This is a genomic window from Lysinibacillus sp. UGB7, from assembly GCF_049058285.1.
In the GTDB taxonomy this organism is placed as follows: domain Bacteria; phylum Bacillota; class Bacilli; order Bacillales_A; family Planococcaceae; genus Lysinibacillus; species Lysinibacillus sphaericus_B.
This window is the reverse complement of sequence record NZ_JBMGUV010000003.1, coordinates 173,014-230,684: the sequence shown is the minus strand read 5'-3', so window position 1 is coordinate 230,684 and position 57,671 is coordinate 173,014. Positions and strand designations below refer to the sequence as shown.

The window sequence follows — 57,671 nt, the reverse complement described above, 5'->3', positions numbered from 1 at the left end:
CAAAACCATGTCCCAATATCGACTTTAATTCCTTGTCAATACGAGCCTTGACGATTTCTGGTAACTCGTCACCGTAAATGCGATGGGCCATCTCATACGTTAAATTTGTTACTTCATCATCAGAGCCTTCAATTTTCGGTGTATAGAGGTCATCCTTAATCGGTTTTACATCCCCAATCATATCCGCTATTTTTTGGGAATTTGTCACAACAATTTCTTTCGCAATATCTGGCCCTAAAAAATCAAATTCATGGAGCATCTCATCCGTCGTTCTAAAATGAACCTCCGGTAACTTCGATCTATTTAAAATATTGGCGCCCCCTTGGGAACCAATCAATATTTGTCTAAACATTGCATCTGTTGGATCTAAGTAATGAACATTGCCAGTTGCAACAACTGGCTTATCTAGCTTTTTCCCAAGCTTTACAAGCTTACGTATAATATCCTCGATCGTCCATTCATCCCGCACTACATTACGTTCGATTAATGGTGCATAGACAGCTTTCGGTTGCACTTCAATATAATCATAAAATCTCGCTATTTGTTCCGCTTCTTCTGGTGATTTATTCATCATCGTTTCAAACAATTCACCATTACTGCAGCCTGAGCCGACTAATAGCCCCTCTCTATACTGTTCAAGCGTTGCGCGTGTTACACGGGGTACACGGTAAAAGGTTTTTGTATGGGCATGTGTCACGATTTTAAACAGATTTTTCAAGCCATCATTATTGACTGCTAAAATTGTACAGTGCATTGGTCGTGCTTTTTTATAGGCATCACCACCACCGACATGCTTGTTGAAATCATCATGATATTTAATACCCAGTTCATCCGCTTCTTTTAACAGATGCAATAGTAAATAGCCTGTTGCCTCTGTATCATAAATAGCACGGTGATGCTGGGTTAATTCAATCCCAAATTTCTTACAAAGTGTGTTTAAGCGATGATTCTTCATTGTTGGGTATAGTAAACGTGCAAGCTCTAGCGTATCAATTACTGGATGAACAGTATCTTCTAGACCATATTTTTTATATCCGGTATATAAAAAGCCCATATCGAAGGAAGCATTATGTGCCACAACGATAGCGTCCTCTATAAATGCATGGAATTCATGGATGACTTGCTCGACTTCTGGGGCATTGCGTACCATGTCATCTGTAATGCCTGTCAGTTCAATGGTCGTTGCTGAAAGGGCATGATGCGGATTGGCAAAACTTTCGTACTTGTCAATCACATGGCCACCTTTAATTTTTACAGCTGCAAGCTCAATGATCGTATCGTATGCTGTAGAAAGGCCCGTTGTTTCCACGTCAAAGACAACAAAGGTTGTATCTTCTAATGCTCGATGCTCAGAGGCGTAAGCAATGGGTACACCATCATCTACTAAATTTGCTTCCAAACCGTAAATGACCTTAATGCCATGTTTTTTCCCCGCTCCATAAGCATCAGGGAAAGATTGTACAATAGCATGATCAGTTATGGCAATCGCCGGATGTCCCCACTTCGCCGCCTGTGCCACAAGTCTCTCTACGGGTGTCACTGCATCCATTTGACTCATCGGAGTATGCAAATGTAACTCCACACGTTTTTCGCCTTCTGGTGCTTTGTCCTGACGCGTTTCTTTTTTCACTTCATTAATATCATTTGCCATGACGATTAAATCACGAATAAACGTATCGGTTTGCACCGAGCCACGTACTTTTACCCACATTCCTTTTTTCAAATGTTGCATGAGTTCTGCATCATCATTATCACGTGAGAACATTTTCACAATGATGGAATCTGTATAGTCGGTAATTTTAATTTGTAACAATGAACGGCCGCTTTTTAGTTCTTTAATTTCTGTATCAAACACAAAGCCTTCTACGATGACACGGCGTTCTTCCTCAACAATGCGCTTAATTTCCATGATTTCATCGTCTTTAATATGCATACCAAGTTGGAACGGTCGATCCCCCAGTGCCGCCAAGGCTGGATTATCTTTCTTGTCCTGCTCACGTTTTTGGAAGTCTTGCACGGCTTGTTGCGCCATTGCTGCTTCTTCTAACCGCTTCTGCTCTATAAAGGCTTCTTGTGCTGCACGCATTTCTTCAGTGGCATCTTGTAGCATGAAATCCATCGCTATCGGCGGGAAGCCAAATTGACTATAGCTCGCTGATAATTTCTCCGCATACTTCGTTTTTAGCATCATGAATTCCATTTCTTGCATGCATGATAAGGTAATCTTTTGACCGTTCCATGTAGGAATTTGCGATACAAGACAATTTTTCAATGTCGGCGCCATATCATCGATTTGTTCCACAACCGTTAACCAATATGCTTGAATTAGTTCCTCTGTTACATTTTTTTCTACGGTTTCAAAGGTAGTATTGATTTGGGCAATAGCAGCAAATTTTTCAGCTAAATGTGTGTGAAAAAGCTGATATAACGGAAACGGCAGAATATCACGTAATTTAATCGTAAAATGCCACAGCCTATTTTTTTTATGCACGGTTAAACGTGATAACTCACCTTCTTCAAAAAAGGACATATACACATCATCAGTTAACTCTAATTGCTGCAAAAGCATTTGGAATTTCATTCTTGCCTCTTGTTGCTGTTCCAATCGGTTGACACCTACTTTCTACTTTAATGAAAAGAAAGAGGCAGTATGAAGAGCCTCTTGTTCTATATTCTATTTAGCGCATAATACTAAAAATTGATGCAAAAAAATTCGCTCCTTTTCCACGGGCGATCCGCAAGGCTCACAGATGTCATAGCATCTGTAAAGTCTTGAATGGCTCGCTTTCCCGCAGGATTGTCGCGAATTTTTTACTTGTCCTATCTCATTTAAAAAGATTGCTTCGCTTTGGAGCATCTACATCCTTTTAGAGATAACACGTTCAAAAGGATATTAGTTCTTGCGGAAAAATTCGTTTAAGCGATCAATGACCTCTTCTTTTTGCCATTCAAACGTTTCGCCTGTTTGACGGAATTTCACTTCGACAACACCTTCAGATGCCTTTTTACCAACTGTTACTCGAACAGGTAGACCAATCAAATCTGCATCCGCAAATTTAACGCCCGCGCGTTCAGCACGATCATCTAAAAGTACATCATAGCGGTATGATTTCAATAGGCCGTATAACTCATCTGCTAACGTAACCTGTGCCTCATCCTTTGTATTAACAGGCACGACATGGATATCATATGGCGTTAATTGTATTGGCCATGTAAATCCTTTGTCATCTTGGAAATGTTCGGCTACAGCTGCTAAAATACGTGAAACGCCGATGCCGTAGCAACCCATAATAAATGGCTGTGCCTTCCCTTGCTCGTCTAGGAATGTGCCATTCATTTTTGCAGAGTATGTTGTACCCAATTTGAAAATATGACCTACCTCGATACCTTCTGCAAATTTAATCGTACCTTGTCCATCTGGAGATGGATCTCCCTCTTGGATAAAACGAATATCTAAATATTCATTCACCGCGAAATCACGCTCTGGGTTAACATTTACTAAGTGGAAACCGTCTTCATTCGCACCAGCTACACCGTTACGAATGGATTTAATAGCCTGATCGGCTACCACTTTCACGTCAACTGGTAATTTAACTGGACCAATTGAGCCTATACCACAGCCAAGTAGTTCACGAATAGCTACTTCGCTCGCAAGTTCAACCGTTCCTGCATTTAATGCATTTTTCAATTTAATGTCATTAATTTCGTGATCACCACGAGCAAGAACAACAACTAATTCACCGTCAACATCAAATACTAATGATTTAATAACATTTGAAGCTTCAACATTTAAGAAAGCTGATACTTCTTCTATTGTTTTTTGATCTGGTGTTGCCACTTTTTCAAGGTCTTTTAATGCTTGTGCAGATGTTTGATAGTCAACAATTACTTCAGCCATCTCAATGTTCGCTGCATAGTCAGAACTATCCGAATAGGCAATAGTATCTTCCCCGATTTCAGAAAGACACATGAATTCATGCGTTCCTTTACCACCAATTGAACCTGCATCAGCAATAACTGCACGGTAGTTTAAGCCCAGACGTGAGAAGATATTTGAATAAGCACGATACATATCTTCATATGTTTCATCTAAGCTTTCACGAGATGCGTGGAAAGAATAAGCATCTTTCATAATAAATTCACGACCACGTAACAAACCGAAGCGAGGACGTTTTTCATCACGGAATTTTGTTTGAATTTGATAAAGTGTTAATGGTAATTTTTTATATGATTTAATTTCATCACGTACTAAAGTTGTAATCACTTCTTCATGCGTTGGTCCTAATGCAAAATCACGATCATGACGGTCTTTTAAACGCATTAATTCTGGTCCGTATTTTTCCCAACGACCAGATTCCTGCCAAAGCTCTGCAGATTGTAAGGCTGGCATTAATAATTCGATAGAATTGATAGCTTCCATCTCTTCACGAATAATATTTTCTATTTTTGTTAAGACACGTTTTGCAAGCGGTAAATACGAGTATACCCCACTTGTATTTTGACGAATAAACCCTGCACGTAGTAATTGCTTGTGTGATTTAACATCTGCATCAGCAGGTACTTCACGTAGCGTTGGGATAAATGTTTTACTTTGCTTCATTCAGTGTTCCACCTTTTTATCAATTTGCCTCGGCGTGTGTCTAGATTTAACATTGTATAAACGCAATACACTCTTTTATCTATGGCATCACCAGGGGCTTAACTTTAATCAGTAGGGGTTCGTATCCTACTGAAGTTAACTTCACTTCGCATTCTTCCCACTTCTAGTAGCGTGGGGAAAATGTTGAAGGAAGTTAAATAGATAAGTTTCCTTCTCTAGCATAATCAAATTTAGCTTTGAACGCAATGTTTCCAAAATAATTGCGCTCAAAGCTAATATTTACAGTCAATTTTACCTTGGCTGTCTTTGTATCTTTAGATATTTGACGCCAGGCTTAATGTAAATGAAGTTACCATTTGAATGGTCACTCCATCTACATTAAAAGAAAAATCGTTGGATATCGTTCCATGTAACTACGACCATTAAAATCATCAATAATACAATGCCAACAAAATGAACGATGCCTTCTTTTTGGCGATCGATTGGCTTGCCTCGAAGCGCCTCGAAACCAAAAAATAGCAAACGGCCACCATCTAGTGCTGGTAGAGGTAGTAAGTTCATAATACCAAGGTTGATACTTAACATTGCGGCCCAATTCATTAAGTTAACGAAACCATACTGCGCTACTTGCTCTGTCGCTTTATATATACCAACTGGACCTGATAGAGCATCTATCGTAAATTGTCCAGTAATAAGCATGCCCAGAAGCTCAAAAATCTTCATCGTCATATTGTACGTTTGTTGTGCACCGAATACGACTGCCTTTAGCGGATTATATTCGCGTGGGCTCTCATAACGAACACCAATTTGACCATATTTCTCGCCATCTTGTTTGACTTCTTTTACCATCATATTCAAGTTTACTAACTGGCCACTACGCTCAACAGTTACATCAATTGTTTGACCTGGTCGATCCTGGACAATCGCAGCTAAATCCTGCCACTTTTCAACTACTTGTCCGTCGATGGATGTTACCCTATCCCCTGCAAGCATACCTGCCTGTGCAGCTGGATCATTTTCTACTACTTCTGTAATAATCGGCTCATTTGTAGGTACACCGTTAAATAAACCAATTAGCAAATAGATGAAAAATGCTAAAATAAAGTTAAACAAAGGCCCTGCAAAAATCGTCATAGCACGTTGACCAACCGTTTTTGCGTTAAACTGGCGATCATATGGTGCTATTAAAGTTTCTCTGCCATTTTCAACGAGTACACAATCTCGAGAGACATTATAACGAACTAGTTTTTCTTCTTCATCATAACCTTCAATAAATAACTCTTGTTCTAAATCTGCACGCTCAACTTCTAAAAATAATAAGTCTGGTAATTGCCTATTATTTTGATTGAAGATTATCTTTTTAACAATGTTATCTTCATTGACAATGAGCCCTACACGGTAGCCTGGCTGTAATTCCGAGCCGTCCATATCCTCGCCTGCCATACGAACGTAACCACCAATCGGCAATAAACGTATAGTATAGATTGTCTCACCATGTGTCTTGCCATAAATTTTTGGACCCATACCAATCGCGAATTCCCGAACCATAATTCCTGCGCGTTTCGCAAATAGGAAGTGACCAAGTTCATGGAAGAACACAAGGGATCCAAATATAAAAATAAATGCAATGGCTGTTTGCATAATACCCCACCTTTAATAGCGAATAGTTAACGTCATCTTACTCTCGTTCGTTATTTTACCATGTCTAATACTATTTTTCTTGTCTCACTGTCCACATGTAAAATTGTTTGCAAATCTGGCACTGAAATATTGTGATGTGCATGCATCACACGCTCAATTGTGTCATCAATTTCAAGGAATGTTATTTTCCCTTGTAAAAATGCCGCAACTGCCGCTTCATTCGCTGCATTCATCGCTGTTAAAATGGTACCACCTGTACGACCTGCCTCATAGGCAAGTCGCAATGCAGGGTAGCGATCAAAGTCCATGTCTTTAAAATGCAACTGACCTATCTGCGCTAAATTAAGTCGTTGACCATTATGTAGCGGCATACGATCTGGATAGCTTAATGCATATTGAATGGGTACACGCATATCCGGTGTACCCAACTGTGCAATAACACTAGTATCATGATACTCAACTAGGGAGTGAATAATACTTTCTCTATGCAAAAGTACATCAATTTTATCATAAGGCATATCAAACAACACATGTGCTTCTATGACTTCTAGCCCTTTATTCATCATTGTTGCTGAATCTATGGTAATTTTCGCGCCCATTGACCAATTCGGGTGATTTAGTGCATCAGCTACCGTTACATGTTTTAGTTCATCACGTGTTTTGTCACGGAAGCTACCTCCCGACGCTGTAATAATTAAGCGCTCAATATTTTTTCGATTCTCACCGTTCATTGATTGGAAAATAGCCGAATGCTCACTATCGACCGGTAAAATTGGTGCATTGTACTTCTTCGCCTCAGCCATCACTAAGTGCCCTGCTGTTACAAGCGTTTCCTTGTTAGCGATGGCAATCGTTTTACCCATACGAATTGCGGCAAGCGTCGATTCTAATCCAACACTACCAAGCACTGCATTGACTAGTACTGTTGAATCAGGGTGTGTAGCAACTTCCACAAGTCCTTTTTCACCAAATGTAAAGTGCACATGTGGATAGTCTTTTGCGAGCGTAAGTGCATCTTGTTCTAGTTGAACAGATACAAGCTCAGGTTGCAACGTTTCAATCATCTCACGTGTTTTCTCTATATTTTTTCCTGAAGAGAAAGCTACAAGATGAAATGCATCACGTTGGTCTTTTAAAATATCGTAGGTTTGCCAACCGATAGAGCCAGTGGCACCCAATAAACTAATTTTTTTCACGACAAAACGTCCCCTTTTTCTATCTAAGCAAATAAAGAAAAACTACAACCGGTTTTCGCCTACCACTTATAGAGGAGGTGAAATCTTTAGCATTAAGATCACGGTTTTCTAGTTACCGATAAGATATAAAAAATGTAGTAAAGGCACGACGAATAACAGACTATCAAAGCGGTCTAAAATGCCGCCATGCCCAGGTAAAATAGTTCCTGAATCTTTCACGTCAAAATGACGCTTTATTGCAGATTCCACTAGATCGCCCATTTGACCAATAATGGAAGCGAAAATTGTGATGAAAATCAACGACACATAACTATCTACGATTGGATAAATCGCTTGCATGCCAACAGCGAAGATGACGGCAATAACAATCCCGCCGACAAAGCCTTCTACTGTTTTCTTTGGTGATATTTCTGGCCAAAGCTTATTTTTGCCGAATTTTCTTCCGACAAAATAGGCGCCTGAGTCTGTCGTCCAAACAACAAGCAAACAATAAACAACATACTGTAGTCCAGAATTACGTGTCTCAATTAAATAATGGAAACCTAGACCAACATAAAATGCACCTAATAAGATAAAGCCTACTTCATCAAATGTAATTTTATTTTTCACAAGTACTACATAAATAAGCAATAACATCATCAATCCGTAAACAACCATTAAAACGGATGAATAACCCATCGCATGCACTACCTCGCTTGCCCAGTCCTTAGGTATAACAAGCATAATAAGTGTTAGTAGGCCCATAAAGCCTGGTACTGAAAAAATTGAAATACCTTTCATCTTTAGTATTTCATAAAATCCGACAACAGCCATTGCTAGCACAAGTAATGTAAATGGTACCTTCCCATAAATTACAAATGGAATGAATAGTGCTGCAGCAATTATTGCTGTGATGATTCGTTGTTTCAAGTTGTTTCTTCTCCCTTCAACCCACCGTAACGGCGATTACGTTTCTGATAGTTTTCCACCGCTTCGAGTAAGTTTTCCTCACTAAAATCTGGCCACAATGTATCTGTAAACCAAAATTCCGTATAGGCGAGTTGCCATAACATAAAGTTACTTAATCGTACTTCACCACTTGTACGAATTAATAAGTCTGGCTCTGGTAAATGGGCTGTCATTAAATGAGACGTCATACATTCCTCATTAATGTCTTGCATCGTTAATTGACCGTCCTGCACTTTTTGAAGCATCATTTTCATAGCGCTGACCATTTCTGAACGACTCCCATAATTCAAGGCAAAGTTTAAAATTAGTCCCGTATTATGCTTTGTCTCTTCCATCGCTTCAAACAGTGCTTTTTGCGTATGTGCTGGTAGTAGAGACGGATCACCAATCATTTCAACACGTACATTGCGTTCCATCATTTCCGGTAAAAAAGATCCTAAAAATTCTACAGGTAGACGCATGAGGAAATCGACCTCTGGTTTTGGTCGTTTCCAGTTCTCTGTAGAAAACGCATAGACCGTTAATACTTGAATACCAAGATCTGACGCAAATCTCGTTACTTTTCGTACCGTCTTCATACCTTCATGGTGCCCAGCAACACGTGGCATTGCACGCTTCTTTGCCCAACGTCCATTTCCGTCCATAATAATCGCTACATGGGCAGGAATTGGCTCGCTTTTAGAAAGGGCAACTCGTTCCTCCAATGATAGTGTATTAATATTTACTTGTTTACCTAATAGCCTCTTAAACATGCTAACTCCCCCACTACAACTAATCGGACGTATACTCACCTATCATAACAAACAAAAGTGCTTTTTGTCTTTTTTTTCCCTCTAAATTGACTATGTATGAACTAGCTGATTTTAGAACAAAAACACCTCATCAATTATATTTTGACTAAGATTTTGAATTGCACTTAGGCCGACTCCCTGTCAGACATTTCGCTAAAACCACTAAAAGCGGCGTTTTCACCAATATCGTACGTTACCCATCATCACGTGAATACGCGGACTTGAGGTTAACTTCCTATGTGTTTCTTACTTCAAAATCTACATCTATCCGAGGCTTAAACATTATTCAGTACGCATCCGTACGCCAACTGGCAAAAATTTAAAATTAATTCTCACCAAAAAGATGGTAAACTACGACTGAAATAAGTTAAAAAGAGAAAAGACGTCCTGTTATTTATAGGACGCCTTCATCTCATCAAAAAGTTCCATCAAAGAGTGTAAAGCGTCTGCTTACACCTCTAAAATTTCTTTTTCTTTTTCTTTCGTTACTTGATCTACTTTTACGATGTAATCATCCGTTAAATTTTGAATATCTTCACCGTAGCCACGTAGGTCATCTTCTGTGATTTCGCCAGCTTTTTCAAGTTTTTTCAAATCGTCATTCGCGTCACGACGTACGTTACGGACAGCAATTTTTGCATCCTCTGCTTCTTTCTTCACTTGCTTCACTAGGTCTTTACGGCGTTCTTCCGTTAAAGCAGGAATCATTAGACGAATGATTGTCCCATCATTTGTTGGTGTAATACCAATATCAGATTTCATAATCGCTTTTTCAATCTCACCTAAAACTGATTTATCGTAAGGTGTGATTACTAATAGGCGGGCTTCTGGCACAGATACACCTGCAAGTTGATTAATCGGTGTTGGCGCTCCATAGTAATCGACAGTAATACGATCTAGTAGTGATGCATTTGCACGCCCTGCACGAATTGATGCTAATTCACGCGAAAAAGCAGCGATTGTTTTGTTCATTTTATCTTTAGCTTGTTCTAAAACTTGTTTAGCCATTATATATTCCTCCTAACAACTGTTCCAATTTTCTCGCCTTGCACGGCACGTTTAATGTTACCTGGTTCCATTATTGAGAAGACAATTAACGGAATATCGTTATCCATACATAAAGTAGAAGCTGTTGAGTCCATGACTTGTAAACCTTGTTGAATAACGTCTAAGTATGTGAGTGTATCATATTTAACGGCAGTTGAGTCTACCTTTGGATCTGCTGAATAGACACCATCTACATTATTTTTTGCCATTAAAATCGCATCTGCGTCAATTTCCGCTGCTCGTAAAGCTGCAGTTGTATCTGTAGAGAAGAACGGGTTACCCGTACCGGCAGCAAAAATAACTACACGTTTTTTCTCTAAATGACGAACTGCTTTACGACGAATATAGGGCTCTGCTACTTGTGTCATCACGATAGAAGATTGCACACGTGTTTCAATGCCTAATTTTTCAAGTGCATCTTGTAATGCTAATGAGTTCATAACCGTCGCTAACATACCCATATAGTCAGCTGCTGCACGATCCATTCCCATTTCACTACCGATTTTTCCACGCCATATGTTACCGCCACCTACAACAACAGCAACTTCTACATCAAGATCTACTACTTCTTTTACTTCTTCTGCAACAGATTTGATAATTTTTGGTGATAAACCGAAGCCAGCTTCTCCCGCTAACGCTTCACCACTTAATTTAATGACTACTCGTTTATATTGTGGCACACTCATTGTAAACCTCCGTCAGACATTTATTTAAAACATTTCTATTCCTTTTCCATTATAGTATAACTAACAATAATTACTAGTTATGAATAAGAAGAATAGAAAATTCTATAGTTTTCTTGCTCTTTTCGGAAAAATAGGGAACACGTTATGTTGTGTTCCCCATTTTTTTGTCTAGAAAAATCTAGATATTATTTGGTTAGGATCAAATGTAAGCCGGTCCATCAATGAACTCGTTTTACAAAAAATTAGTTACCATTAACTTGGTTCATTACTTCCTCAGCAAAGTTATCTTCACGTTTCTCGATACCTTCACCTACAGCGTAACGTACGAAGCCTGTTACATTACCACCAGTTGAAGCAACGAAGTCACGTACTTTTTGGTCAGAGTTTTTAACGAATGATTGGTCAAGTAAGCAAACGTCTTCGAAGTATTTACCAAGACGACCTTCAACCATTTTCGCTACGATGTTTTCTGGTTTACCTTCGTTAAGAGCTTGTTCAGTTAACACTTTACGCTCACGTTCAACTTCTTCTGCAGAAACTTCTTCACGAGAAACGTAAGTTGGGTTAATAGCTGCAATATGCATAGCAACGTCTTTAGCAGCCGAAGCATCAGTAGAACCTTCTAAAGCTACTAATACACCAATACGGCCGCCCATGTGTAGGTAAGAACCAAATGCATCTGCATCTGTTTTAGTTTTAATTTCGTAACGACGAAGTGTAATTTTTTCTCCGATTGTTGCAACAGCAGTTGAAATTTGGTCAGCGATTTTTACGCCTTCAGCATTTGCAAGTTCTAATGCAGCTTCAACTGATGCTGGTTTAGCAGCAAGTAATTGCTCAGCTAAAGAAGAAACTAGTACTTGGAACTTATCGTTTTTCGCAACGAAGTCTGTTTCAGCGTTTACTTCAAGAATAATTGCTTCGTTACCTTGTTCTAAAATATAAGTTGTGCCTTCTGCAGCGATACGATCAGCTTTTTTAGCAGCTGAAGAAAGACCTTTTTCACGCAGGAAATCGATTGCAGCATCTAAGTCGCCTTCAGTTTGTACTAACGCTTTTTTACAGTCCATCATACCAGCGCCAGTTTTTTCACGTAATTCTTTTACTAATTGTGCAGTAATGTTTGCCATTTAGTGTTTCCTCCTCGAATTGGTAGAGATTATAGTGATAAGGTTCTAAAAAAGGTGATAAGGGGGTCTGAGCCACTTATCACCTTTTTGTAAACGTGAATTACTCAGCAGCAGCTTCTACAGCTGGAGCTTCTTCTTCACCTTGTTTTGACTCGATTAAAGCGTCAGCCATTTTAGCAGTTAAAAGTTTAACAGCGCGAATAGCATCATCATTAGCAGGGATTACGTAGTCGATTTCATCTGGATCACAGTTTGTATCAACAATACCTACTAGTGGAATGTTTAGTTTACGAGCTTCAGCAACAGCGATACGCTCTTTACGTGGGTCAACCACGAACATAACATCCGGAAGATTGTGCATATCACGGATACCGCCTAAGAATTTTACTAGACGTTCGTGTTCTTTTTTAAGTTGGATTACTTCTTTTTTAGGAAGAACTTCGAAAGTTCCTTCTTCTTCCATTTTTTCGATAGCTTTCATACGTGCAACACGTTTTTGAATTGTACCGAAGTTAGTAAGAGTACCACCTAACCAACGTTGGTTGATGTAGTAGTTGCCTGAACGTTCAGCTTCGTCTTTGATCGCTTCTTGTGCTTGTTTTTTCGTACCAACGAAAAGAACTTTACCACCGTCTTGACCAACTTGACGCATGAAGTCATAAGCTTCCTCTAATTTTTTAACCGTTTTTTGTAAGTCGATGATGTAGATCCCGTTACGTTCAACGAAGATATATTTCTTCATTTTTGGGTTCCAACGACGAGTTTGGTGACCGAAATGTACACCAGCTTCAAGTAATTGTTTCATAGAAATTACTGACATGTGAATTTCCTCCTAGAATGTTTGGTTTTTTTCCTCCGCATTTATCACCTGCAACAAGCTACCCTAATCTTAGAGCACCACTTACTACATCAAAATGCGTGTGTAATAATAACACCATTTGCTACTATATCACAGTTTATTTGCATTAGCAACTATTCTAGCTATGAAATTTCAATAAAAGCTCGATTTCTGTCTTACCTTTTTGAAGCTGTTTAGCTATTTCCTCAGCTGTTTTTCCTTGTTTCGCTAGTTGCACGACTTGCTGTTCCAAGGTTACTGGCTGTGGCTCTTCTTTTAGCGTAACATCCTTTGCTTGAGAAACAGTTTGTACGGTCACTCCCGCCTGCTTTTGACGAGAATAAGCATTGGCTACGATATTTTTAGAAACAAAAACACGCGGTTCACTATCGATACTAGTAGGCGGTAATAGAGCTTCATCAACCTCCGTCTGACCAGGTTTGTGATCTTGCTCTTTTGGCTGAACAATTTCCTCATCTTGTTGTACCGTATGTGTTTTCACTTCAGGTTTAGGTACGACCTGCAACGCTTGAATCAAGCGATTATTTTCATCCTTCATGTCTACTAAATAGAGACTAATGGTATCATCCATTTCTCGCATTAAACGTTCTTGTTTATGTTCTAAGTCCTTGAATTTTGCAAGTTTCGTATTCAGTATAATTATGTAGAAAAACGAAAGTAGCTGTAAAACAAATAGAACAGCTATTAGTATGGTTGTCATAGTAAACTCCTATCCACTAAAGTCTACGAAGTTCCCTTTAAACGGGTGCTGTGCCTGTTTTTCTGGATTTTCGTTACTATTCTTTTTCTTTTTACGAGTACCTTTAATATACTCTCCTCCCGCTTCTTCCTCTTCACTAATCTCTACCATACCCTCTGAAGTATTGACCACTTTCTGCTTACGCTCTAATTCTTTTTTTAGCGCCTCATTTGCATGTGCTTGCTGAGCCAAGGTTTGTTGTTGTGCCTGATCTGCCATTTTACCCGCTTCAAATGTTTTCGGAATAGCTATTTGTAACTCGACACCTTTTAAACTCATATGACTCCCTCCTTCAAAGTTATGTGTTTATTCGTTTTACTTACACATTTAACATCTCATTCGACAGCAGTTTTCGTAGCTTTAACAATGCCTTCGAATGTATCTGTGAAATACGAGATGTTGACAATTCCAACATTTCACCAATCTCTGTCAATGTCAATTCCTCAGTATAAAATAAACTAAGCACAAGCTGTTCTTTGTCATTTAGCTTTTGTATATTTAAGGCTAAGTCGCCAAGCAATTCTGATTTAATAACAACCTGCTCTGGGGTCTTCGTTGTATCATCACGGATGATAAACGCTTTTCCTTCTGCTTCTTCCTGATCTTGTTGTTCATTAATAGATAATACATTTGAAAAGAAATGCTCTTGGACGGTTTGGTACACTTCCTCTACCGGTAATTCCATCTGTTCTGCAAGCTCCTCGGGTGTTACATGACGCATATACTTTTGTTCTAACTGTTCGATCTGAGCATCCAATTTTTTTGCCTTTTCTCGTGCAGAACGAGGCAACCAATCTTCCTTACGTAAGCCATCAATAATCGCCCCTCTTACTCTAAAAGAAGCATATGTATCAAATTTCAAGTCTCGATTAATATCAAATTTATTTAAAGCATCAAAAAGACCTAACATGCCTAAGCTCGTTAAATCATCTCGAGAAACGCTCTTCGGTAAACCTGCACCAATTCGCTGTACATGGTAAGACACAAGAGATATATATTTTTTTATAAGTAAATCACCCGCATCAGGATCACGCTCATTAATCCAGCGAGTCCACAGCTTTTTTTCTTCGTTCAGATTTGGTTGTGTCATGAAATCCACCTCTCTTTTAAGAAAAGCGCATTCGAGCCCTTTCACATGTGAAAGCTACCTCCGAGCTCGAAGCGAAAGTATATGTTCTACCCAATTTTGCACGAGCAATTGAAGCGACCCCAAGCGTGCAACGTGAATGCGTAGACATTGCTAAACCGATTGCCGTTCTTTCCTATATTATAGCAAGATTCGCTATAATTTCATATGTTTCTCTAACACTATTATATGATTCTTCCTATTCCCTCTTTTGACAAAAGAAAAACTGCAAACAATTGTTAGTTAGTATCTAACATTGGTTACAGTTCGAAGTTGCCTGGTTTTTTATGCATTTACTTGTTTTTCATCTTCACGACTCATCATCGTACGTACAACCTGTGCAATGTCTTCTGAGTTTTCATCTTGAAACTCCACAGTTGAGTTCGTATTCTGCGCTTGCTGATTTTCGTCATCGTCTTCATCTAACTCAGTCTTTTCAAACTCATCGTCTGTTAGCTCTTGGGTTGCACCTGGTGTATATAAAATATAGGTGATTAGCAATCGTACAAGGTACATAACGAAAAAGACAATTAGCGCAGCTACAAATGAGCCGATGATAATACGTAATGGCGTTAAAGGCTTTTGAAATGTCATAAAGAAATAAATAGAAAAGGCAATTAATGCTCCCCATAGGTTGTAAAAAATAGAACCAAACATTATATTTCGCTCACTCCTTGGTTAACCGTTCGGATATGTAATGTCGACGTCGCAGGATTAAATTCAATTGTTCTACCGCTATTACCACCAGTATCTTCAGCAATTAAAGGAATTCCTTGACGCTTCAATTCACTCTTTACAGCCTCTACATTACGTGGACCGATGCGCATTGAATCCTTGTCCGAAGAGAATTGAAACATCTGCGCACCACCCGCGATTTTCGCCTTTAGCTTGAACTTTTGAACACCTTCTAGTTTCAATAAATCAATCATGCCCAAAATGCCTGTATCAGCAAATTTCGCCACATTAATCGACTCTGATCTAGCAAGGCTTGAATCTGGTAGCATCACATGTATTAAACCAGCAATTTTTTTTGACTCATCGTATAAAATAACACCCACACAAGAACCAAGACCTGACGTTCTTATCGTATTTGGTAGTTTTGCTACATCCATTTGTGCAATTCCAACTTTTATTACTTGTCCACTACTATTTAACATTGTCTATGATACTCCTAATGCCTTAAAAATAGCATCAAATGAATCAGGATCTGGTAGTAAGAAGAAATGTCCTCTTACCGTTTCATGATCCTCAACCCCGTCTTCATAAATGGATGTATTTATTACGATAACATTATCACTGACATGTGATAATTCAATTAAGCCAATACTGATGATAGCACCAAACATGTCGACACTAAGCCCTGGAACAGTTGGATATATTTTTAAATTTGTAAAATCTGACAATGCTGATAAATATGAACCCGATAAAATATTACCCATTTCCTGCATGGCTGATAACCCTAATTCTGAAACAGGAGGTTTTTTAAAGTCGAACGATTCATCATATATTAGCCGTCGGATAAAACGGTTAGCCTGCTCAATAGGAAGGATAAAGAACATACTTCCTTCAGCATCACCCTCGATGCGTAAAAAGATCCCAACAACGACATTTTCAGACCCTCCAGCGAGTTCCATCATGTCATTAAACGATACCATTTCAACTTTCGGTACACGCATGTCGATTTTTTTACCAAGTAAATTGGAAAGTGCTGTCGCAGCATGCGCAGCACCAATATTTCCAATTTCCTTTAATACATCTAAATGTAGTGATGTAATCTTTTGATTAAATGTCATCATCGATCCCTACTTTAGTGGATTTAATACTTTCTCTAAATGCAATAAAATTAATAATCGCTTGTCTATTTTTGCCACACCTGAAATAAACTCTTCTTCAAGTGAGCCAACTACTTCTGGCTGTGGTTCAATTGCACTTGCTGGAATATCTAAAACATCATTCGCCGAGTCTACTACAAACCCTACTTCCATATCCTCTAATGAAATAATGATAATTCGAGTTGTTTCTTCATGTTCAGAGATTGGTAATTCAAAACGTTCACGTAAATCCACAATTGGTGTTACAACACCACGTAGGTTAATAACACCTTTCACATAATTTGCCGTTTTAGGCACGCGCGTAATATGCATTAACTTCTCTATTCCTTGAACGTGTGATACAGGAATTGCATATTCCTTATCTGCCAATTGGAAGACGATCACTTTAATACTTTCTTGTTCAACTGCGTTTGTCATCGTTAACACCTCTCTTATTCATTCACCTTATTTAATAAGTGCGTTGCAATCCACAATTAAGGCCACTTTACCATTACCTAAAATTGTTGCACCAGAAATTGCAAAGATATTTGTTAAGTAATTTCCTAATGATTTCAGTACAATTTCTTGTTGGCCAATGAATGAATCTACAACTAAACCAGCAAGTTTCTCACCTTTACGAACAATGACTACTGAATGGAATTCATCATCTTGTAGCTCTTTACGAGGTACCTCAAAGATTTCCTCTAAAAATACAAGTGGTACAACTTTGCCGCGGAAGTCGATTACTTTTTGGTTATGCGCATTCATAATATCTGATGAACGGATAATAGATGTTTCAATAATCGATGATAACGGAATTGCATAAATCTCTTTTTCGATTTCCACTAGCATTACTGAGATAATGGATAATGTTAGAGGTAATTGAATAGAGAAAATAGAGCCCACATCCTGTGTAGATTCAATCGAAATATTTCCGCCTAATGATTCAATGGTAGTTTTAACAACATCTAAACCAACACCACGACCTGATACATCAGAAATGACATCGGCTGTCGAGAAGCCCGAAGCTAAAATTAGTTCATTGATTTGTTTATCAGACATTGAGAAGGATTGTTCTTGTGTGACAATCCCTTTTGAAATCGCTTTTGCTAGTACTTTATCGCGATTAATGCCTGCTCCATCATCCTCTATCTCGATGAAGACGTAGTTACCACTATGATAAGCACGTAATACAACTGTTCCTTCCTCTGGCTTGCCCTTAGCACGACGCGCTGTTGGATTTTCAATGCCATGATCGACTGAGTTACGGATTAAGTGAACGAGTGGATCCCCGATTTCATCGATTACTGTACGATCCAGTTCAGTTTCAGCACCAATAATTTCAAGATTAATTTTTTTGTTTAAGTCACGCGATAGCTGACGAATCATTTTTGGGAAACGATTGAATACTGTTTCAACAGGAACCATTCGCATCGTCAAAATAATAGTTTGTAAATCACCCATTACACGGCTCATACGCTCAACCGTTTCATTTAGCTCACCATGATTTACTTCAGTCGCAATTGATTGTAGTCGTCCACGATCAATGACAAGTTCCTCAAATAAGTTCATTAATATATCTAGACGTTCGATATTAACACGAATTGTTTTATTGCCAACAGGGGCATGACTTTTTTCAGCTTTAACAGGAGTAGTTGTTTTTGCAGGTACAGGTACAGGTGTAGGTGTCGGCGTTGGTGTTGCTACCTCTTCTAACGTTGCTGTCGCTGCTACTTCTTTGTGAGCTTCATACTCTTTTTCACTGAATTTATCTTGATTGATAGCTGTGACGATTACTTCTTCAACCTCAGAAACCTTCATTAACTTTTTCTGCATATCTTCAGCAGGTTCTTTTGTTACGAAGGCCACATAAAATTGTTGATCAAACTGTTCGTCTTCAAGCTTCTCTACTGTTGGCGAAGATTTAATGACATCTCCGTCTTTTTCTAAAATCTCAAACACCATAAACACTCGTGCTGCCTTTAATAGACAATCTTCACGAAGGCGGATCGAAATTTCAAAAGCATTAAATCCTTGTTCAGCAGATTGACTAATAACCGTTTGTTCAAAACCATCATATTCTAATACGCTTGCTACAGCTGGCGTCTCAACTGTTGTTGCAACAACTTCTGGAGTCGCTTCCTCTCCTGATTCGATGCGCTTTAATTGTGCTACGGTAGAAGAAACATCTCGTTTTCCATCTCCACCGTTTGCAATATCCATCACCATTTCCTCTAAATGGTCTACAGATTCAAAAACAACATCTAGAATTTCTGGTGATACATGAATTTTTTCATTTCGAATGGCATCTAAGACATTTTCCATTTTGTGCGTTAAATCTGCTAAATCTTCGAAGCCCATTGTCGCTGACATACCTTTTAATGTATGGGCAGAGCGGAAAATTTCACCAACGATGGCCAAATCATCTGGTTTTTTTTCTAATTCTAATAAATGTTCACTACAAGCTTGTAAATGCTCTTTACTTTCTTCGATAAACATCTCTAAATATTGATTGACTTCCATAAGAGGACACCCCTTTTAAGGCAAATATTTCATAATTATTTGTGCAATATCATCCACATCAGCAACTTCATCGACAAGCTGCGTTTCCACCGCAGCTTTCGGCATACCATACACTATGCAAGTATCAGCTGACTCTGAGATAGCAATCACATTCCCAGTACTTTTTAATGCTTTTAATCCTTTAGAGCCATCATGGCCCATACCCGTCATAATGACTGCTACTTTATCAAAATCTTTAATTTGACTCACATCTTCGAACATCACATCTACAGATGGACGGTGTCCGGATCGTGGTGGTTCATCATTATCAAGGACGACACCAAAAGAGGTACCTACTTTTCTTAATTTTAGATGATACCCACCAGGTGCGATATACGCCACTCCATTTTGTAAAATATCGCCTTGCTCTGCTTCCTTTACAGTAATCTCACTTAATTGATCAAGGCGGGAAGCCAGTGATTTTGTAAAACCAGCCGGCATATGTTGGACAATTAAAATAGGTGCTTGTATCGTTTTAGGAATTTTTGTAATCACTTCCTGTAGAGCGCGTGGTCCACCTGTAGATGTACCAATAAGCACAATTTTCTTACTTGTTCTACTCCACTCTATTTGTGGCTTTTTTACTTCGGGTACTACTGAAGATACATTGACTGAATGAGCCACTTTTCGGTCATTTACTAATTCTTTTTTTATGATACTCGCTGTTAACGTTAATCCTTGTTGTTTTTTGCTACCAGAAGGCTTCTTCAGCTTGGAAATAGGTACCAATGATGCTTGTTCAACCTTGTGGACAAGTTCCGTTTGGATTTTATGTAAATCGAGAGAAATTGTTCCGCTAGGCTTTGCGACAAAATCAACTGCTCCGTATTCAATGGCCGTTAATGCATTTTCTGCCCCTCGTTGGGTTGTACTTGAAAGCATGACCACAGGTACAGGACAAATGGCCATAATTTCATTTAAAGCCTCAAGTCCATTCATTTCAGGCATTTCAATGTCCATTGTCACGACAGTTGGTTTTAATGTTTGAATCTTTTTAATCGCATCTTTACCATTTCGTGCTGTTCCAACTACTTCAACCTTCGAATTTCCAACAAAAAAGTCACTAATTAGCTTTCGCATAAAAGCAGAATCATCTACGACTAATAACTTGCTTTTATGTAAAAAGTCCAATTAATCACGCCCTTTCGTAAAAATACTTCTAAGTTTAGATAAGAATTTACTCCCTGACTGTTCATGCCCATGCACTTCCTCCACACGGTGTTCCATAAAACGAGCCGCTATCAGTTGAAGTGTCTTTGAAATGGTGGCATCCGGGTACGCAATTGAAAATGGCACTTGCTCGCGTACAGCTTTACGCACAACAGTATCCTCAGGTAATGAGCCTAACACAGTGACCTCTTTGTCCAAAAAACGTTTCATGGTAAGTTTTAAACGTTCATTTGTTTCCATTCCCTCTTCTTTAGAAAAAGCACGATTACAAAGAATATACATTTGCTTATCCGCATCTCTTCCATGAATATATTTCATCATCGAATAGGCATCGGTAATAGAGGTTGGTTCGGCTGTTGAGATAACAATAATTTCATCTATTGATGTTAGTAAATCGAGTGACCAGTTTGTTGCACCTGCGCCCATATCAAATAAAATATAGTCGAAGTTTTTTTGTAGTTGTTCAAAAGCATGAATCAATTGTTCAAACATTACATCTGACCATTCCAGTACACCTGACATACCTGATCCCCCGGAAATATACCGTAAACCGTAAGGACCTTCGAACATTACCTCATCTAGTACCTTATTTCCTTCTAAGTAATCTTTTAAACTATAAGAAACATTTTTTCCAATTAGTATATTGATATTGCCCATGCCAATATCCATATCTACGATTACAACTCTTTTTCCTTTACTAGCTAATGTAGTTGCAAAATTCATGGAAAAGTTACTTTTACCAACTCCACCTTTTCCGCTTACAACAGCGATAGCTCTACCTAATTCGCCTTGCTGTCTTAGCATTTTCAAGCGCAATGTTTCTGCTTGGTCTCTCATTTTTCTTCACCTTGGAAAAACAAATTAAGAACTTCTTCTAATTCTGCTTCTTCAATATCTTCTGGTACTTCTTGACCATTCGTATAGTAAGCAAGTCCTTTATTATATTTAATCATTAAATTAATCATTGTGCCAATAGAATTTGTTTCATCAATCTTTGTAAAGATTATCTTTTCAATTGGTAACTGCTTAAACTGGTCAATAATATTTGTCATATCTTTTTCTTTTGCTGTCATAGCAAGCACTAAAAAGGATTCAGCTTGATCGTCAAACTTAATAAGGCGCTGTAAATCATCTACATACTTTACTTCTTTATAATTCCGACCAGCTGTATCGATAAAAACTAAATCCAGATGGGACAATCGTTGGATAGCCTGTTCAAAATCCGTTGCATTATAGGCAATTTCAACAGGCGCCTGTAAAAGACCCGCATACGTTTTTAACTGCTCAATTGCAGCTATTCTGTAAGTATCCGTTGTAATAAAGCCTATTTTTTTCTTTTTTTCTAAAACTGCCCTTGCTGCCATTTTAGCAATGGTTGTTGTCTTTCCTACTCCTGTTGGGCCTAAGACATTAATATACTTTCTGTCATACGATAATCCGCCTATTGGAAGGCCTTCAAGTTTTTTGCGCAATAAATTTTTCGTGATCAGCTTGCATTGTGAGAAATTGATTTCGGATGTTTCTTTGAAATGCATAAAAAGCTCATCACCGATCGTTGAGATGAGCTCCTCATTTAACTCTTGCTGTCTTAAGTATTCAATGAAGGGTAAGAGTTCATCGGGATATTGAGCTTGGGTCGTCTTCTGATGCATCGATTGCATTAACGATTTTAAATCTGCAATTTCCTTTCTCAATTCTTCTGGAATGCCTGTATCCTCTTGCAAGGTCGTTTCATGCTTTGGCTGTGCTAAGTGAACCTTTGCTTGCACAGCATTTGTAATGTCATGTAAATTTGCGTTTTCTTTACTAGATGGAACGACAGGTGTGACAGCAGTTTTTGGAGCCACATTGCTTGGCTCCATTGCGTCAATACCTGCTAAAACTTCAAAACTCTTCTTTTTTACTAGTCCAAAAAACTTCTTTGTCACCACTACTTTTGAATTCAAAATGACGGCGTCTTCGCCTAAATCAGCACGTACAAGTTTCATCGCTTCTGGTATGGAAGATGCGTAATATTTTTTCATTTTCACTGAACATTCACCACTCCAACACTTTGAATTTCAACCGTAGCATCAAGTTCGTTATAAGATAGAACTGGAATCTGCGGGAAATAACGTTCCGTCAGCTGTCGTAAATACAAACGCACTGCTGGCGAACATAATATAATAGCTGATTGTTCCATAAAGGAGACACGTTCTACCTCAGCTGCTATGGACTCTAACACAATCTGAGAATCTTGTGGATCCATCGCTAAATAATTCCCATGATCCGTTTGCTGAATACTATCAGCAATCATTTTTTCTACTTTTCCTGAAACCGTAATGACTTTCAATGACGAGCTGTCCCCTACATATTGCGATGTAATTTGGCGCGCTAATGACTGACGTACGTACTCAGTTAATATATCGGTATCACTCGTTAATTTTGCATAGTCTGCTAGTGTTTCGAAAATAATTGGCAAGTTACGCACAGATACATTTTCTCGTAGTAGTTTGCCCAGTACCTTTTGGATTTCTCCTGTCGATAGCGGAGCAGGTGTTAATTCTTCGACTAAAATTGGATGTGTTTCGCGTAAATGATCGATTAATTGCTTCGTTTCTTGGCGTCCTAATAATTCATGTGCATTTGCGCGAATCATTTCTGTTAAGTGTGTTGACACAACGCTCGGTGGATCCACAACGGTATAACCAAACATTTCTGCATCCTCTTTTACTTGCTCTGTAATCCATTTTGCTGGTAGACCAAATGACGGCTCAACTGTATCGATACCTTCAATTGAATCATCGTCTCCTGGACTCATGGCTAAATAGTGATCAAGTAACAGTTCGCCTCTGGCCATTTCATTTCCTTTAATTTTAATGCGGTATTCATTTGGCTGTAACTGAATATTATCGCGAATACGAACAACTGGAATGACAATGCCTAGTTCTAACGCTAGCTGACGGCGAATCATAATGACACGGTCTAATAAGTCTCCACCTTGAGCAGCATCCACTAAAGGAATTAAGCCATATCCAAATTCAAATTCAATTGGGTCCACATTTAATAAATTCACAACATTTTCAGGGCTCTTCATGCCGTCTGTTGCCACTTCTTCCTCAATTTCAAGTAATTCTTCTTCATCCTCAGGCTTCTTACGTTCCATCATGTACGCACCCGCAATTAACGCAATACCAATAGGTAGCGTAATCCAGTCAGGAATTGGTGTGAATAAGCCAAGTAGGATAATTGTACCTCCGGCAACATAGAGTAGCTTTGCTTGAGCAAATAGCTGGCCCATAATATCTTCGCCCAAACTACCTTTTGAAGATGCACGTGTTACAACAATCCCTGTTGCTGTTGAGATGAGTAATGCTGGGATTTGTGAAACGATTCCATCTCCTACTGTCAGCTTGGAGAAATGAGTTGCAGCTTCCGCAAACGGTAAGCCCATTTGCACCACTCCAATGACAATACCAAATAATAAGTTGATAATAACCATGACCATAGAGGCAATGGCATCCCCTTTTACGAATTTCGTGGCACCATCCATTGCCCCATAGAAATCCGCTTCACCAGCTACTTTATCGCGACGTTCACGTGCCTCACGCTCTGAAATAACCCCTGCGTTTAAGTCTGCGTCAATACTCATTTGTTTACCTGGCATCGCATCGAGTGTGAAACGTGCTGCTACCTCTGCTACACGTTCTGCCCCTTTTGTAATAACGATAAACTGAATTAGCACAAGAATTAAGAATACAACAAGACCAACAAGAACATTCCCGCCGACTACGAAATCCCCGAAGGTTTCAACTACTGAACCAGCATCCCCGTTTGCTAAAATAGCACGCGTTGTGGATACACTTAATCCAAGTCGGAACAAGGTTAACAGTAAAATAACTGATGGGAAGATAGAAAAGTCTAACGCTTCCTTCATACTCATTGCTGTTAAAAGCACTATTAATCCTAAAGTAATATTAATGACGATTAAGAAACTTAACATCCATGGAGGAAGAGGGATGATGAGCATCGCTACGATTAAAATAACCGCACCTAAAACCCCTATATCGCGAACCTTCATTTGTGTCCCTCCTACATAAAAGCTTTAAATTTTTCGCTTAATACGATAAACATAAGCGAGTACTTCTGCTACTGCTTTGAAAAATTCATCTGGTACTTGATCGCCAATTTCTACCTGATCATACATCGCACGCGCTAATGGTCTATTTTCAACCATTACGACATCATGTTCTTTCGCAATCAGTTTAATTTTTTGAGCAACAAAGTCTGTACCCTTTGCGACTACTCGCGGGGCATCCATACTTTCTTCATCATATTTAAGAGCAATCGCATAGTGAGTTGGGTTTGTAATGACCACATCTGCGCTTGGTACCTCTGACATCATCCGACGCATCGCCATTTCGCGCTGACGTTGTTTGATTTTCGATTTAATAAGCGGGTCACCCTCACTATTTTTATATTCATCTTTAATGTCTTGTTTGGACATTTTAAGATTTTTTTCATAATCATGTTTTTGATACATCCAGTCCAATAAGGATACACAAAGTAAGACAAGCGAAGCTGCAATTCCCATAATACCGGTAAGTTTCCCAACTGTAATAAGGGTCATCCACGGGCTTTTAAAGGATAAGGCTAAAACTTCAGGTAGATTTGTCCAAATAATAATTGTTGTAACCCCACCGATAAAGGAGATTTTTAATACTGATTTTAAAAGTTCAACAATCGCTTTAACAGAAAATATTTTTTTCAACCCTTTGATTGGGTCCATTTTTTTTAAATCGAATTTCATCGGCTCTAATGTGAATAAGAAGCCGAATTGTAAAAAGTTACCCGCCAATGCACCGACAAATGCAATAGCCATTATTGGTACGATAATAAAAGCCATTTCCGTTAATGTTTCTGTGAATAAGCGCATGACACTGTCAATGGTTAGTGTTTCTACACGTATGTTATGAATGAATGTTTGTCTAAAGAAAGCTAAAATATCGTCTCTTAGTGAGCCTGCAAAAAAGAAGAGAAAGATAAATACCATGAGCATAACAATAGCACTTGATATATCCTGACTCTTGACGACTTGACCTTTTTTACGTGCATCTTGCCGTTTTTTAGGGGTCGCCTTTTCTGTTTTCTCACCTGCAAAAAACTGTAAGTCTAAATCCAGTAGTAGCAACATTTTATCCACCACCTAAAATTGCCATTAAATCACGCATAGCGTAGATCATAATTGTAATAAGCTTTTGAATGACTTGTATCATAACGCCCATCATTGTAAATAGCACTAAAAAGCTGACACTGATTTTAATTGGGAAACCTACAACGAAAATGTTCAATTGTGGGACAGTTTTTGCTGTTATCCCTAGCGCCAAATCGACTAAAAACAATGTTGCTATAACCGGCGCAGCCATTTGGAAAGCAATAGCAAAGACGGCGGTAAATGTTGTCATGATAAACTGGATATAATCTTCATTTGCAAAATTAGGGAATCCTTGATCCATCGGTAAGAATTGATAACTATAGTAAATTCCATCTAGAATCATATGATGTCCATCAATCGCTATTAGTAATAGTAAAGCTAGCGTATTGAAAAATTGACCAATTAATGGACTCTGTGCTCCTGTCTGCGGATCAATAATATTAGCAATGGCAAACCCCATTTGGAAATCGATAAAGCTTCCGGCGATTTGAATTGCCGACATGACGATGTAGCCTATTAGACCAAGTAATAGCCCAATTAGTGCTTCCTTCATCACTAAAAGTATGTAATCACCATTAAAAAGAAATGGCTCTACGTCGATTGTATAATACATCATCCAAGCTAAAACGAATGCGAGAGTTATTCGCACCTGCTGTGGAATTGTTCTGTACGAAAAAAAAGGTACAGTGACAAAAAAAGCTGTTACACGTACAAGTACTAATAAGAAAACCGTTATTTGAGGGATTAATTCATTCATATACTCACCCTATGTAACGCGTTAAATTCTCAAAAATATCTCTCGCATAGCTTGTTACTTGTGATAACATCCATGGCCCAAAGAATACAATAGCCACTAATACAGCGACGATTTTTGGAACGAATGCTAATGTTTGCTCTTGAATCGAAGTTGTTGCTTGAAAAATACTCACCGCTAAACCAGAGATTAAAGCAACTAATAATAGCGGTCCGCATGTTAGAAGGATAATCATAATGGCACGCTCTGCAATTGAAATGACCATTTCACCTGTCATACTGTATCATCCCCTAAAAACTTTGTAGTAAGGATTTCATTACGAGATACCAGCCATCGACAAGTACAAATAATAAAATCTTAAACGGCAATGAAATCATAACCGGTGGTAACATCATCATCCCCATCGACATTAACGTACTTGCCACAATCATATCGATAACAAGGAATGGAATAAAAATCATAAAACCAATTTGAAATGCTGTTTTTATTTCGCTCAGGGCGAAGGCAGGAACGAGCATTGTTAATGGAATTTCTTCCACAGATGCTGGTTTTTCTGCTTGATTGTACTTTAAAAATAAATCTAGATCCTTTTGCCTTGTATGCTTACTCATAAATTCCTTAAAAGGTACACTTGCACGATCATATGCTTCCTCTAACCCTATTTCCTCATCAAATAATGGCTGTAATGCTTCCTTATTAACTTCTTGGAATGTTGGAGCCATGATGAAGAATGTTAAAAACAATGCAAGACCGACAATGACCTGGTTAGGAGGCATTTGCTGGGTCGCTAATGCTGTACGTACAAACGACAACACAATTACGATTCTCGCAAACGATGTCATCAATATTAAAATACTTGGGGCAAGTGATAATACTGTTAATAATAATAGTAGTTTAACAGAGGTGGAAACATTGGTCGGATCACTACCAGAAAGGATGTCGACTACATCATTCATTTATCATCATTCTCCTTTTGTTTCCATTTCTCCAGTTCTTCACTACGCTCCTGTTTGATTTCAGATATCTTTTTTTCAAATAGTTCACCAAACGTATCCTGATTTTGCTGTGTTGTTGAACCTTGCGTATTTTTTTTCTTAAACTTAGAAAATAATTCAGTGATATAAGGTGATGTTGCTGCATATTCTTGTCGTTCATTATAGAGTGCTAGTAGTGCCTCAACTTCCTGAGGGTCTGTAATTTCACGTAACAGTTGTACATCCTCACCAACACCAACTAAATATAGTGATTTTCCAACTTGTAGAAGTTGCACAGATTTTTGTGCACCTAACGATAAACCGCCTAAGTTTTGTACCATTTGATTCCGTTGAAAGGTTAGATTTCTTTTATTTAAGAACTTCATTAACCCATAAAATAAAGCTACAACAAAAATAAGCGCCAAAACCATTTTTATGTATTCCCATGCAGACACGTCCCCAGCTGCTGAGACAACTGTATCTTCTTTAGCAGCTGGGTCTGAGTCATCTTTACATTCTTCTGGATTTTTCATGCAATACTCAATACTGTTCGTATCGGTGTTAGCATAAACAGAAGTTGATGTTGGGTACAAAAACAGGAAGGGTACAAGAAATGCAAAAATCATCGTTATACGAAATGATTTTAACATTTGCATGCAATCATCCTAGTGCTTTTTGAATCGCTTCAATTACACGATCCGCTTGGAAAGGCTTAACGATAAAGTCTTTCGCACCAGCTTGAATTGCATCGATTACCATTGCTTGTTGTCCCATTGCAGAACACATGATTACAGTAGCACTTGGATCTGTCCCCTTAATGGCTTTAAGAGCTGCAATACCATCCATTTCAGGCATCGTAATGTCCATTGTTACTAAATCCGGTTTTAACTCGTTGTATTTTTCAACAGCCTGTAAACCATCAGCAGCTTCCCCTACAACTTCAAATCCATTTTTCGATAAAATATCCTTGATCATCATGCGCATGAATGCAGCATCGTCTACAATCAAAATTCTTTTAGACATGGTTAACTCCTCCAATTGAAACTATCTTAAATTATTTAAACGCTCTGCTTGACTTAAAACATCTGTAATGCGAACACCGAAGTTTTCATCAATAACAACTACTTCGCCCTTAGCGATTAAACGGCTATTTACTAGTATATCGACTGGTTCCCCAGCTAATTTATCTAGTTCAATAATCGATCCACTTGCAAGTTCTAAAATCTCTTTAACAGAACGTTTCGTACGTCCTAACTCTACAGTAACTTGCAATGGAATATCAAGTAGCATATTTAAATTTCTAGCTTCAGATTGCGAGATTACATTTGGATCAAAGCTAGCAAACTGTGCTTGTTGAACATTGACAGGTTGTGCAGGTCTTGCAGACATTTGAATCGGTTGTTCTTGCTGCATTGGTTGTTGTACAGGTTGTTGATACATTGGTTGCTGCACAGGCGCTTCAGGTTGTTGATATACCGGCTGTTGCTGTAGCGGCGCTTGTTGAACAGGTGGCGGTGCTACAGGTGGCGCTTCGGGTGCAATTGTTGCAGCCACAGGTTCTTCAATCGCCTCCGTTTCACCTAATAATGACTTAACAATGTTTTGGCTAAATCTCAGTGGTAATAATTGCATTAGATTCGAATCAATTAAATTACCAATTCGCAGTCGGAATGATACTTTCACAAGTAAATCATCTTCCGGAATATTATCTCGACCTTCATTTTGAGAAATATTCATTAAATCTATAGTTGGTGGTGAAATATCCACCTTTTTGTTAAATACTGTCGACATTGATGTTGCAGCTGAACCCATCATTTGGTTCATTGCTTCTTGTACTGCACTTAGCTGAATTTCGCCTAAGTCAGGTTTTGGATTTAAGCCATCCCCACCTAACATTAAATCTGCAATAATAGCTGCATCTGATTGTTTAATAACAAGTAAATTCATGCCTGTTAAACCAATCGTGTACTCCACTTGTACAGCTACATACGGATGAGGAAACTCCTCTTCTAATTTATTGCGATTTATCATTGAGATACTTGGGGTAGTAATATCTACTTTTTGACCTAATAACGCTGAAAGTGCCGTAGCAGAGCTACCAAAAGATATATTTCCTACTTCACCTAGTGCATCTTGAGCAAACGAGTCTAGGTAATCCTCTACTCGTATTTCATTCATTTCATCATGTTCAGAAGCTTCGGTGTCGCTGTTTTTATCTTCCAACGTTTCGCCCCTTAATAACGCTTCAATTTCTTCTTGGGAGAGCATTTCATCACTCATCTTCGTCTCCTCCTTTCAAAGGGTCGATAATCTGGATTGCTAATTTTTTACCTTGTTTACCGGGTTGTACTGTGAATTTAGGTAGTGTTCCTACTTTAAGCATTAGTGGATCTTCAATTTTTTGCTCTAATTGAATCACATCACCAATTTGCATCATTAGGAAATCCTCAATAGTAATATCTGTAATACCTAACTCTACAGAAAGTGGTAACTGTGCTTGTTTCACACGTGTTTCAAGCATTTTAGTTTGCTCTGGAGACATCTCTTTTGTATTCGTCTGCATCCAGTAGCGTACCGAAAGATTTGGTACAATTGGTTCCAAAACAACATGCGGTATACAAATATTAATCATACCGCTTGTCTCACCGATAATCGTATTTAATGAAATAACGACGACCGTTTCATTGGGTGAAATCATTTGTAAAAATTGAGGATTTACTTCAAGTTCTACTAAAATCGGGTCGATTTCAGCGACATTTTCCCATGCCTCGCGTAAATTATCGAATGAGCGTTCAAAAAGGTTTGTCATAATTTTAGTTTCTATTTCCGTTAGGTTATCAACATTACTATGACTCGCCCCACTACCGCCCATTAGACGATCTAGCATTGAATAAGCAATATTAGGATTTATTTCCATCAATATATTACCATCAAGTGGTGGTACTTCAAACACATTAATGAGTGTCATATTCGGAATCGAACGTACAAACTCTTCAAATGGTATTTGGTCTACTGATGCTACTGTAATCTGCACATAGCTTCTTAGCTGTGCAGAAAAGAAAGTAGTCAATAGTCGTGCAAAGTTTTCGTGTATTCGGGTCAAACTTCGGATCTGATCTTTTGAGAAACGTAGCGCTCGTTTAAAGTCATATACTTTAACCTTGCGCCCCTCGTCTTCTTTTTTAATATCATCCGCTGACATTTCACCGGTCGATATTGCGGAAAGAAGCGCATCTATCTCAGATTGGGATAACACATCTCCTGCCATTTGCCCACCTCCATTTCAAGCAGTTTCTGTTTTTTTAAGTGGTGATGAAGGAGGTAATATACACTTGTTGAATTTCTCCCTCTTGCATCAGTTCATTTAATTTTGTTTTTATTGCCTTTTGGAACAATTGCTTACCTTGTTTACCTTCCAAATTTTCTAACGTCATTTCAGAAAGTTCCTCAATAATGATGTTATTTGTTTGGTATTGACGTTTTGTTAATTCAGCTGCAGCATCCTTACTTGTTGTTTGAATTTTTAACGTCATACGAACAACTCGTTTATCGGCAAGATTTGTCGTAATTTCTGGCACATCCACCAGCGTTTCTACTACCTCATCAATCGTTGGCTCAAGTGACGCTGCGGGCTTATTGAATTGAGTAAGTAAAACAAACGCGATAACCCCAATAAGTATGATGGTCACTAATACAATAATGAGCATCGTTAACATTTTATTATTCTTCATCTTCTTCACCTCGTAGATGCGGGTTTGATAGTATTTGTATATTTTTATAAAAGGCTTTTACCTTTTGTCGCACCTCGTCTTCACTCTGTAAAACAATGAGTTTTGTTCCTGTCGTCAAAGTAATGGTCGTATCTGGAAAAGATTCGACTGTTTCTATGTATAAAGCATTTAATGTGAATGCTTTGCCATTTAGACGTGATAGTTCAATCATTGAAATAGGGCCGGGTCTAGCAAGAGAGCCGGCCCGACCCTCCCTCATATTGATTTTATGTTTCTTTAGTGCAGAACGCCGTTTACACCTAACAAGCACGTCCTGTGGCAGTTGCAACACTAGTATTATTAACACTAGAGTACTAATGTAAAAATATTTTTCCTGATTTCACCTGTGGGGTTAAAATGACCTCAAAGGTTTGGCATTCAGAGCTAAATCTAATTTAATCAATTACTTGAAACTATCGTTTTAAGTTAACAAGTTCTTGAAGAATTTCATCTGAAGTTGTGATAATACGCGTATTCGCTTGGAACCCACGTTGTGCAACAATCATCTCTGTAAACTCCTCAGAAAGGTCTACGTTAGACATCTCTAAAGCGCCGGGTTGGATTTTCCCCATACCAGCTACAGTACCAACTTGTCCATATGCTGCACCAGAGTTGGCTGTTTGTTGGTAATAATTACTCCCCACTTTCGCAAGACCACCCGCATTCGGGAATTTAGCCATAATTAGCTGACCTGCCCATTGAAGATCTCCATTTAAATCCACATATGTGACAGTACCATCCTGTCCTATTGATAATTCCTTTGCAGTTGTAGGAATACGAATCGGACCTAATGTACCATCTTCAGGCGTTAATACACCATCATCATCAAACAAGTTTGCACCATCATCCCCTGATGCATTCGGTGCATCTTCTGGAATGATACCAGTATCATCAGCTTCAACAACAAGTTCATCACCAGCTGATACACCAACTAAATATTTCCCATCTGCATTCACTAAATAGCCATTTTTATCCATATAAAAAACACCATTTCGTGTGAATAGCGTATTATTGAAGCCCTCTTCTGTAATAGCACCAGTGTCATCAGGCGCACCATTTGCATCAGCTACCATAAAGAAACCATCACCTTCAATACCTAAATCGAGTGCACGGCCAGTCCCTTGTAATGAACCTCCTCCATGAATTGTATCAATAGCAGCTAATTGTGAACCTAAGCCGATTTGTTGAGGATTTACCCCCCCGCGCGTAGAAGTTGGAGAAGATGCACCAGCTTGCGTTTGAGAAATTAAATCTTTAAAGAGAACACGACCTTTTTTAAAGCCATGTGTGTTAACGTTAGCGATGTTATTACCAATAACGTCAAGCTTTGTTTGGAAGTTTTTTAAACCCGAAATACCTGAATACATAGAACGTAACATAATTGTCGTTCTCCCTTCGTTTTTGAATTGTGTGCTTCTATCAGTCAGCTACACATAAGGCTTCCTTACATCAGAAGGTCCTGCCTTAGAGCACAATAGTGCCATCAATATTAGTAAATAGTTGTTGTTTTGCTTCCGTGCGATCCATTGCTGTAATGACAGTTGCGTTTTTAGCACTGACAATTAAAGCTGCTTGATCCATCAAGACTAATGGTTGTTTGACGCCTTTTGAGTGTGCCTCAAATACTTTGTCAGATACAACCTGCCATTCTTGTTCAGTAATCGCAATATTACGCTCGATAATGCGTTCATGCGCATGCTTACTTACTTTTAGCTCCTGTTGTTTGGTAGCCTCCTGTAAATGAGCACTAAATGATTGCTGTGACCTAACAGGCGTAGGTTGCGTTTGGCGAATAGTTGGATGCAATGGTACACGATGAATTGAAAACTTATCCATCCTAATCCCCACCTCTATTCGCTTATTACTGTAAATTCTTTGCCTGTTAGTTTTTTGTCATTGTCTAATACATAGTAAATAATACCATCTTTATTTGATACAGAAACGATACGTCCTTGCAATTCTTGCTCGCCATCTTTATAAGTAACATTTTTACCAATCAGCTGACTTGCTTGTACAAGTGGAGATTCTGTTGACGAGTTATTACCACCTGTATTCAGTTCTGAGCCACTTAAAATAGCTGAAATATTACCTGGCGATATTTCTTTACCATCAGCTAATACAAACACTACAGTACCTTCGACGAATTTCACCGATTCGATAACGCCTGTACCTTCATTTATAATTGGCTTCCCCTTATCATCTTTTTCCTCTGTTAATTCATGCCATTTTACTTCCTTGCCTACAAAAGATGAGTAGCTCATAAGTTGTGTTTGCTGCTGAGAGGCTAGTAAGGCTTCCAATCCTTTTGTCATATTTTGCATTTGTTCTAAAGAAGAAAATTGCGCCATCTGAGCGATAAATTCACGGTCATCCATTGGATTAGTCGGATCTTGGTTTGCTAATTGTGTTATTAATAGTTGTAAAAAAGCATCTTTACCAAGATCGCTATTACCCGTTTGTTTAACTGGCTTCTGATAGTTCGAATAATAAAGACTATCCGTTATATTTGTATTTGTTGTCTTAACTTCTGCCATGCTTACACCTCCTCATTTACTAGGTAATCACTAAAGGACTTGCTATCATCGTCATCGTCATTTTTTTGTTCTTGTTCTTCTTCTTGCTGTTGCTTAAAGAAGTTATTAAAGAAGCTTTGATCACGTTGTTGGCGATCTGCATCCTGCAATGACTGCGCAATATCAAGCCTGTCGACTTGAATGTTCTGCTGGACAAAGGCTTGCTTTAATTGATGTGCTTGGCTATCAAGTAGTTCACGTCCATGCGCAGTAGAAGCAAGAAGACGTGCTGTTAAAACACCATCATTTTGTACAAGCTCGATACGAATTGTCCCTAGATTTTCTGGATATAATTTCAAAGTTAAGCGCGTAATACCTTGTGCATTAGAGATTTGGGCTTTGTTGATAATAGCTTGCATCTCTTTTAGTAATGCCTCAGACTGTGCTGGTTTTGCCGCTGGCAAAGTGACTTGGAATGTGTCTGCCTTTGTTTGTACTGTATTTGATGTGACCATCTCGTTAGCACTTGTATCGGTCTGTTTCGTTACCTGCACTTGCTGGACAACTTGTTGGAAGCCCTGTAACGGCAGTGTTACCCTTGTTTTTGTTGTTACTTGCAGTGCAGTTTGAATTGTTTCAATCTGTGTTTGCATCGTTGTTAAAAAGTTTTTGCTATTTGCTAGCAAGTTTTCTTGCGCTGCCGTTAAATCGGTTTTCTGTCCAACTAATTCAGCTAGCTTTAACACCTGTAATAACTGCGTTACTTCTTTTGGTGTTACTTCTTCTTCACCTTGTAAAGCAGATACTATCTGTGTTTGAAGCAACGGTGCTTGAGCATCTACTAATGCCAATAGCTCCCAAACATCACTTGCTTGCTGTTCTTCACCTAATAGCTGTTGCACCAATTTTTGCAATTGCTCTGCATCAATATTCAATGCAGCCATTAAATCATCCAGATTTAACATTTCATCAATAGCAACTGCTTTGCCATCTTCTCCCACTTGAAGCATTAACAAGCCATCATCGTGTGGAATATCCAATAGATTTAGTAGTTCCTCGATTGATTCTGCATCCAATACAGCCGCTAACTCAGCAAGACCTGCCTCCTCTTTCGTGCCCGAAGATTGAGTCGTTTGATTTGCTTGGTTTGTAGAGGACATTACTTGTCCAAAGACAGATCCAAAAGTTGATAAATGATCTTTGGCCTTTACTTCATTTGTCTTAACATCAGTACTACTCGTTGCTACATTTTTAGGTGTAGCTACTTTAGAAGACATCATTTGCATCATTGCAATATTCATGTTTTCACCCCCTTTCAGTCCTTATTGTTTCGACATCATTTCTGTATATTTAGCAGCATCTTGTGGATCCATCTTTTCTAGGATGGCTGCTAATTTATCTGGTTTTAAATTAGATAGAATACGTAGTGCCTCTGCATCGCTCATTTTAATGAGGACTGGTGCCGCTGCTTTAGCAGACATTTTATCAAAGGTTGTTAAAATATCATTAAAATCTCGTTTAACGTCGTCTTGTTCTCTTTTTAATTTTTCAATTTCAAAGAGTAATTGTTCTTTCTCCGTCAATAGCTGTTCTTTTTCAGTCGTTGATGTATCCAATTTCTTTTGCAGCTGTGAAATTTCAGCTGCTTTTTCTTGAATTTCAGCTTGTAAGCCGACTACCTTTGAATCGTTACTAACAACCGCTTCTTTTGCTTGTTGTTCTTCTGATTCAACAAAAGGTAAGCTTCCTAGTGCTTTTTTGCTTAAATCAAAAACATTTGTATTCATCAGCGTAGCTACAATAAGTAAAACAGCTACAACGAACATAATTGGTAGTAATACCCACATGAAAAACTTTTGAAAACCACCTGATTTCCGTGTTGGTTGCTGGTCCTCTAATTCTTTTACAATTCTATTGTTTTTTGCCATGAAATCACCTGATTTCTTTCTTGTAGTACGTAAGTGATGAAATTTCATCTAAAAAAATGCTTTCAATACGATCTTGTTCTTGCTGATACAATTTAAAATCCTTTTCGCGCATTTTTTCAAATTTACGTACTTCCAAGTTTTTTTCTAATAATTTTTCTTCATGCCAGTTCATTTTTGCACGTGCTTGGACAACCTTTTGCTGCACATCTGCTATTGTTTTTTCAAGGCTGTCAATAAAGCGTGCATAATGATGAATCTCCTCTATCGATGAACCTATAGCTAAACGTTGCTGCTGAAATTCTAATAAATCTTCTTTCTTTTTTAGCAAACCATAGAGCTTCGTTGCAATTTCTTCAAAAGAACGTACAGATTCTTTATAGGCGATTTCGGTTTCATTCTTTTCTTGCTCACGAATAGTTAACACTTTGTCAAAACGATATATATAACTGACCATCTATTTGCCACCGCCGTTTGATAATGTAATTAACTCATTCATGCTCTCTTCAAGGGTCACCTTATCTAAATATCCCTGCTTTAAATAAGCGGTTATAAGCGGTTCATAATAAATCGCTTCATCAATTTCTTGAGATGTTCCACGCTTATAAGCACCGATATTGATTAGGTCCTCTGACTTGTCATATGTATAATAGAGCTCTCGTAAACGTTCCGCTGCTTTTTTATGTTCAGGCTCTGCTACATGATTCATCAAACGACTAACGCTTTTCAATACATTAATGGCCGGATACTGTCCTTTGTTTGCAAGATTTCGATCTAGCACAATATGTCCATCTAAAATCCCTCGCACTGTATCAGCAATGGGCTCATTCATATCATCCCCGTCTACTAAAACTGTGTAAAATGCCGTAATAGACCCCTTCTCATTTGTACCTGTACGCTCTAATAGCTTAGGTAGAATTGCAAATACAGATGGCGTATAACCTTTTTGAGCAGGTGGTTCACCAGTAGCAAGCCCAATTTCTCGCTGTGCCATTGCTACACGTGTCACAGAGTCCATCATTAACATGACATTTAAGCCACGATTTCTAAAATACTCTGCAATAGCTGTTGCTGTAAAAGCACCCTTTATCCGCATGAGTGCCGGCTGATCGGAGGTAGCTGCTACAACTATTGAGCGACTCAAGCCTTCCTGTCCTAAATCCCGTTCAATAAATTCACGAACCTCACGACCACGCTCTCCAACCAAAGCAATTACGTTCAAATCAGCCTGCGTATTACGGGCAATCATACCAAGTAAGGTACTTTTTCCGACTCCTGAACCGGCAAAAATCCCTACACGTTGTCCATTCCCTACTGTTAGCATGCCGTCAATTGCTTTTACACCGACTTCAAGCCTTTCATCAATTGGTGGACGTGTAAGTGGATTCGGAGGGTCCTGCTCTGTCGGCACTGTCATAAGTCCTTTTGGCAATAATGTGCCATCAATAGGATTTCCCATAGAATCAAGGACTTTACCAATGAGCTCTGGCCCCACCCTTATTTCAAGTGGCGCGCCTGTACCTTCAACTAAGCAACCAATCGAAATTTCTCGCAACGAGGTAAATGGCATAAGAACTACTATTTCATCTTTAAAACCAACGACTTCTGCCAAAATTATTTGATGGCCATTTTTTGATGTTTCAACGTGTATTTTACATACATCACCGATGGAACTATCCGGACCTTGCGACTCAATCATCAAGCCGACAACTCTCGTCACTCTACCAAACTTTTTAAAAGTAGGTATATTAGGAATTTGTTCGATTAATTGAGCCGTTTTCATCTAGATCATTCCTTACTTTCTAATATTTCATGCAGTTTTAATCTTAATTCGTTTAGTTGCTCGTCGATGCTTACGACGATACGGCCATGATTCGTTTCGATAAAGCAATCTGTTTCGTTATCTAAATCTTCATTTACAAAAATCATAAATGGTACATCCGCCGGGAACATTTCAGCTAATTCATCACGATTTGCAGTAATTAACCCGTAATAGGTTGGCGAAACGTAGATTTTTATTTCTTTCATTTCTCTCGCTTCTTTTAGCCCTCTTCTGACGATTGACGTAAACAATTCATCGTCCCGTTCTAATGAAGCACCTATTATTCGCTCTGCCGCTGTCAATCCTAGTTCTAAAATGATAGCCTCTTGATCTTGAATATATTTCCGGGCATTTTCCCCAGCTTGGACAATAACTTCGTTGGCTGTTTGTAGAGATTGTGTCATTGCCTCATTAGCTCTGTTTGTGCCATCCTCATATCCTTGACCATAGCCTTCATCATAAGCTTCTTGTACGCGATTAGGTCGTTCTTCTTCCCAACTTTGTTTCGTGTGCTCAATCTCTTGGAGGTATGATTGCTTTTCTTCTTCAAAAGCTGCACGTTCGTTCTGAAGGGTGAATCTTGCTTCTGCAAGCAATCGATCACGTTCTTCAAGCATGTCTTCCATCGTAATTCGAGTGTGAGCTATTTCATCTGTCTCGATCTCAGGTATTTCAAACATGTCACGAATTTGTATCTCTTTCACATTTTCGCCATTGGACTGTGTGTAAACAGAACGGATGATTCTAGACAATGACGTCATCTCCTCCACCACGTGCAATAATAATCTCACCAGCATCCTCTAAGCGACGGATTACAGCTACAATTCTTGATTGTGCTTCCTCTACGTCACGTAAACGTACAGGTCCCATAATCTCCATTTCTTCTTTAAACGTATCAGCCATTCGTTGTGACATATTGCGGAAAATTATATCTTTTACTTCTTCACTTGACACTTTCATTGAAAGCAGTAAATCTTCATTTTCACAATCCCGAATAACACGCTGAATTGAGCGGTTGTCGAGCGTCACGATATCTTCGAATACAAACATGCGTTTTTTGATTTCTTCAGCAAGTTCAGGATCTTGAATTTCGAGTGCATCAAGAATGGTTTTTTCTGTTTGTCTATCCACGCCATTTAATACTTCAACGACAGCATCGATGCCACCTGTTTCTGTGTAATCCTGCGTAACAGTAGATGATAATTTACGTTCTAATACAGACTCAATTTCACTAATTACTTCTGGTGAAGTTGACTCCATCATTGCTATACGTTTGGCGATATCTGCCTGCACCTCTTGCGGAAGTGAAGATAAAATAACACCTGCTTGCCCTGCTTCTAAATAAGACAGAATAAGGGCAATTGTTTGCGGATGCTCATTTTGAATAAAGTTAAAAATTTGCGATGGGTCAGCTCTACGTGCAAAGTCGAAAGGTCGCACTTGTAAAGAGGATGTTAAACGATTAATAATCGTTTGGGCTTGTTCCATGCCAAGTGCTTTCTCAAGTACTGTTTTCGCGTAACCAATACCACCTTGTGTAATATAATCTTGCGCAAGGGCAATATTATGGAATTCTTCTATTATTTCTTCTTTCACGTTCGCTTCTACTTTTTTAACACTTGAAATTTCTAACGTTAAACGTTCAATTTCTTCTTCAGTTAAATGTTTATAGACAGAAGCTGAAACCTCAGGCCCTAGTGAAATTAACAAGAGTGCGGCCTTTTGTTTTCCGGTTAATTCCTTATCTTTCTTGGACACAGCCGAACCTCCTAGTTAGTCTTCCGCAATCCAACTACGCAGTAACTTCGCAAAATCGTCTGGCTTCTCTTTTGCCATTTTTTCAAGTTGCTTACGACGCATTGTAGCTTCCGTTTCAATTTCTTCATTAATATCATCGATCATTAGTTCTTCTTGTTCTTCTAGGATACTAAGTTCTTCTTCTTCCTTCGCACGTTTACGAGAACGAATGATGAAGAATGCTAGTAATAGGATGACAGCTAGTAAAATGCCTCCAATAACCCAAACCCACCATGGGATAACTGGAGTTTCACTACCCACATCTGTTGCTTTACCATTTAAGGATTGTACTGAAACAGCCACTTTTTCATCAATTTGCTCTTGAGTAAGTTCAGCCGCTACATCCTTGGAAATTGTTGTACGAACAATAGTGCTTAAAATTTTCTCGATATCTTCTAGCACCCCATCTGGTAGTGACGCTGCGTCTGCTGCTGTCGGCGGCTCAACAATTACTTGTATGCCGATATCTTGAATTTTATAAGGTGCCTCTTGAATATCTTTTCGGATACGGTTGACATCATTATTAATAGTTTCTTCCGTACGTTCGTAATCTCCATCACCCGTTGCACCTTCATTATAAGTTGTGAAGTTATCTGTTGTTGTTTCAGCTTCAGGTGTACCCGTTGCTGCTGCACCTGAACCAGAATAGGACTCAGTAATACGTTGTGCGCTTATAGCAATGCCATCCATATTTTCTTCATCAACAGGCGTCACTAAATTTTCTTCACGGTTTTCTTTTTTAAAGTCAATATCTGTTGTAACAGAAGCAATTACTTTATCTTGCCCCATTAATGTACCCAGCATATTTTGCACTTGACGTTGCAAGTCACGTTCGACCATTTTTTTCATCTGTAATTGACCTTCAGCTGTAGTTGTTGATGAAGCATCAGCTGTTGCAGCATTTAAATCAAAGTACTCAGAGAATTGATTGGAAATAACGATATTGTCTGTGCTTAAATTCGGTATACTTTTTGATACTAAGTTGTACATTGTGGCAATTTGTTGTTCTGTAAATTTATAGCCAGGATCTGTATTTAAAACAATAGAAGCACTTGCCTCTTCTTTTACATCTGTTACGAATACACCCTCTTCAGGTAGAGTAATCATAACTTTTGCATCTTTCACACCTTCTAGATTATTAATCAGTTTGCCAATCTCAGTTTCAGTTGCTGCTTTTTTCAATAAGTTAAACTCGTTATCTGTCATCCCAAAGCCAGAGCTGTTTGCAAATGAATAATCAATCGTACCTGTTTGAGGATACCCTTCAGATGCTAATTGCACTAATAGAGCATCCGCTTGTTGCTCAGGTACTAGTATGGAAGTTCCCCCTGGTGCTATTTCATATTTCACACCTTGGGTATCCAATGCCTCTTTCACTTGTCCAATTTCTCTCGTCGACAAATCTTTATAGAGTGGAACATATGTAGTTTTTGTAGCGAAAAATGTAATAATAGCTGCAAGTGCTATAACACCTAGTACTGAACCAATCATTAAACCTTTTTGTTTTTTACTCCGACTAGTCCAAAATTGGCTGGTGTCGTTTTTAATTTTCGTCAATCGTTCATTCATTATGAATCCTCCGGTTATAGTGAATAACCTAGCAATTAATAATTCGCGATAACAGTGGTATCCCATAGTTCAAAATTCTAGCTATACAGGCATAAAATATCTGACTATGGGAAACTTGTCTTTATTTAATGGTGCATCTCATCACCTGTTCAATAAAGTTAGACACTCATTCGCATTATTTCTTGGTAAGCTTCAATCACCTTATTGCGAACTTCTAATGTTGCATTTAATGTAACGCTCGCCTTTTGTGATGCAATCATCACTTCGTGCAACTCTACATCTCCACCAGTTATTAGCTTTTTAGTAAAATTATCAGAAGTAATCTGCTGATCATTTACTTTTGAAATAGCTTCTTTTAACGAATTTGCAAAGCTCTGCTGTGCTTCATAAGGTGTCGTATTCAATTTATTTGTTTCGTTTACAACCTGAGTAGGTGTCATTAGTGAAACGGACGAAATTGTCATTATGTATCATCCTTTCTTAGCATTGTATTATTTACCAATCTCTAAAGCTTTTGTAAGCATAGATTTATTGGCATTGAAAACTGTTATGTTGGCCTCGTAAGAACGAGTGGCAGACATTAAATCCACCATTTCTTTTAATGGATCCACATTCGGCATATTGACATAGCCATCTGCATTGGCATCTGGATGTGTCGGATCATACACCAATTTGAACGGTGTTTCTCTATCTTCTTTAATTTGCGTAACCTTCACGCCATTCCCAACACCACTTTTTGCATTTTTACCAAGTGCAACATTAAAGTATTTTGAAAATTGGTTTTCTTGAGCAGTAAGAGTGACAGACTTACGTCGATAAGGCTCCCATTCACCATTTACCTGTCTTGCACGTGTTGTATCAGTATTTGCCATATTAGAAGAGATGACATCCATTCGTAATCGTTGCGCCGTTAAAGCAGAGGCAGTGGTATTCATCCCATGAAAGATAGACATTTATTACTTACCTCCTTTAATAACTGTATTTAATGAATTTAACTTACCGTTTACACGATCAATCAAGGCATTATAATAGATTTGATTTTCTGCTAATTTCGCTTGTTCAGCATCCATATCTACACCATTTCCGTTATTTCGATAGCGTAAGCCATCCATGTTACTTACACCAGGCGTAGATTGTCTAATTGAGAAATCATAATGTCTATTATCCGTACGATATGCCGAAATAGAGATTTCCTTCTCTGTTTCCAACATATCCTTAAAACTTACATTTTTCGCCTTATAATTCGGCGTATCGACATTCGCAATGTTATTTGCGATTGTTTTATGATTCAAAGTGGCATAGGAAAGTCCATTTTCCAGGCTACTAATAGTTCCTCCAAATAAATTCAAAACCATTCACCTCTTTTATTTCTTCTATTCCTTGTTAATTTATCCAGTAATACAATTGTAATTAAGATGCTACGTAGTGTCTATTGTCTTTTGTCACTTTTTAATAGTATATCCGCCCTATTTTTTATTCCGACGACCCAGGACAAAACTATCTTAACCCTTTACAGGACTAGTTTTCACGCATTTTCTATCTTTTTCTAGTTATTTAACACCATTTCGACAGTGCTTACTATATTAGTATTGAAAAATTCCCTATTTTTAACTTCACCAATTTCGACACATTTTCTCCAAATAAATGTCAATAGTGAAATAGCAACTAATTTCACCACTTTAAAAATCCCGAATGAAATAACAACCAATTTTACCACTTTTGTTGTACATTGACACGCAAAAAAAAAGCCCCCTCAAAAAACTTTGAGAGAGCCTATCAGTTAATCATTTTATTTCATTTTAATTTCAGCTAGCGCGTTTAAGAATTTATCGTTTAATACTTTAATGTAAGTACCCTTCATGCCAAGAGAACGAGATTCGATTACACCCGCAGATTCTAGTTTACGTAATGCGTTTACGATAACTGAACGTGTAATGCCCACTCGGTCTGCAATTTTTGAAGCAACTAGTAAACCTTCATTACCATCAAGCTCCTCAAAAATATGTTCGATTGCTTCTAATTCACTGTATGAAAGGGAGTTAATGGCCATTTGCACAACAGCTTTGCTTCGAGCTTCTTCTTCGATTTCCTCAGATTTTTCACGTAAAATTTCCATACCCACTACTGTTGCACCATACTCAGCAAGAATTAAATCATCATCCTCGAATTGAGCAGATAAACGAGCAAGAATTAAAGTACCTAAACGTTCACCACCACCAACAATCGGTACAATTGTCGTTAATGCATTTTGGAATAATTCTTTGTTTTCAACCGGGAATGCAGTATGTTCATCGTTAATACCTAAATTCGATGACGTCTCAGAGATAGTAAATAAGCTATGTGTATATTCTTCTGGAAATTGGCGTTGTTCGAACATTTTTTTCATACGTTCATTTTCGATTTGTTGGTGGATTGATATACCTAAAAGTTTCCCTTTGCGGCTTACAATATAAACATTACTATCAATAATATCACCTAATGTGTCTGCCATTTCCTTAAAGTTTACTGGCTTACCAGCAGATGCCTGTAGCATCGAGTTAATTTTACGTGTTTTTTCTAATAAATTCATTATATGTTCCTCCTATAAATAATCCGAAGAGTATTTACTTAATATTCTAAAGGTTTTCACAACTGAATAATACTATTCAGCCTTATCTTACAATATAAACTGTGACAAATCTTTGTTTTTTACTATGCCCGCCAGTTTTTGGTCCACATATGCTGCTGTAATCGCAATATTAGCCGGAGCAATCTCTGACGCCTCAAATGATAATTCTTCAAGCAATCGTTCTAAAATAGTGTGTAATCGACGCGCTCCGATATTATCGGTTTCTTGATTAACTTCAGTTGCGATTTCTGCAATACGATTAATGGCATCATCTGCAAAGTTTATATCTACGCCTTCTGTTTCTAACAACGCTTTATATTGCAATATAAGTGATTGATCTGGTTCTTGCAAAATACGCACAAAATCTTGTTTTGTTAACTTTTCTAGTTCGACACGAATAGGGAATCGCCCTTGTAATTCCGGAATTAAATCGGAAGGCTTAGACATATGGAAAGCGCCAGCCGCAATGAACAGCATATAGTCCGTTTTGACAGCACCATATTTAGTCGTTACTGTAGAACCTTCTACGATTGGCAGAATATCACGCTGTACGCCTTCACGTGAAACACTCGCAGAAGAATTATTTTCTTTACTTGCAATTTTATCTATTTCATCGATAAAAATAATGCCCGATTGTTCAGCTCTAGACACAGCTTCTTGCGCTACTTCGTCTGCGTCTATCAGCTTATTTGCTTCTTCAATTGTTAAAACACGTCGAGCATCCTTTACTTGTAAACGGCGTTTCTTCTGTTTTTTCGGCATTAAGCTGGATAGCATATCTTGCATACCGCTATTTGCTGACATATCCATTCCCGTCCCCTGTAATGCATCAAAAATAGAAGGGTTTTGCTCTGTTACTTCAACAGTAATCCACTCATTTTCTAATTTACCGTTACGTAAATCAATAGCGATTTGTGCACGTTTTGAACGCACTTCAGTTTCCTCAGAAGATGTATCTTCTTGTGACTGTTGTTCTTTGCCACCAAATAACATTTCAAATGGATTTTGCATAGCTTGCTTTTTACGTAAGGAAGGAACAAGCAGTTTAACAATTGCCTCATTCGCTAATTCCTCAGCTTGTTCTTGTACGGATTCCATCATTTCTTCCTTCACAAGACGATGGGAAGCTTCTACAACATCACGTACCATGGACTCTACGTCACGTCCAACGTAGCCTACTTCTGTGAATTTCGTTGCTTCAACCTTAACAAACGGAGCATTCGTCAACTTTGCAATTCTTCTGGCAATTTCTGTTTTCCCAACACCTGTAGGTCCAATCATCAAAATATTTTTCGGAATGACCTCATCCTTCATGTCATCAGATAAGAGAGAACGACGATAACGATTACGCAACGCAATTGCGACTGCTCGTTTCGCTTCATTTTGTCCAACGATATAACGATCCAAATGCTCAGTAATCTGTCTTGGCGTTAAGTTGTGTTGTGTCATTAGTTAAGCGCCTCCACGATAATATTATGGTTTGTAAATACACATATTTCAGCCGCTGTTTCTAATGCGGCCTCTGCAATTTCTCGGGCAGACATTGTTTCTCCCGCATACTTTTTAAGGGCACGACCTGCTGATAATGCATAATTGCCACCTGAACCAATTGCCAAAATACCATCATCTGGTTCAATGACTTCTCCTGTACCCGAAACAAGTAATAACGTAGTTTTATCCATCACAAGTAACATTGCCTCTAATTGACGCAACATTTTATCACCACGCCATTGCTTCGCAACTTCTACAGCCGCGCGTTGTAAATTACCATTGTATTCATTTAATTTGGCTTCAAACATTTCAAAAAGTGTAAAAGCATCGGCTACCGAGCCTGCAAAACCAGCAAGCACCTGCCCATTAAACAGACGTCTGACCTTCCTTGCTGTACCTTTCATCACAACTGCATTACCAAGCGTCACTTGACCGTCTCCAGCCATAGCACACCCGCCATTATGATGAACTGCAAATATCGTTGTCGCATGAATTTGTCCCATTTGCCTTCCTCCTTAGCCTCTATTATGCCCGTGGATGAGCATTCATATATGTTTGACGAAGATGCTCATTTGTTACATGCGTGTAAACTTGTGTAGAAGATAAATGTGAGTGCCCCAGCAACTCCTGTACCGTACGTAAATCTGCGCCATTATTCAGTAAATGCGTTGCAAATGTATGGCGAAGCATATGCGGGTATATTTTTGTATGAAGTGAGGCCTTATCAATCATTTCGTTTAAAATATGACGTACCCCTCGTGGTGTAAGTTCCCCACCGCGCATGTTGACAAACACTTGCTGATGAACTGTTTTTTTCATCAAGCGCGGACGAGCCTGCTCGATGTAATCTCGCAAAGCTACACTCGCAAATTGACCAAACGGAATAATGCGCTCTTTTCGTCCTTTACCCATTACCCGAACAATAGAATAATGAAAATCTATATCTTCTATCATAATGGATGTAAGCTCACTCACACGAATGCCAGTTGCATATAACAACTCTAAAATAGCCATGTTTCGCAACGATTTCAAATCTTCTCCTACATTTGCATCAAAAAGTTGCATCAATTCTTCTTCGTAGAAAAAACTTGGTAAACGTGATTCTTTTTTCGGATGATAAAGTGAACGAAATGCGGCATCATCGTACCCGTACTGTCTATTTAGGAAGCGAAAAAAGGAGCGAATTGAAGAAATTTTTCTTGACACAGAAGATCTTGCTTTTTTTTCATCGTACAACTTCGTAACATAAAGACGTGCATGTATATACTCAACACTCGATAAATCTTTAACGTCCTCTGCCTGTAAAAACGTTAAAAATTCTAGGAGGTCTGATTCATATTCTCGCACCGTATGAACAGAGAAGTTTTTTTCTACTTGGATGTAAAGCATGAACTGTTCAAGTGCTTCTTGGGACGAAACTATCATAAAAGATTCACCACCAACGAATTATTCGTAACCTTCTTACATTACTAACATCAACAAATTTAAAGGACAAAACATTGTCATCCCTCATGTTTGCTAACCGATTTAGTAATCTTTAAAAAACATACATATTGACACTATACCTATCTTCGTAATATAGCAAGTGAAAAAGGTTGTATTTTGAGAAAATCTCAATACAAAATAATAAAATGCGTGTAACTAAGCATTTTGTCTACAAAAAAAGAAAAAGCCTCTAAAAGTATATCAACTTTTAGAGGCTTTTAGCAATTAAATTGTTTGCGAATTCACAAAATTTCGAATCGTTGTCAAAGCACGTGTCGCATGCATTTCAGCACGCTCAGGTTTTGAACGACGACCTGGTGGTAATTCAGGGAAAATGCCAAAGTTGACATTCATCGGTTGGAAATTTTTGGACTGCGCTTCTGTTATATAACGCGCCATGCTTCCCATCGCTGTTTCAAATGGGAAAATAAGCGGTTCTTGTCCTAAAGCTAAACGTGCCGCATTAATCCCGGCAATTAGCCCACTTCCAGCTGACTCTACATATCCTTCTACACCGGTCATTTGACCAGCGAAGAAAATGTTTTTATGCTCGCGTAGCTGATACGTTTTTTCCAATACTTTTGGCGAGTTAATAAACGTATTTCGGTGCATTACACCATAACGGACAATTTCAACATTTTCTAAACCAGGAATTAATTGTAGTACTTCTTTTTGTGGTCCCCATTTTAAATGTGTTTGGAAGCCCACGATATTATAAAGTGTACCCGCCGCATCATCTTGACGTAATTGTACAACAGCATATGGACGTTTATCCGTTTTCGGATCTTCTAGTCCTACTGGCTTCATCGGGCCAAAAAGCATTGTTTTTTCGCCACGTGCTGCCATGACTTCAATAGGCATACACCCTTCAAAGTAAATCTCTTTTTCAAACTCTTTTAATGGCACTACTTCTGCATCGATTAATGCTTGACGGAAACGGTCAAATTCCTCTTTGGTCATTGGGCAGTTTAAATACGCCGCTTCGCCTTTATCATAACGAGATTTCAAATAAACCTTATCCATATCAATGCTATCTTTTTCAATAATAGGCGCCGCTGCATCATAGAAATACAGGTAATCAAGACCTGTTAAACCTTGAATTTTTTCAGCTAATGCTTTAGAAGTTAGTGGCCCGGTTGCAATAACAGTAATACCTTCCGGGATATTTGTCACTTCTTCGTGAATAACCTCCACTAGAGGATGATTTTTGACCGCTTCTGTGACATAGCCTGCAAATTCGTGACGATCAACTGCAAGGGCTCCACCTGCTGGTACCGAACACGCATCAGCCGCTTTTAAAATTACGGAATCTAACATACGCATTTCTTCTTTAATAACACCTACAGCATTTGTTAATGTATTTGCACGTAATGAATTTGAGCATACAAGCTCTGCAAATTTATCAGTATGGTGAGCCGGTGTCTGCTTTACTGGGCGCATTTCATAAAGTCGAACTTTTACGCCGCGTTTAGCAATTTGCCATGCTGCCTCACTTCCCGCAAGACCAGCACCTATTACATTTACTACTTGTTCAGTCATGTTCTTACCATCTTTCTATCATTGAGTAGGTGTTTCTTCGTAATCACATTTCGTGCACTGAATTTGCACACCTTTTTTCAGTTTTTTCTCTACTAATAATGCACTACATTTCGGACATGGTCTACTTATTGGCTTGTCCCATGATACAAACTCGCACTCAGGATACTGGTTGCAGCCATAGAATAAACGCTTTGTTTTACTTTTACGCTCTACAATTTCGCCCGTTTCACAAGATGGACATTTTACACCAATAGGTTTCATGATGGCTTTTGTATTGCGACAATCTGGGAAGTTTGAGCAGGCCATGAATTTCCCATATCTGCCCAATTTATAGACCATTGGCGAACCACATTTTTCACAATCTTCACCAGCAGGTTCATCTTTAATCACGACTTTTTCCATCTCAGCATCTGCATGCTTCACATGAACCTCGAAATCTTTATAAAATTCATCAATTACATCTACCCATTGACGGCTGCCTTCCTCTACATCATCTAGATCCTGTTCCATTTTCGCAGTAAATTCGATATTTATAATATCTGGGAAAAATTCTAGTACGAGTTGGTGTACGATTTCACCCAACTCTGTTGGCATGAATCGCTTTGTATCTAACACGACATAGCCACGGCGCTGTAATGTATCGAGGGTCGGTGCATATGTGGACGGGCGCCCTATACCTATCTCTTCCATTGTTTTTACAAGGCGCGCCTCTGAATAACGTGGTGGTGGCTGTGTAAAATGTTGCTTCGGTTCGATTTCAAGAGATTTTACTTGATCACCAATTTCCATTTCAGGTAGAAGTTTTGTTGTTTCTTCCGTTTGGTCATCAGTACCTTCTATATATAGTTTCATAAAGCCGGCAAATTTTACTTGTGAGCCATTTGCACGGAACAATACGTCACCATTTTGAAGGTCAACAGCAACTGTATCTAGTACAGCTGGTGCCATTTGACTTGCGATAAAGCGCTCCCAAATCAAACGGTATAAGCGTAATTGGTCACGGCTAAGTACAGCTTTTAGTTCTTCTGGTGTGCGCATTGTACTTGTCGGACGGATTGCCTCATGGGCGTCTTGAGCATTTGACGCTTTTTTGGCCTGCTTGATCTCTGTTGCGATAAATTCTTTTCCATACTTTGATTCGATATATGAGATTGCTTCTGTTTTGGCTGTTTCAGAAATACGTGTCGAATCCGTACGCATATACGTAATCAAACCGACTGTTCCTTCTTTTTTACCGATATCAATACCTTCATACAATTGTTGTGCAAGCATCATGGTTTTCTTCGCACGGAAGTTTAACTTACGAGCCGCCTCTTGTTGTAAAGAAGATGTCGTGAAAGCAGGTGCTGCATTTCTTTTACGTTCTTTTTTCGTTACATTCACCACGTTAAATGCGGTACCTTTTACGCTTTTTAATATGGACTTTACTTGCGCTTCATTTGTTAATTTTATTTTGTCTTTGCCATCTCCATAGTAAAGGGCATCAAAAGTTTTCTTTCCCTTTTCAAAGGAACCTTCAATTGTCCAGTACTCTTCTGGCTGAAAGTTTTTAATTTCATTTTCACGATCAATAATCATGCGCAGTGCTACAGATTGTACACGTCCTGCTGATAAACCTTTTTTTACTTTCTTCCAAAGAATCGGACTAATGTTATACCCTACTAATCGGTCTAACATACGTCTAGCTTGCTGGGCATCCACTAAATCCATGTTAATGGAACGAGGGTTCTTAAAAGATTCAAGAATTGCATCTTTTGTAATTTCATTGAAGACGACACGGCAATCCGAATGAATATCAATATTTAACGCAGTCGCAAGGTGCCAAGCAATTGCTTCTCCCTCGCGGTCTGGATCGGCTGCTAGATATATTTTCTTAACTTTTTTAGCCGCAGACTTTAGTTCCTGTAAAACAGGACCTTTACCGCGAATTGTAATATATTTTGGTTCGTAGTTATTTTCAGTATCAATGCCCATTTGGCTACGTGGTAGGTCTCGAACATGCCCGACCGACGCTTTTACTTTGTATTTTTTTCCTAAATAACGCTCAATTGTTTTTGCTTTTGCTGGTGATTCTACAATCACTAAATAATCCGCCATCTATGTCTCCCCCTTAGCGAGGTCTAATGCTAATTTTTTTAAGTTACCTGTTGCAAAATGTATAACAGATTTTAAGATAATGCAACTTTTTTTCAATTTTTGCTAGAAAAGAGCGCTAGTGTTTCAACGATTTGATAGCCGTTACACACAGGAATAGCTCCTTCTAAAATTAACTTATTTGTCCCTTTTGACTGCTCAGCATCAATCGGCCCCGGCACAACAAAAACATCCTTTCCTTGCTCTAATGCGCATTCAGTTGTAATAAGGGTGCCACTTCTCAGTGCCGCTTCTGTCACTACTAATGCTTGCGACAGACCACTAATTATGCGATTGCGCATGGGAAAGTGCCATTTTTCCGGTTTTATATAAGGTGGATATTCTGTGACAAGTAATTGACACTCTGCCATTTTTTTAGCAAGAGCTTGGTTTTCTTTTGGATAAACATGATGAAAACCATGTCCCAGCACAGCAATTGTTTTTCCACCCACCTTAATTGTTGCCTCATGAGCCATTGTATCTGCTCCACGTGCAAGCCCACTCACGACCGTGTATTCGTGTTCAACAAGCGGCGGGACAATTAAGTCCATTGCAGTCTTTGTATAGGCTGTAGCCTTTCTAGAGCCTATAATAGCTACCTGTTTATTACTTGCTAACAGTGAATATTGACCTTTCACATACAATACAGTAGGTGGACTTGGTATTTCAAATAATTGCGCTGGATAATAAGGGTGATGAAAGGGTATGGGGAAAATATTAGCCTGTGCATAGGCTTCTTCAAACGACAAGCTAATTATGCGCTGAAAACTTTGAGACATTCGCTGCGCTTTTGACAATGGCATTTGTAATGCTTTCGCAATCTCAGTCGGATGCGCTTCTTCAAAATAACTTAATACATCCACCGGGGACAATAACTGTTGAAGTTTTTGGAGTGGTAATGGATATATATAATGCAAAGCTAGCAGTCTCTGTAGATCTACTGAAAAAACCATTTAAAAGCCTCCTTTTTTAATAGAAGAAATTAAATGACCGCATTTTTCATTTCACCACAATAAAAGCAGAAAAGTGTATTTGCGTCCGCTCGCATACACGCCTGCGAAAAAAGTTACGACCTAGGCAGCGCAAATACCTAGACAGAGAAAAAGATGTAGCCACAATGTGCTACATCTTCCATTTTAATGGGTTTTACACTTTTCGTATAGCCCTTTTTCTTTAATTACTTTAATAAGTGTTTCACCAATCACTGATGGCGTTTCCGCAACTTCAATGCCTGCTGCATTCATTGCCTTAATTTTTTCAGCTGCTGTTCCTTTACCACCAGAAATAATGGCACCTGCGTGGCCCATTCGTTTTCCTGGAGGAGCTGTTTGACCACCGATAAAGCCAACGACAGGTTTTGTCATATTTGCTTTGATCCATTCAGCTGCTTCTTCTTCAGCTGTACCACCAATTTCTCCAATCATGACAACTGCGTATGTCTCTGGGTCATTGTTGAATGCTTCAAGTGCATCGATAAAGTTTGTCCCATTAACTGGGTCTCCTCCAATTCCAACGGCTGTTGTTTGACCAATACCAGCTTGTGTTAATTGGTGAACTGCCTCATATGTTAATGTACCAGAACGAGAAACAACCCCTACATGACCTTTAGTATGAATATATCCTGGCATAATACCAATCTTACATTCATCAGCTGTAATAACACCTGGACAGTTTGGACCTACTAGGCGTGTTTTTTTGCCTTCCATATAGCGTTTAACTTTTACCATATCAAGGACAGGAATATGCTCTGTAATACAAATTGTTAATTCTAGTTCAGCGTCCACAGCTTCTAAAATCGCATCCGCTGCAAATGGTGCAGGTACGTAAATAACCGATGCTGTTGCGCCTGTTGCCGCTACAGCTTCTGTCACTGTATTAAATACAGGAACACCCTCTATTTCAAGACCACCCTTACCAGGTGTTACGCCTGCTACGATTTTTGTACCGTAGTCAAGCATTTGCTTTGTATGGAATAGCGCTGTTTCGCCTGTAATCCCTTGTACAATTACCTTTGTATCTTTGTTAATAAATACAGCCATTGTTCTCCCTGCCTTCCTTAGCCTACTAGTTCCACAATTTTTTGTGCACCGTCAGCCATTGAATCCGCTGCTACGATGTTTAAACCAGATGCGTTTAAAATTTCTTTTCCAAGCTCTACATTCGTACCTTCTAAACGAACTACTAACGGTACAGCTAAACCAATTTCTTTTGCTGCTGTTACGACACCTTCAGCAATAATGTTACATTTCATAATACCACCGAAAATGTTGACAAAAATTCCTTTTACATGTGAATCAGAAAGGATTATTTTGAATGCTTCTGTTACTTTTTCAGCTGTTGCGCCGCCCCCTACATCAAGGAAGTTAGCGGGACTTCCGCCGTAGTAGCTGATTGTATCCATTGTCGCCATAGCAAGACCAGCACCATTTACCATACAGCCGATGTTGCCATCCAACGAAATATAGCTTAGGTCATATTTTGAAGCCTCGATTTCTTTTGCATCTTCCTCATCAAAATCGCGTAATTCGACAATATCTTTATGACGGTACAATGCATTCGCATCGAAGTTGAATTTAGCATCTAATGCTATAACATCCCCTTGTCCAGTTACAACAAGTGGATTAATTTCTACAATTGAAGCATCCTTGTCGATAAATGCTTGATATAAGCCTAACATTAACTTAACAGCTTTCCCTACAAGGTTTGCTGGAATATTCATATTAAACGCCATGCGACGTGCTTGGAAGCTTGTTAAGCCAATTACTGGATCAACAACCTCTTTGAAGATTTTTTCTGGGTGTGCTTCCGCTACTTCTTCAATATCCATGCCGCCCTCTTCAGAACCCATCACCGTTACACGAGATGTAGCGCGGTCTAATACTAGACTTAGATAATACTCTTTTTGAATATCAGAACCCTCTTCAATGTACAAGCGTTTTACTTCTTTGCCTTCTGGACCTGTTTGATGTGTCACTAAAACTTTCCCTAATAATTCCTTTGCGTAAGTACGCACTTCATCAAGGTTCTTAGCGATTTTTACACCACCTGCTTTACCGCGTCCACCCGCATGAATTTGCGCCTTGACTACAGTAACGTTTGAGCCAAGTTCCTTCGCTACCTTCACTGCTTCATCAGGGGAAAAAGCTACTTTTCCGTTGGGTACAGCTACACCATATTTTCTCAGAAGTTCTTTCCCTTGATATTCATGGATATTCATAATACATCCTCCCATCAAACATTTACAAAATTGTTTTACTAACATACCTATTCTAACTAAAGATTCTGATAAAGTCTACACTTTGTCCTTTGTTCGGATATTATTGTTTATTATGACGTTTTTCTCTGTTTTGTGTACTAAAACAGAGAATTCTAAAAATCAGAATACTTTATTTTTTCTATTATTTTGTCCATGTTGTTGGTCTAAACGATAAATAAATGCAAATACTTCGGCCACAGCTTGATATAATTCTTCAGGTATCGACTCATTTAAATCTAATTGTCCAAGTAATTGCACAAGGTTGGGATCCTCATAAATCGGTACATCATGCTCATTTGCACGTGCTAATATGTTTTCCGCAACTTTCCCTTTTCCTTTTGCCACTACCGTCGGGCTATCAAACCTACCCTTCTGATAAGTAAGGGCAATTGCTTCTTTTCGAATAATTTTTTCATCACTCATATGCGGAAATCCACCCCGCTATGTCCCTCCTGCTGTTCTACTACAGTGAGTATTTTTTCAGGTTTAAGTTTAGCTTTTTCAAATTGTTTAATAAAAACACCTGATAGCTGATATTCTTTTTCTGCTAAGCCTGCTTTTAACGCCGCTTTTAGTGGCTCTGCAAGCGGGGAGATATCAACATTTTCATTGAATACCGTCACAGAAACGACACGATTTTGAACTTGCATATCAATAACTGTCTCTTGCATTGATGCCATTTGTAGGTAGAATAAAATGCGCGCATAATTGGCATCAATTTTACCATCATCCTTCATACGTCCGTTCCACTGTAGGGTTGCATCCATCTTTTTCCCAAAAAATTCAAGTGGAACTTGCATAACTAGTTGATGCTGATGTCCACTTTCACCGGATGCAAGTTGCATACCATTCATACGTGTCATTAACATTTCTGCCGCTTCCCTCAGTTGAGGAGTAACCTGCGCCTCCTGCAACAATGTATGAAGCTGCGGCTTTAATTGATGAGCAATCGACTGTAAATCAGCAGACTTATTAGCAAGCGCTGCCTCATAGCTAATTCCCAGACTTTTTAAGACCGTTTTAAGTGCATGTTCCATCGCTTTACTATCCATTGAACTTTGTACATGAGCATCTGCTTGTGTAAGTATTTGCTGAATCATTGGTTGTGGGGATTCAATTCCAGCCTTCACGAGATTACGCATCAATGCTTCGTTTTGGGTAGGCGTGACTAATTCACGGTTTACTAGGGACAATAATTGATCTTTTGATGATAAACCATTTGAATCTTGAGTAAATAAGCGTTCTGGTGTATTTTGGGCAAATGCCTTAATGAGATGTTCTTGCATTTGTTTTGCAAAAACTTCAAGTGCTTGCTTACTTGGCGGCAATTGACTAAATCTGTCGATTATTTGATGTAGTTGTTGCTTTTGTTCATTCGTTAATAAGTTTTGGCCTGTCGTCCATGTTTTTAGCTGTTCAATGAGCTGTGCTGTATTTTCAGGCTTTGCTGTTAAAATTGCTTGAATAGCCTGCCCTGCCTGATGCATTGTAGTTGGTTGTGTCTTTGAATTGTTTGCCATTAGCGTAGACCAATTTTGTAATGTCGCTTGCTGTGGTAGCACGCCAGCATCTTTCAAAACATGCAAAGCTTGTAAGCGCTCACTCATTGAGCCAGCATCATTACTCACTATTTGTATAGATTTTGCAAGCATTAAGCTGCCAGTTTCCACTTCAAACGGCTTGGCAATTGCTTGTACTTGTTGCATTAAATTTTGCTTTAGGTTTTCCGCTAACATTGTATCCTTAGCTAACAACTGTGCAAAGGCATCCATTGTAGCCGACATTCCCGCTGTTTTTTGCCCGCTGACAAGTGCTTGAAATATGTCATTGGTCATGGGCATTTTAAGCTCGACCATTTTTTGCAAAGCTAGTAATGCGTCTGCCTTCGATATGCCTTCTGGCAATGCTTTTAGCCACATCTCTGCTTGTATAAGTTGTTCCTTAGAAATCGGTATTTGTGCCTTCATAAAATGCGCTAACACTTGCTGCATTTCAGTTGTTTTAGGTAAATTCATCGATTCAAGTAACTGATTCATCTGTTGTGTCGGAGAGGTTGTTTGTGCCATGGGACCTGTGACAACCTTCAGCTCTGTTTGAGAGCTTGTACCTGTCACTTGAAAGAAATGAGCATCACCAGCTTTAAGAGGTACTTCAAGTTTTGCAATTAGTTTCTGGTTGCCCACTTGTATCTCTGCCATTTGATCTGGGAATAGTTGTTTAATGGTGCCATGAAACACTTGCCCTTGCTTTAATGCTAGGGGCTGGTTAGCTGGCGTTAATGCAGTTTGTTGCATTTGTATCGAATTAAATGATGTGGCTGTCATATTGATACTCCTTTCTTACATTGATTTTATGGGTTCAAACGACTTGCGATGATGTATCGTCGGTCCGTATGTTACAAGCGCTTCTAGATGTTGCTTCGTTCCATATCCTGCATGTTGCGCAAAGCCGTACATAGGAAATTCCTTGTCCAATTGTTCCATATACTCATCTCGTGCAGTTTTCGCTAAAATGGAGGCTGCTGCAATTGCTAGGCTTTTTGCATCTCCTTTAATAATGGCATCTTGTGGAATAGCAATCGGTAATGTCATCGCATCAACAAGTACATAATTTGGCTTTACAGACAACGTTTCCACACTCGTCTTCATGGATTGTTTTGTAGCTTCATAAATATTTAAAGCATCAATTTTTTCCGTTGATTGAAAATGAATAGAGTAACTGATAGCATGCTTTTTCACAAGTGCTGCAAAGGCATTGCGTTTATCCTTCGATAACTGTTTTGAATCATTTAAACCAACAAGTTCTTCACAGTCTTTTGGCAAAATAACGGCTGCTGTTACAACTGGCCCTGCTAGCGGCCCACGCCCTGCCTCATCAACACCAGCAATCAAAGCATCTGCCTCGCCATAACTTTGATCGAAGTCTATTTTTGCTTGATGTGCCAGTAATAGCTGTTGTTTTTTGTGCTGACACTTTTTCCAACTTAGCCAAGCCTTTTGCACACCTGCACGTTCATCGGTTGCAATCTCAGTCATCCATTCGTGCCAGTCCTCGGCCGTTTTCAATGCTGTAGTAATCTCTTTAATAGTTTTCATATGTTACTCCCTTTTATCACTCTATATCATTTATCGGCAACATGTGCCATTCCTAAAAGAAAAACTGTCACGCTCACAATTTATTGTGTGAGTATGACAGTTTTTTGCAAGTATTATTGCTGCTCTGCTTCCTTGTCAAGCTGTTCGTTAACAAAGTCAAATGTTAGTTTTCCTAGTTGTAAGCCACGAATATCACGCACGATAAGTTGTGCTACTTGGTCATAATCGATTTCGCCCCCTGTGCTAAAAACACGGCGTAGCTTACCAATATGATCGAAAGTTTCAACTAAATCTTCATGAATAAATTGAAAGCCATATCGCTCTTCCATACGTGTTGGATAATGATCCGATAAGAAGCGCAGACCATATACGGCCAAATCCTCCATATTTGTAATGGTATCTTTTATAGCCCCTGTTAACGCCAACTTATAACCTACTTCTTGATCTTCAAATTTTGGCCATAGAATACCTGGCGTATCAAGCAATTCAAGCTCTTTACCGACTTTTATCCATTGCTGTGCTTTTGTCACACCGGGCGTGTTACCCGTTTTCGCAATGTTTTTTTTGGCTAAGCGATTAATAAGTGTTGATTTGCCAACGTTTGGAATACCTACAATCATTGCACGAATGGCTCTTGGCTTCATACCACGGGCTTTCATGCGGTCAAATTTTTCTTTTAAAATTTCTTGGGCTGCTTTTGTTACAAGCTGTAAACCTTTACCTTCAAGGGAGTTGATGGCCACTGCTTTGTGTCCACGTTTCGCAAAGTACTCCACCCATTTGCGCGTTTCCTGTTCATCCGCCATATCTGACTTATTTAATATTAGCAGACGCGGTTTTTGGTTAATTACTTCATCAATCATTGGATTACGTGAAGATAATGGTAAACGTGCATCGATTAATTCAAATATTATATCTACTAGTTTTAATTTTTCTGTTACTTCACGTCGGGCCTTTGCCATATGCCCAGGGAACCATTGTATGGTCATTGCAATACCTCCTAATAAAAAAGCGCATTCCCGCCTTTTAGCACGCGACAAGCATTGGAGAGCCCGAAGCAAAACTTTGGAGTCAAAGTGATCTCAGCGTGCAGCGAGAATGCGAGACATTGTTAAGAAACTAATTCTTCTTTATACGTTAAGAAAAAGGGAGTGTTAGCCTCTCCCTTTCATACACTACTTTACAATTTTAATATCGTTAAATGGCCAGAAAATAAGGCTTGTATTGCCAATAATTTCTTTCTGTTCGACGATGCCAATATGCCGGCTATCCTTACTATAACGACGGTTATCGCCCATAACAAAAACATAGCCTTCTGGAATTACATCAAGCGAAACATCGATGTCCTTTAACGTAAAATCTTCTGTTAACGTACCTTCTGTAATTTCTGCTTTATAAGCATCTAAATATGGCTCGTCTATAGCTTCACCATTAATATAT

The 57,671-nt window shown here is 38.7% G+C and carries 59 protein-coding genes (2 of these 59 only partly in view); all 59 read right to left on the bottom strand.

Features of this window, described 5'->3' with window-relative positions; genetic code table 11:
• On the bottom strand, window positions 1-2,605 hold the 5' portion of the coding sequence (locus tag ACOMCU_RS04985) for a PolC-type DNA polymerase III (RefSeq protein WP_010858480.1). The gene continues 1,727 nt to the left of window position 1, outside the view; only the first 2,605 of its 4,332 coding nucleotides appear in the window; its start codon is at window positions 2,603-2,605; its stop codon lies beyond the left edge, outside the window.
• Between the two features lie 288 nt (window positions 2,606-2,893).
• Window positions 2,894-4,600 carry a proline--tRNA ligase gene (locus ACOMCU_RS04980; protein WP_010858479.1) on the bottom strand — a complete coding sequence of 569 codons (1,707 nt, stop codon included), beginning with the start codon at window positions 4,598-4,600 and terminating at the stop codon, window positions 2,894-2,896.
• Between the two features lie 378 nt (window positions 4,601-4,978).
• The gene (gene rseP / locus ACOMCU_RS04975; RefSeq protein WP_010858478.1) at window positions 4,979-6,241 is read right to left on the bottom strand and encodes an RIP metalloprotease RseP; all 1,263 of its coding nucleotides are present in this window, start codon (window positions 6,239-6,241) and stop codon (window positions 4,979-4,981) included.
• A gap of 50 nt (window positions 6,242-6,291) precedes the next feature.
• Window positions 6,292-7,437 carry a 1-deoxy-D-xylulose-5-phosphate reductoisomerase gene (dxr, locus tag ACOMCU_RS04970; RefSeq protein ID WP_421049563.1) on the bottom strand — a complete coding sequence of 382 codons (1,146 nt, stop codon included), beginning with the start codon at window positions 7,435-7,437 and terminating at the stop codon, window positions 6,292-6,294.
• Window positions 7,438-7,545: 108 nt separating this feature from the next.
• Window positions 7,546-8,346, bottom strand: a complete 801-nt coding sequence (locus ACOMCU_RS04965; RefSeq protein WP_421049562.1) for a phosphatidate cytidylyltransferase — start codon at window positions 8,344-8,346, stop codon at window positions 7,546-7,548.
• Window positions 8,343-9,137: an isoprenyl transferase gene (locus ACOMCU_RS04960; protein WP_421049561.1), complete on the bottom strand. Its 795-nt coding sequence runs from the start codon at window positions 9,135-9,137 to the stop codon at window positions 8,343-8,345. The genes ACOMCU_RS04965 and ACOMCU_RS04960 overlap by 4 nt, the downstream gene beginning before the upstream one ends.
• Window positions 9,138-9,626: 489 nt before the next feature.
• Window positions 9,627-10,184 (bottom strand): ribosome recycling factor, encoded by a 558-nt coding sequence (gene frr / locus ACOMCU_RS04955; protein WP_421049560.1) that lies wholly within the window; start codon window positions 10,182-10,184, stop codon window positions 9,627-9,629.
• Complete coding sequence (gene pyrH, locus ACOMCU_RS04950) at window positions 10,184-10,909, bottom strand: UMP kinase (RefSeq protein ID WP_421049559.1); 726 nt, start codon at window positions 10,907-10,909, stop codon at window positions 10,184-10,186. The genes frr and pyrH overlap by 1 nt, the downstream gene beginning before the upstream one ends.
• Window positions 10,910-11,151: 242 nt before the next feature.
• A complete protein-coding gene (gene tsf / locus ACOMCU_RS04945) occupies window positions 11,152-12,039 on the bottom strand; it encodes a translation elongation factor Ts (protein WP_010858472.1) in 888 nt (295 codons plus the stop codon).
• A gap of 100 nt (window positions 12,040-12,139) precedes the next feature.
• Window positions 12,140-12,859, bottom strand: coding sequence for a 30S ribosomal protein S2 (gene rpsB, locus ACOMCU_RS04940; protein WP_010858471.1), 720 nt, complete (start codon window positions 12,857-12,859; stop codon window positions 12,140-12,142).
• Window positions 12,860-13,016: 157 nt separating this feature from the next.
• The gene (locus ACOMCU_RS04935) at window positions 13,017-13,598 is read right to left on the bottom strand and encodes a hypothetical protein (RefSeq protein ID WP_010858470.1); all 582 of its coding nucleotides are present in this window, start codon (window positions 13,596-13,598) and stop codon (window positions 13,017-13,019) included.
• 9 nt (window positions 13,599-13,607) lie between these two features.
• Window positions 13,608-13,916: a hypothetical protein gene (locus tag ACOMCU_RS04930; protein ID WP_010858469.1), complete on the bottom strand. Its 309-nt coding sequence runs from the start codon at window positions 13,914-13,916 to the stop codon at window positions 13,608-13,610.
• Window positions 13,917-13,956: 40 nt separating this feature from the next.
• Window positions 13,957-14,727: a FliA/WhiG family RNA polymerase sigma factor gene (locus ACOMCU_RS04925; RefSeq protein WP_010858468.1), complete on the bottom strand. Its 771-nt coding sequence runs from the start codon at window positions 14,725-14,727 to the stop codon at window positions 13,957-13,959.
• 321 nt (window positions 14,728-15,048) lie between these two features.
• Window positions 15,049-15,420: a multidrug resistance efflux pump gene (locus ACOMCU_RS04920; RefSeq protein ID WP_010858467.1), complete on the bottom strand. Its 372-nt coding sequence runs from the start codon at window positions 15,418-15,420 to the stop codon at window positions 15,049-15,051.
• Window positions 15,420-15,920 (bottom strand): chemotaxis protein CheD, encoded by a 501-nt coding sequence (locus ACOMCU_RS04915; protein ID WP_010858466.1) that lies wholly within the window; start codon window positions 15,918-15,920, stop codon window positions 15,420-15,422. The genes ACOMCU_RS04920 and ACOMCU_RS04915 overlap by 1 nt, the downstream gene beginning before the upstream one ends.
• A 3-nt stretch (window positions 15,921-15,923) precedes the next feature.
• Complete coding sequence (locus tag ACOMCU_RS04910) at window positions 15,924-16,556, bottom strand: chemotaxis protein CheC (protein ID WP_010858465.1); 633 nt, start codon at window positions 16,554-16,556, stop codon at window positions 15,924-15,926.
• Window positions 16,557-16,565: 9 nt separating this feature from the next.
• Complete coding sequence (locus ACOMCU_RS04905; RefSeq protein WP_010858464.1) at window positions 16,566-17,012, bottom strand: chemotaxis protein CheW; 447 nt, start codon at window positions 17,010-17,012, stop codon at window positions 16,566-16,568.
• Between the two features lie 27 nt (window positions 17,013-17,039).
• Window positions 17,040-19,097 carry a chemotaxis protein CheW gene (locus ACOMCU_RS04900; protein WP_421049558.1) on the bottom strand — a complete coding sequence of 686 codons (2,058 nt, stop codon included), beginning with the start codon at window positions 19,095-19,097 and terminating at the stop codon, window positions 17,040-17,042.
• Between the two features lie 15 nt (window positions 19,098-19,112).
• Entirely contained in the window at window positions 19,113-20,267 is a 1,155-nt protein-coding gene (locus ACOMCU_RS04895) for a protein-glutamate methylesterase/protein-glutamine glutaminase (RefSeq protein ID WP_010858462.1), read from the bottom strand.
• A complete protein-coding gene (locus ACOMCU_RS04890) occupies window positions 20,268-21,143 on the bottom strand; it encodes a MinD/ParA family protein (protein WP_010858461.1) in 876 nt (291 codons plus the stop codon).
• Entirely contained in the window at window positions 21,140-22,336 is a 1,197-nt protein-coding gene (flhF, locus tag ACOMCU_RS04885; RefSeq protein WP_421049557.1) for a flagellar biosynthesis protein FlhF, read from the bottom strand. Before flhF ends, ACOMCU_RS04890 begins: the two co-directional genes overlap by 4 nt.
• Window positions 22,333-24,366 (bottom strand): flagellar biosynthesis protein FlhA, encoded by a 2,034-nt coding sequence (gene flhA, locus ACOMCU_RS04880; RefSeq protein WP_421049556.1) that lies wholly within the window; start codon window positions 24,364-24,366, stop codon window positions 22,333-22,335. Before flhA ends, flhF begins: the two co-directional genes overlap by 4 nt.
• A gap of 24 nt (window positions 24,367-24,390) precedes the next feature.
• Window positions 24,391-25,479: a flagellar biosynthesis protein FlhB gene (gene flhB, locus ACOMCU_RS04875; RefSeq protein ID WP_010858458.1), complete on the bottom strand. Its 1,089-nt coding sequence runs from the start codon at window positions 25,477-25,479 to the stop codon at window positions 24,391-24,393.
• Between the two features lies 1 nt (window position 25,480).
• The gene (gene fliR, locus ACOMCU_RS04870) at window positions 25,481-26,257 is read right to left on the bottom strand and encodes a flagellar biosynthetic protein FliR (RefSeq protein WP_010858457.1); all 777 of its coding nucleotides are present in this window, start codon (window positions 26,255-26,257) and stop codon (window positions 25,481-25,483) included.
• A 4-nt stretch (window positions 26,258-26,261) separates the two neighbouring features.
• Window positions 26,262-26,531, bottom strand: coding sequence for a flagellar biosynthesis protein FliQ (fliQ, locus tag ACOMCU_RS04865; protein WP_010858456.1), 270 nt, complete (start codon window positions 26,529-26,531; stop codon window positions 26,262-26,264).
• Window positions 26,532-26,544: 13 nt separating this feature from the next.
• Window positions 26,545-27,210, bottom strand: coding sequence for a flagellar type III secretion system pore protein FliP (fliP, locus tag ACOMCU_RS04860; protein WP_010858455.1), 666 nt, complete (start codon window positions 27,208-27,210; stop codon window positions 26,545-26,547).
• The gene (locus tag ACOMCU_RS04855; RefSeq protein ID WP_230491829.1) at window positions 27,207-27,878 is read right to left on the bottom strand and encodes a flagellar biosynthetic protein FliO; all 672 of its coding nucleotides are present in this window, start codon (window positions 27,876-27,878) and stop codon (window positions 27,207-27,209) included. The genes fliP and ACOMCU_RS04855 overlap by 4 nt, the downstream gene beginning before the upstream one ends.
• Window positions 27,879-27,888: 10 nt before the next feature.
• A complete protein-coding gene (locus tag ACOMCU_RS04850; RefSeq protein WP_004269288.1) occupies window positions 27,889-28,251 on the bottom strand; it encodes a response regulator in 363 nt (120 codons plus the stop codon).
• Between the two features lie 21 nt (window positions 28,252-28,272).
• Window positions 28,273-29,508, bottom strand: a complete 1,236-nt coding sequence (gene fliY / locus ACOMCU_RS04845; protein WP_010858453.1) for a flagellar motor switch phosphatase FliY — start codon at window positions 29,506-29,508, stop codon at window positions 28,273-28,275.
• Window positions 29,501-30,496, bottom strand: coding sequence for a flagellar motor switch protein FliM (gene fliM / locus ACOMCU_RS04840; RefSeq protein ID WP_010858452.1), 996 nt, complete (start codon window positions 30,494-30,496; stop codon window positions 29,501-29,503). Before fliM ends, fliY begins: the two co-directional genes overlap by 8 nt.
• 34 nt (window positions 30,497-30,530) lie before the next feature.
• Window positions 30,531-30,959 carry a flagellar basal body-associated protein FliL gene (gene fliL / locus ACOMCU_RS04835; protein WP_010858451.1) on the bottom strand — a complete coding sequence of 143 codons (429 nt, stop codon included), beginning with the start codon at window positions 30,957-30,959 and terminating at the stop codon, window positions 30,531-30,533.
• The gene (locus ACOMCU_RS04830; protein WP_036131183.1) at window positions 30,949-31,170 is read right to left on the bottom strand and encodes a flagellar FlbD family protein; all 222 of its coding nucleotides are present in this window, start codon (window positions 31,168-31,170) and stop codon (window positions 30,949-30,951) included. The genes fliL and ACOMCU_RS04830 overlap by 11 nt, the downstream gene beginning before the upstream one ends.
• A gap of 241 nt (window positions 31,171-31,411) precedes the next feature.
• Window positions 31,412-32,377 (bottom strand): flagellar hook-basal body complex protein, encoded by a 966-nt coding sequence (locus tag ACOMCU_RS04825; RefSeq protein WP_421049555.1) that lies wholly within the window; start codon window positions 32,375-32,377, stop codon window positions 31,412-31,414.
• Between the two features lie 85 nt (window positions 32,378-32,462).
• Entirely contained in the window at window positions 32,463-32,834 is a 372-nt protein-coding gene (locus tag ACOMCU_RS04820) for a TIGR02530 family flagellar biosynthesis protein (protein ID WP_421049554.1), read from the bottom strand.
• 14 nt (window positions 32,835-32,848) lie between these two features.
• Window positions 32,849-33,532, bottom strand: coding sequence for a flagellar hook assembly protein FlgD (flgD, locus tag ACOMCU_RS04815; RefSeq protein ID WP_421049553.1), 684 nt, complete (start codon window positions 33,530-33,532; stop codon window positions 32,849-32,851).
• Window positions 33,533-33,534: 2 nt separating this feature from the next.
• On the bottom strand, window positions 33,535-34,812 hold the full coding sequence (locus ACOMCU_RS04810; RefSeq protein ID WP_421049552.1) for a flagellar hook-length control protein FliK: 1,278 nt from the start codon (window positions 34,810-34,812) through the stop codon (window positions 33,535-33,537).
• A gap of 21 nt (window positions 34,813-34,833) precedes the next feature.
• On the bottom strand, window positions 34,834-35,439 hold the full coding sequence (locus ACOMCU_RS04805) for a MotE family protein (RefSeq protein ID WP_010858445.1): 606 nt from the start codon (window positions 35,437-35,439) through the stop codon (window positions 34,834-34,836).
• A gap of 4 nt (window positions 35,440-35,443) precedes the next feature.
• A complete protein-coding gene (gene fliJ, locus ACOMCU_RS04800; protein ID WP_010858444.1) occupies window positions 35,444-35,893 on the bottom strand; it encodes a flagellar export protein FliJ in 450 nt (149 codons plus the stop codon).
• Window positions 35,894-37,219: a flagellar protein export ATPase FliI gene (gene fliI / locus ACOMCU_RS04795; RefSeq protein WP_010858443.1), complete on the bottom strand. Its 1,326-nt coding sequence runs from the start codon at window positions 37,217-37,219 to the stop codon at window positions 35,894-35,896.
• Between the two features lie 5 nt (window positions 37,220-37,224).
• On the bottom strand, window positions 37,225-38,010 hold the full coding sequence (fliH, locus tag ACOMCU_RS04790) for a flagellar assembly protein FliH (protein ID WP_421049551.1): 786 nt from the start codon (window positions 38,008-38,010) through the stop codon (window positions 37,225-37,227).
• Entirely contained in the window at window positions 38,003-39,016 is a 1,014-nt protein-coding gene (gene fliG, locus ACOMCU_RS04785) for a flagellar motor switch protein FliG (protein WP_010858441.1), read from the bottom strand. Before fliG ends, fliH begins: the two co-directional genes overlap by 8 nt.
• 15 nt (window positions 39,017-39,031) lie before the next feature.
• Window positions 39,032-40,624, bottom strand: coding sequence for a flagellar basal-body MS-ring/collar protein FliF (gene fliF / locus ACOMCU_RS04780; protein ID WP_010858440.1), 1,593 nt, complete (start codon window positions 40,622-40,624; stop codon window positions 39,032-39,034).
• Window positions 40,625-40,782: 158 nt separating this feature from the next.
• On the bottom strand, window positions 40,783-41,088 hold the full coding sequence (gene fliE, locus ACOMCU_RS04775) for a flagellar hook-basal body complex protein FliE (protein ID WP_010858439.1): 306 nt from the start codon (window positions 41,086-41,088) through the stop codon (window positions 40,783-40,785).
• A 27-nt stretch (window positions 41,089-41,115) separates the two neighbouring features.
• Window positions 41,116-41,577, bottom strand: a complete 462-nt coding sequence (flgC, locus tag ACOMCU_RS04770; RefSeq protein WP_010858438.1) for a flagellar basal body rod protein FlgC — start codon at window positions 41,575-41,577, stop codon at window positions 41,116-41,118.
• 3 nt (window positions 41,578-41,580) lie between these two features.
• Window positions 41,581-41,973, bottom strand: a complete 393-nt coding sequence (gene flgB, locus ACOMCU_RS04765) for a flagellar basal body rod protein FlgB (RefSeq protein ID WP_010858437.1) — start codon at window positions 41,971-41,973, stop codon at window positions 41,581-41,583.
• A gap of 440 nt (window positions 41,974-42,413) precedes the next feature.
• The gene (gene codY / locus ACOMCU_RS04760) at window positions 42,414-43,193 is read right to left on the bottom strand and encodes a GTP-sensing pleiotropic transcriptional regulator CodY (protein ID WP_010858436.1); all 780 of its coding nucleotides are present in this window, start codon (window positions 43,191-43,193) and stop codon (window positions 42,414-42,416) included.
• An 87-nt stretch (window positions 43,194-43,280) separates the two neighbouring features.
• Complete coding sequence (gene hslU, locus ACOMCU_RS04755) at window positions 43,281-44,681, bottom strand: ATP-dependent protease ATPase subunit HslU (protein ID WP_219364795.1); 1,401 nt, start codon at window positions 44,679-44,681, stop codon at window positions 43,281-43,283.
• Window positions 44,681-45,226, bottom strand: a complete 546-nt coding sequence (hslV, locus tag ACOMCU_RS04750) for an ATP-dependent protease subunit HslV (RefSeq protein WP_010858434.1) — start codon at window positions 45,224-45,226, stop codon at window positions 44,681-44,683. The genes hslU and hslV overlap by 1 nt, the downstream gene beginning before the upstream one ends.
• Before the next feature lie 22 nt (window positions 45,227-45,248).
• Window positions 45,249-46,148: a tyrosine recombinase XerC gene (xerC, locus tag ACOMCU_RS04745; protein ID WP_010858433.1), complete on the bottom strand. Its 900-nt coding sequence runs from the start codon at window positions 46,146-46,148 to the stop codon at window positions 45,249-45,251.
• A gap of 285 nt (window positions 46,149-46,433) precedes the next feature.
• Window positions 46,434-47,747 (bottom strand): FADH(2)-oxidizing methylenetetrahydrofolate--tRNA-(uracil(54)-C(5))-methyltransferase TrmFO, encoded by a 1,314-nt coding sequence (trmFO, locus tag ACOMCU_RS04740; protein WP_421049550.1) that lies wholly within the window; start codon window positions 47,745-47,747, stop codon window positions 46,434-46,436.
• Window positions 47,748-47,765: 18 nt separating this feature from the next.
• Window positions 47,766-49,844, bottom strand: a complete 2,079-nt coding sequence (gene topA, locus ACOMCU_RS04735) for a type I DNA topoisomerase (protein ID WP_010858431.1) — start codon at window positions 49,842-49,844, stop codon at window positions 47,766-47,768.
• A gap of 92 nt (window positions 49,845-49,936) precedes the next feature.
• Window positions 49,937-50,833, bottom strand: coding sequence for a DNA-processing protein DprA (gene dprA / locus ACOMCU_RS04730; RefSeq protein WP_010858430.1), 897 nt, complete (start codon window positions 50,831-50,833; stop codon window positions 49,937-49,939).
• A 183-nt stretch (window positions 50,834-51,016) separates the two neighbouring features.
• A complete protein-coding gene (gene sucD / locus ACOMCU_RS04725) occupies window positions 51,017-51,919 on the bottom strand; it encodes a succinate--CoA ligase subunit alpha (RefSeq protein ID WP_010858429.1) in 903 nt (300 codons plus the stop codon).
• Window positions 51,920-51,936: 17 nt separating this feature from the next.
• Window positions 51,937-53,097 carry an ADP-forming succinate--CoA ligase subunit beta gene (gene sucC / locus ACOMCU_RS04720; RefSeq protein ID WP_010858428.1) on the bottom strand — a complete coding sequence of 387 codons (1,161 nt, stop codon included), beginning with the start codon at window positions 53,095-53,097 and terminating at the stop codon, window positions 51,937-51,939.
• 159 nt (window positions 53,098-53,256) lie between these two features.
• Window positions 53,257-53,559 carry an EscU/YscU/HrcU family type III secretion system export apparatus switch protein gene (locus ACOMCU_RS04715; protein WP_010858427.1) on the bottom strand — a complete coding sequence of 101 codons (303 nt, stop codon included), beginning with the start codon at window positions 53,557-53,559 and terminating at the stop codon, window positions 53,257-53,259.
• On the bottom strand, window positions 53,556-55,460 hold the full coding sequence (locus ACOMCU_RS04710) for a hypothetical protein (RefSeq protein WP_421049549.1): 1,905 nt from the start codon (window positions 55,458-55,460) through the stop codon (window positions 53,556-53,558). Before ACOMCU_RS04710 ends, ACOMCU_RS04715 begins: the two co-directional genes overlap by 4 nt.
• 15 nt (window positions 55,461-55,475) lie before the next feature.
• Window positions 55,476-56,231: a ribonuclease HII gene (locus ACOMCU_RS04705; protein ID WP_421049548.1), complete on the bottom strand. Its 756-nt coding sequence runs from the start codon at window positions 56,229-56,231 to the stop codon at window positions 55,476-55,478.
• Between the two features lie 113 nt (window positions 56,232-56,344).
• Window positions 56,345-57,220: a ribosome biogenesis GTPase YlqF gene (gene ylqF, locus ACOMCU_RS04700; RefSeq protein WP_010858424.1), complete on the bottom strand. Its 876-nt coding sequence runs from the start codon at window positions 57,218-57,220 to the stop codon at window positions 56,345-56,347.
• 186 nt (window positions 57,221-57,406) lie between these two features.
• On the bottom strand, window positions 57,407-57,671 hold the 3' end of the coding sequence (gene lepB / locus ACOMCU_RS04695; protein WP_010858423.1) for a signal peptidase I. Its footprint extends 299 nt past the window's final position; 265 of the gene's 564 nt are visible here — the last part of the coding sequence; its start codon lies off the right edge, out of view — the gene reads right to left on this strand; its stop codon occupies window positions 57,407-57,409.

Bases quoted from the DNA above. Each gene is read 5' to 3' on its own strand.
- ACOMCU_RS04980 (WP_010858479.1), bottom strand. From the start codon at position 4,600: ATGAAGCAAAGTAAAACATTTATCCCAACGCTACGTGAAGTACCTGCT.
- rseP (WP_010858478.1), bottom strand. From the start codon at position 6,241: ATGCAAACAGCCATTGCATTTATTTTTATATTTGGATCCCTTGTGTTC.
- ACOMCU_RS04960 (WP_421049561.1), bottom strand. From the start codon at position 9,137: ATGTTTAAGAGGCTATTAGGTAAACAAGTAAATATTAATACACTATCA.
- frr (WP_421049560.1), bottom strand. From the start codon at position 10,184: ATGGCTAAACAAGTTTTAGAACAAGCTAAAGATAAAATGAACAAAACA.
- pyrH (WP_421049559.1), bottom strand. From the start codon at position 10,909: ATGAGTGTGCCACAATATAAACGAGTAGTCATTAAATTAAGTGGTGAA.
- tsf (WP_010858472.1), bottom strand. From the start codon at position 12,039: ATGGCAAACATTACTGCACAATTAGTAAAAGAATTACGTGAAAAAACT.
- rpsB (WP_010858471.1), bottom strand. From the start codon at position 12,859: ATGTCAGTAATTTCTATGAAACAATTACTTGAAGCTGGTGTACATTTC.
- ACOMCU_RS04935 (WP_010858470.1), bottom strand. From the start codon at position 13,598: ATGACAACCATACTAATAGCTGTTCTATTTGTTTTACAGCTACTTTCG.
- ACOMCU_RS04930 (WP_010858469.1), bottom strand. From the start codon at position 13,916: ATGAGTTTAAAAGGTGTCGAGTTACAAATAGCTATTCCGAAAACATTT.
- ACOMCU_RS04925 (WP_010858468.1), bottom strand. From the start codon at position 14,727: ATGACACAACCAAATCTGAACGAAGAAAAAAAGCTGTGGACTCGCTGG.
- ACOMCU_RS04920 (WP_010858467.1), bottom strand. From the start codon at position 15,420: ATGTTTGGTTCTATTTTTTACAACCTATGGGGAGCATTAATTGCCTTT.
- ACOMCU_RS04915 (WP_010858466.1), bottom strand. From the start codon at position 15,920: ATGTTAAATAGTAGTGGACAAGTAATAAAAGTTGGAATTGCACAAATG.
- ACOMCU_RS04910 (WP_010858465.1), bottom strand. From the start codon at position 16,556: ATGACATTTAATCAAAAGATTACATCACTACATTTAGATGTATTAAAG.
- ACOMCU_RS04905 (WP_010858464.1), bottom strand. From the start codon at position 17,012: ATGACAAACGCAGTTGAACAAGAAAGTATTAAAGTGATCGTCTTCCAA.
- ACOMCU_RS04900 (WP_421049558.1), bottom strand. From the start codon at position 19,097: ATGGAAGTCAATCAATATTTAGAGATGTTTATCGAAGAAAGTAAAGAG.
- ACOMCU_RS04890 (WP_010858461.1), bottom strand. From the start codon at position 21,143: ATGAGAGACCAAGCAGAAACATTGCGCTTGAAAATGCTAAGACAGCAA.
- flhA (WP_421049556.1), bottom strand. From the start codon at position 24,366: ATGAAGGTTCGCGATATAGGGGTTTTAGGTGCGGTTATTTTAATCGTA.
- flhB (WP_010858458.1), bottom strand. From the start codon at position 25,479: ATGTTGCTACTACTGGATTTAGACTTACAGTTTTTTGCAGGTGAGAAA.
- fliR (WP_010858457.1), bottom strand. From the start codon at position 26,257: ATGAATGAATTAATCCCTCAAATAACGGTTTTCTTATTAGTACTTGTA.
- fliQ (WP_010858456.1), bottom strand. From the start codon at position 26,531: ATGACAGGTGAAATGGTCATTTCAATTGCAGAGCGTGCCATTATGATT.
- fliP (WP_010858455.1), bottom strand. From the start codon at position 27,210: ATGAATGATGTAGTCGACATCCTTTCTGGTAGTGATCCGACCAATGTT.
- ACOMCU_RS04855 (WP_230491829.1), bottom strand. From the start codon at position 27,878: ATGTTAAAATCATTTCGTATAACGATGATTTTTGCATTTCTTGTACCC.
- ACOMCU_RS04850 (WP_004269288.1), bottom strand. From the start codon at position 28,251: ATGTCTAAAAGAATTTTGATTGTAGACGATGCTGCATTCATGCGCATG.
- fliY (WP_010858453.1), bottom strand. From the start codon at position 29,508: ATGAGTGATGAAATGCTCTCCCAAGAAGAAATTGAAGCGTTATTAAGG.
- fliM (WP_010858452.1), bottom strand. From the start codon at position 30,496: ATGGCAGGAGATGTGTTATCCCAATCTGAGATAGATGCGCTTCTTTCC.
- fliL (WP_010858451.1), bottom strand. From the start codon at position 30,959: ATGAAGAATAATAAAATGTTAACGATGCTCATTATTGTATTAGTGACC.
- ACOMCU_RS04830 (WP_036131183.1), bottom strand. From the start codon at position 31,170: ATGATTGAACTATCACGTCTAAATGGCAAAGCATTCACATTAAATGCT.
- ACOMCU_RS04825 (WP_421049555.1), bottom strand. From the start codon at position 32,377: ATGTTACGTTCTATGTATTCAGGTATTTCGGGTTTAAAAAACTTCCAA.
- ACOMCU_RS04820 (WP_421049554.1), bottom strand. From the start codon at position 32,834: ATGGATAAGTTTTCAATTCATCGTGTACCATTGCATCCAACTATTCGC.
- flgD (WP_421049553.1), bottom strand. From the start codon at position 33,532: ATGGCAGAAGTTAAGACAACAAATACAAATATAACGGATAGTCTTTAT.
- ACOMCU_RS04810 (WP_421049552.1), bottom strand. From the start codon at position 34,812: ATGAATATTGCAATGATGCAAATGATGTCTTCTAAAGTAGCTACACCT.
- ACOMCU_RS04805 (WP_010858445.1), bottom strand. From the start codon at position 35,439: ATGGCAAAAAACAATAGAATTGTAAAAGAATTAGAGGACCAGCAACCA.
- fliJ (WP_010858444.1), bottom strand. From the start codon at position 35,893: ATGGTCAGTTATATATATCGTTTTGACAAAGTGTTAACTATTCGTGAG.
- fliI (WP_010858443.1), bottom strand. From the start codon at position 37,219: ATGAAAACGGCTCAATTAATCGAACAAATTCCTAATATACCTACTTTT.
- fliF (WP_010858440.1), bottom strand. From the start codon at position 40,624: ATGAATGAACGATTGACGAAAATTAAAAACGACACCAGCCAATTTTGG.
- fliE (WP_010858439.1), bottom strand. From the start codon at position 41,088: ATGACAATTTCGTCCGTTTCACTAATGACACCTACTCAGGTTGTAAAC.
- flgC (WP_010858438.1), bottom strand. From the start codon at position 41,577: ATGTCTATCTTTCATGGGATGAATACCACTGCCTCTGCTTTAACGGCG.
- codY (WP_010858436.1), bottom strand. From the start codon at position 43,193: ATGAATTTATTAGAAAAAACACGTAAAATTAACTCGATGCTACAGGCA.
- hslU (WP_219364795.1), bottom strand. From the start codon at position 44,681: ATGACACAACACAACTTAACGCCAAGACAGATTACTGAGCATTTGGAT.
- hslV (WP_010858434.1), bottom strand. From the start codon at position 45,226: ATGGGACAAATTCATGCGACAACGATATTTGCAGTTCATCATAATGGC.
- xerC (WP_010858433.1), bottom strand. From the start codon at position 46,148: ATGATAGTTTCGTCCCAAGAAGCACTTGAACAGTTCATGCTTTACATC.
- trmFO (WP_421049550.1), bottom strand. From the start codon at position 47,747: ATGACTGAACAAGTAGTAAATGTAATAGGTGCTGGTCTTGCGGGAAGT.
- topA (WP_010858431.1), bottom strand. From the start codon at position 49,844: ATGGCGGATTATTTAGTGATTGTAGAATCACCAGCAAAAGCAAAAACA.
- dprA (WP_010858430.1), bottom strand. From the start codon at position 50,833: ATGGTTTTTTCAGTAGATCTACAGAGACTGCTAGCTTTGCATTATATA.
- sucD (WP_010858429.1), bottom strand. From the start codon at position 51,919: ATGGCTGTATTTATTAACAAAGATACAAAGGTAATTGTACAAGGGATT.
- sucC (WP_010858428.1), bottom strand. From the start codon at position 53,097: ATGAATATCCATGAATATCAAGGGAAAGAACTTCTGAGAAAATATGGT.
- ACOMCU_RS04715 (WP_010858427.1), bottom strand. From the start codon at position 53,559: ATGAGTGATGAAAAAATTATTCGAAAAGAAGCAATTGCCCTTACTTAT.
- ACOMCU_RS04710 (WP_421049549.1), bottom strand. From the start codon at position 55,460: ATGACAGCCACATCATTTAATTCGATACAAATGCAACAAACTGCATTA.
- ACOMCU_RS04705 (WP_421049548.1), bottom strand. From the start codon at position 56,231: ATGAAAACTATTAAAGAGATTACTACAGCATTGAAAACGGCCGAGGAC.
- ylqF (WP_010858424.1), bottom strand. From the start codon at position 57,220: ATGACCATACAATGGTTCCCTGGGCATATGGCAAAGGCCCGACGTGAA.